Source organism: Kribbella italica (assembly GCF_014205135.1).
GTDB classification, from domain to species: domain Bacteria; phylum Actinomycetota; class Actinomycetes; order Propionibacteriales; family Kribbellaceae; genus Kribbella; species Kribbella italica.
In genome coordinates this window covers 4615460-4669323 of sequence record NZ_JACHMY010000001.1, presented here as the reverse complement: position 1 = coordinate 4669323, position 53864 = coordinate 4615460, and the positions used below count along the sequence as shown (strand labels likewise).

Annotated in this window: 59 protein-coding genes and 1 tRNA gene (2 of these 60 running past the window's edge); 32 read left to right on the top strand and 28 right to left on the bottom strand. The window is 69.5% G+C overall.

The genetic code is table 11. The features are described from left to right. A protein-coding gene (locus tag HDA39_RS21620; RefSeq protein WP_184797772.1) for an RNA 2'-phosphotransferase crosses the window boundary here: on the top strand, positions 1 to 352 show its 3' portion. 173 nt of this gene lie to the left of the window's left edge; 352 of the gene's 525 nt are visible here — the last part of the coding sequence; its start codon lies beyond the left edge, outside the window; its stop codon occupies positions 350 to 352. A 15-nt stretch (positions 353 to 367) separates the two neighbouring features. Here the strand turns inward: HDA39_RS21620 and HDA39_RS21615 are convergent, their stop codons facing one another. Beyond that, positions 368 to 1501, bottom strand: a complete 1134-nt coding sequence (locus HDA39_RS21615; protein WP_184797771.1) for a phosphotransferase enzyme family protein — start codon at positions 1499 to 1501, stop codon at positions 368 to 370. Positions 1502 to 1815: 314 nt separating this feature from the next. Here HDA39_RS21615 and HDA39_RS21610 point away from each other — a divergent pair, with 314 nt between their 5' ends. After that, positions 1816 to 2763 carry an ankyrin repeat domain-containing protein gene (locus tag HDA39_RS21610; RefSeq protein ID WP_202893087.1) on the top strand — a complete coding sequence of 316 codons (948 nt, stop codon included), beginning with the start codon at positions 1816 to 1818 and terminating at the stop codon, positions 2761 to 2763. On the opposite strand, the gene HDA39_RS21605 is transcribed toward HDA39_RS21610, so the two are convergent. Next, a complete protein-coding gene (locus HDA39_RS21605; RefSeq protein ID WP_184797767.1) occupies positions 2760 to 2966 on the bottom strand; it encodes a hypothetical protein in 207 nt (68 codons plus the stop codon). The two genes, HDA39_RS21610 and HDA39_RS21605, sit on opposite strands and share 4 nt — an antisense overlap. 49 nt (positions 2967 to 3015) lie before the next feature. On the opposite strand from HDA39_RS21605, the gene HDA39_RS42435 reads away from it, so the two are divergent. The 5 genes from HDA39_RS42435 (at position 3016) to HDA39_RS21580 (ending at position 8431) form a co-directional block, all read left to right on the top strand. After that, entirely contained in the window at positions 3016 to 4395 is a 1380-nt protein-coding gene (locus HDA39_RS42435; protein WP_184797765.1) for a phosphotransferase, read from the top strand. A 672-nt stretch (positions 4396 to 5067) separates the two neighbouring features. After that, complete coding sequence (gene eno, locus HDA39_RS21595) at positions 5068 to 6348, top strand: phosphopyruvate hydratase (RefSeq protein ID WP_184797763.1); 1281 nt, start codon at positions 5068 to 5070, stop codon at positions 6346 to 6348. A gap of 4 nt (positions 6349 to 6352) precedes the next feature. Continuing rightward, positions 6353 to 6955 (top strand): FtsB family cell division protein, encoded by a 603-nt coding sequence (locus HDA39_RS21590; protein ID WP_184797762.1) that lies wholly within the window; start codon positions 6353 to 6355, stop codon positions 6953 to 6955. Continuing rightward, the gene (locus HDA39_RS21585) at positions 6952 to 7434 is read left to right on the top strand and encodes a DUF501 domain-containing protein (RefSeq protein WP_184797760.1); all 483 of its coding nucleotides are present in this window, start codon (positions 6952 to 6954) and stop codon (positions 7432 to 7434) included. The genes HDA39_RS21590 and HDA39_RS21585 overlap by 4 nt, the downstream gene beginning before the upstream one ends. Next, positions 7427 to 8431 (top strand): Ppx/GppA phosphatase family protein, encoded by a 1005-nt coding sequence (locus tag HDA39_RS21580; protein WP_460658485.1) that lies wholly within the window; start codon positions 7427 to 7429, stop codon positions 8429 to 8431. The genes HDA39_RS21585 and HDA39_RS21580 overlap by 8 nt, the downstream gene beginning before the upstream one ends. Before the next feature lie 35 nt (positions 8432 to 8466). On the opposite strand, the gene HDA39_RS21575 is transcribed toward HDA39_RS21580, so the two are convergent. Both HDA39_RS21575 and HDA39_RS21570 read right to left on the bottom strand, forming a co-directional pair. Further along, entirely contained in the window at positions 8467 to 9222 is a 756-nt protein-coding gene (locus HDA39_RS21575; RefSeq protein ID WP_184797756.1) for a methyltransferase domain-containing protein, read from the bottom strand. Positions 9223 to 9263: 41 nt separating this feature from the next. Further along, on the bottom strand, positions 9264 to 9833 hold the full coding sequence (locus HDA39_RS21570; protein ID WP_202893084.1) for an SbtR family transcriptional regulator: 570 nt from the start codon (positions 9831 to 9833) through the stop codon (positions 9264 to 9266). A 54-nt stretch (positions 9834 to 9887) separates the two neighbouring features. On the opposite strand from HDA39_RS21570, the gene HDA39_RS21565 reads away from it, so the two are divergent. Continuing rightward, the gene (locus HDA39_RS21565; protein WP_184797754.1) at positions 9888 to 11321 is read left to right on the top strand and encodes an MFS transporter; all 1434 of its coding nucleotides are present in this window, start codon (positions 9888 to 9890) and stop codon (positions 11319 to 11321) included. 43 nt (positions 11322 to 11364) lie between these two features. Here the strand turns inward: HDA39_RS21565 and HDA39_RS21560 are convergent, their stop codons facing one another. Then, positions 11365 to 11859 (bottom strand): hypothetical protein, encoded by a 495-nt coding sequence (locus HDA39_RS21560; protein WP_184797752.1) that lies wholly within the window; start codon positions 11857 to 11859, stop codon positions 11365 to 11367. A gap of 274 nt (positions 11860 to 12133) precedes the next feature. On the opposite strand from HDA39_RS21560, the gene HDA39_RS21555 reads away from it, so the two are divergent. Then, complete coding sequence (locus HDA39_RS21555; RefSeq protein WP_184797750.1) at positions 12134 to 12976, top strand: uracil-DNA glycosylase; 843 nt, start codon at positions 12134 to 12136, stop codon at positions 12974 to 12976. A gap of 133 nt (positions 12977 to 13109) precedes the next feature. After that, entirely contained in the window at positions 13110 to 14417 is a 1308-nt protein-coding gene (locus HDA39_RS21550) for an NAD(P)/FAD-dependent oxidoreductase (protein ID WP_184797748.1), read from the top strand. On the opposite strand, the gene HDA39_RS21545 is transcribed toward HDA39_RS21550, so the two are convergent. The 3 genes from HDA39_RS21545 to HDA39_RS21535 all read right to left on the bottom strand — a co-directional run bounded on the left by HDA39_RS21545 (position 14414) and on the right by HDA39_RS21535 (position 18693). Beyond that, positions 14414 to 16840 (bottom strand): GH92 family glycosyl hydrolase, encoded by a 2427-nt coding sequence (locus HDA39_RS21545; RefSeq protein ID WP_184797746.1) that lies wholly within the window; start codon positions 16838 to 16840, stop codon positions 14414 to 14416. The two genes, HDA39_RS21550 and HDA39_RS21545, sit on opposite strands and share 4 nt — an antisense overlap. Positions 16841 to 16903: 63 nt before the next feature. Then, the gene (locus HDA39_RS21540; protein ID WP_184797744.1) at positions 16904 to 17569 is read right to left on the bottom strand and encodes a response regulator; all 666 of its coding nucleotides are present in this window, start codon (positions 17567 to 17569) and stop codon (positions 16904 to 16906) included. Then, the gene (locus HDA39_RS21535; protein WP_337925838.1) at positions 17566 to 18693 is read right to left on the bottom strand and encodes a sensor histidine kinase; all 1128 of its coding nucleotides are present in this window, start codon (positions 18691 to 18693) and stop codon (positions 17566 to 17568) included. Before HDA39_RS21535 ends, HDA39_RS21540 begins: the two co-directional genes overlap by 4 nt. A gap of 192 nt (positions 18694 to 18885) precedes the next feature. Here HDA39_RS21535 and HDA39_RS21530 point away from each other — a divergent pair, with 192 nt between their 5' ends. The 3 genes from HDA39_RS21530 to HDA39_RS21520 are packed head-to-tail and all read left to right on the top strand — an operon-like array spanning position 18886 to position 20734. Next, positions 18886 to 19392, top strand: a complete 507-nt coding sequence (locus HDA39_RS21530) for a glycine cleavage system transcriptional repressor (protein WP_184797740.1) — start codon at positions 18886 to 18888, stop codon at positions 19390 to 19392. Continuing rightward, on the top strand, positions 19389 to 19952 hold the full coding sequence (locus HDA39_RS21525; RefSeq protein ID WP_337925837.1) for a peptide deformylase: 564 nt from the start codon (positions 19389 to 19391) through the stop codon (positions 19950 to 19952). The genes HDA39_RS21530 and HDA39_RS21525 overlap by 4 nt, the downstream gene beginning before the upstream one ends. 26 nt (positions 19953 to 19978) lie before the next feature. Then, entirely contained in the window at positions 19979 to 20734 is a 756-nt protein-coding gene (locus HDA39_RS21520) for a DinB family protein (protein ID WP_184797738.1), read from the top strand. Here the strand turns inward: HDA39_RS21520 and HDA39_RS21515 are convergent. After that, positions 20677 to 21585, bottom strand: coding sequence for an aminoglycoside phosphotransferase family protein (locus tag HDA39_RS21515; RefSeq protein ID WP_184797736.1), 909 nt, complete (start codon positions 21583 to 21585; stop codon positions 20677 to 20679). The genes HDA39_RS21520 and HDA39_RS21515 overlap by 58 nt on opposite strands. A 208-nt stretch (positions 21586 to 21793) precedes the next feature. Here HDA39_RS21515 and HDA39_RS21510 point away from each other — a divergent pair, with 208 nt between their 5' ends. After that, a complete protein-coding gene (locus HDA39_RS21510) occupies positions 21794 to 22240 on the top strand; it encodes an Imm1 family immunity protein (protein WP_184797734.1) in 447 nt (148 codons plus the stop codon). Between the two features lie 597 nt (positions 22241 to 22837). Here the strand turns inward: HDA39_RS21510 and HDA39_RS21505 are convergent. Then, a tRNA-Leu gene (locus HDA39_RS21505) sits at positions 22838 to 22920 on the bottom strand. A 71-nt stretch (positions 22921 to 22991) separates the two neighbouring features. Here HDA39_RS21505 and HDA39_RS21500 point away from each other — a divergent pair. From HDA39_RS21500 to HDA39_RS21470, 7 genes are all read left to right on the top strand, one after another. After that, positions 22992 to 23246 carry a hypothetical protein gene (locus tag HDA39_RS21500; RefSeq protein ID WP_184797732.1) on the top strand — a complete coding sequence of 85 codons (255 nt, stop codon included), beginning with the start codon at positions 22992 to 22994 and terminating at the stop codon, positions 23244 to 23246. A 108-nt stretch (positions 23247 to 23354) separates the two neighbouring features. After that, positions 23355 to 23915, top strand: a complete 561-nt coding sequence (locus tag HDA39_RS21495; protein WP_184797730.1) for a dienelactone hydrolase family protein — start codon at positions 23355 to 23357, stop codon at positions 23913 to 23915. A 75-nt stretch (positions 23916 to 23990) separates the two neighbouring features. Further along, positions 23991 to 24767, top strand: a complete 777-nt coding sequence (locus HDA39_RS21490) for an SDR family oxidoreductase (RefSeq protein ID WP_184797728.1) — start codon at positions 23991 to 23993, stop codon at positions 24765 to 24767. Between the two features lie 70 nt (positions 24768 to 24837). Next, positions 24838 to 25191 (top strand): cupin domain-containing protein, encoded by a 354-nt coding sequence (locus HDA39_RS21485; RefSeq protein WP_184797726.1) that lies wholly within the window; start codon positions 24838 to 24840, stop codon positions 25189 to 25191. A gap of 96 nt (positions 25192 to 25287) precedes the next feature. Then, positions 25288 to 26055 (top strand): DUF4118 domain-containing protein, encoded by a 768-nt coding sequence (locus HDA39_RS21480; protein ID WP_184797724.1) that lies wholly within the window; start codon positions 25288 to 25290, stop codon positions 26053 to 26055. Positions 26056 to 26299: 244 nt separating this feature from the next. After that, positions 26300 to 27142 carry a Bax inhibitor-1/YccA family protein gene (locus HDA39_RS21475; RefSeq protein WP_184797722.1) on the top strand — a complete coding sequence of 281 codons (843 nt, stop codon included), beginning with the start codon at positions 26300 to 26302 and terminating at the stop codon, positions 27140 to 27142. 101 nt (positions 27143 to 27243) lie between these two features. Continuing rightward, on the top strand, positions 27244 to 27627 hold the full coding sequence (locus HDA39_RS21470) for an ester cyclase (RefSeq protein ID WP_184797720.1): 384 nt from the start codon (positions 27244 to 27246) through the stop codon (positions 27625 to 27627). Positions 27628 to 27711: 84 nt separating this feature from the next. On the opposite strand, the gene HDA39_RS21465 is transcribed toward HDA39_RS21470, so the two are convergent. Together HDA39_RS21465 and HDA39_RS21460 are read right to left on the bottom strand one after the other, a co-directional pair. Next, the gene (locus HDA39_RS21465; RefSeq protein WP_184797718.1) at positions 27712 to 27942 is read right to left on the bottom strand and encodes a DUF4287 domain-containing protein; all 231 of its coding nucleotides are present in this window, start codon (positions 27940 to 27942) and stop codon (positions 27712 to 27714) included. A gap of 216 nt (positions 27943 to 28158) precedes the next feature. Continuing rightward, positions 28159 to 29205 (bottom strand): SGNH/GDSL hydrolase family protein, encoded by a 1047-nt coding sequence (locus tag HDA39_RS21460; RefSeq protein WP_184797716.1) that lies wholly within the window; start codon positions 29203 to 29205, stop codon positions 28159 to 28161. 78 nt (positions 29206 to 29283) lie between these two features. On the opposite strand from HDA39_RS21460, the gene HDA39_RS21455 reads away from it, so the two are divergent. Next, positions 29284 to 30657, top strand: a complete 1374-nt coding sequence (locus HDA39_RS21455; protein ID WP_184797715.1) for a cystathionine beta-synthase — start codon at positions 29284 to 29286, stop codon at positions 30655 to 30657. A gap of 264 nt (positions 30658 to 30921) precedes the next feature. On the opposite strand, the gene HDA39_RS21450 is transcribed toward HDA39_RS21455, so the two are convergent. Continuing rightward, positions 30922 to 32376, bottom strand: a complete 1455-nt coding sequence (locus HDA39_RS21450; RefSeq protein WP_184797713.1) for a flavin-containing monooxygenase — start codon at positions 32374 to 32376, stop codon at positions 30922 to 30924. Positions 32377 to 32629: 253 nt separating this feature from the next. On the opposite strand from HDA39_RS21450, the gene HDA39_RS21445 reads away from it, so the two are divergent. Beyond that, positions 32630 to 33541 carry a GTP-binding protein LepA gene (locus HDA39_RS21445; RefSeq protein ID WP_184797710.1) on the top strand — a complete coding sequence of 304 codons (912 nt, stop codon included), beginning with the start codon at positions 32630 to 32632 and terminating at the stop codon, positions 33539 to 33541. 83 nt (positions 33542 to 33624) lie between these two features. On the opposite strand, the gene HDA39_RS21440 is transcribed toward HDA39_RS21445, so the two are convergent. Beyond that, positions 33625 to 34851: a lactate racemase domain-containing protein gene (locus tag HDA39_RS21440; RefSeq protein ID WP_184797708.1), complete on the bottom strand. Its 1227-nt coding sequence runs from the start codon at positions 34849 to 34851 to the stop codon at positions 33625 to 33627. 162 nt (positions 34852 to 35013) lie between these two features. Here HDA39_RS21440 and HDA39_RS21435 point away from each other — a divergent pair, with 162 nt between their 5' ends. After that, on the top strand, positions 35014 to 36381 hold the full coding sequence (locus HDA39_RS21435) for an FAD-binding oxidoreductase (protein WP_184797706.1): 1368 nt from the start codon (positions 35014 to 35016) through the stop codon (positions 36379 to 36381). On the opposite strand, the gene HDA39_RS21430 is transcribed toward HDA39_RS21435, so the two are convergent. Then, on the bottom strand, positions 36378 to 37376 hold the full coding sequence (locus HDA39_RS21430) for a glycoside hydrolase family protein (protein ID WP_184797704.1): 999 nt from the start codon (positions 37374 to 37376) through the stop codon (positions 36378 to 36380). The two genes, HDA39_RS21435 and HDA39_RS21430, sit on opposite strands and share 4 nt — an antisense overlap. Before the next feature lie 156 nt (positions 37377 to 37532). Here HDA39_RS21430 and HDA39_RS21425 point away from each other — a divergent pair, with 156 nt between their 5' ends. Together HDA39_RS21425 and HDA39_RS21420 are read left to right on the top strand one after the other, a co-directional pair. Beyond that, positions 37533 to 39044 carry a phospholipase D family protein gene (locus tag HDA39_RS21425; protein WP_238356117.1) on the top strand — a complete coding sequence of 504 codons (1512 nt, stop codon included), beginning with the start codon at positions 37533 to 37535 and terminating at the stop codon, positions 39042 to 39044. Between the two features lie 37 nt (positions 39045 to 39081). Further along, the gene (locus HDA39_RS21420) at positions 39082 to 39951 is read left to right on the top strand and encodes an aminoglycoside phosphotransferase family protein (protein WP_202893083.1); all 870 of its coding nucleotides are present in this window, start codon (positions 39082 to 39084) and stop codon (positions 39949 to 39951) included. On the opposite strand, the gene HDA39_RS21415 is transcribed toward HDA39_RS21420, so the two are convergent. Further along, positions 39932 to 40507 carry a chloramphenicol phosphotransferase CPT family protein gene (locus HDA39_RS21415; RefSeq protein WP_184797702.1) on the bottom strand — a complete coding sequence of 192 codons (576 nt, stop codon included), beginning with the start codon at positions 40505 to 40507 and terminating at the stop codon, positions 39932 to 39934. The genes HDA39_RS21420 and HDA39_RS21415 overlap by 20 nt on opposite strands. Positions 40508 to 40526: 19 nt before the next feature. Here HDA39_RS21415 and HDA39_RS21410 point away from each other — a divergent pair, with 19 nt between their 5' ends. Further along, complete coding sequence (locus HDA39_RS21410; protein ID WP_238356116.1) at positions 40527 to 41612, top strand: GNAT family N-acetyltransferase; 1086 nt, start codon at positions 40527 to 40529, stop codon at positions 41610 to 41612. On the opposite strand, the gene HDA39_RS21405 is transcribed toward HDA39_RS21410, so the two are convergent. Next, entirely contained in the window at positions 41613 to 42014 is a 402-nt protein-coding gene (locus HDA39_RS21405) for a VOC family protein (protein ID WP_184797700.1), read from the bottom strand. It lies immediately after the preceding gene. A 54-nt stretch (positions 42015 to 42068) separates the two neighbouring features. Then, complete coding sequence (locus HDA39_RS21400) at positions 42069 to 42491, bottom strand: hypothetical protein (RefSeq protein WP_184797698.1); 423 nt, start codon at positions 42489 to 42491, stop codon at positions 42069 to 42071. 160 nt (positions 42492 to 42651) lie between these two features. Here HDA39_RS21400 and HDA39_RS21395 point away from each other — a divergent pair, with 160 nt between their 5' ends. Continuing rightward, the gene (locus tag HDA39_RS21395; RefSeq protein ID WP_184797696.1) at positions 42652 to 43227 is read left to right on the top strand and encodes a winged helix-turn-helix domain-containing protein; all 576 of its coding nucleotides are present in this window, start codon (positions 42652 to 42654) and stop codon (positions 43225 to 43227) included. Next, entirely contained in the window at positions 43217 to 44437 is a 1221-nt protein-coding gene (locus HDA39_RS21390; protein WP_184797694.1) for an MFS transporter, read from the top strand. The genes HDA39_RS21395 and HDA39_RS21390 overlap by 11 nt, the downstream gene beginning before the upstream one ends. Before the next feature lie 28 nt (positions 44438 to 44465). On the opposite strand, the gene HDA39_RS21385 is transcribed toward HDA39_RS21390, so the two are convergent. The 3 genes from HDA39_RS21385 to HDA39_RS21375 form a co-directional block, all read right to left on the bottom strand. Then, positions 44466 to 44780, bottom strand: coding sequence for a nucleoside triphosphate pyrophosphohydrolase (locus tag HDA39_RS21385; RefSeq protein WP_337925836.1), 315 nt, complete (start codon positions 44778 to 44780; stop codon positions 44466 to 44468). Positions 44781 to 44789: 9 nt separating this feature from the next. Beyond that, positions 44790 to 45992, bottom strand: coding sequence for an alpha/beta fold hydrolase (locus tag HDA39_RS21380; protein ID WP_184797692.1), 1203 nt, complete (start codon positions 45990 to 45992; stop codon positions 44790 to 44792). Positions 45993 to 46264: 272 nt separating this feature from the next. Beyond that, positions 46265 to 46858 carry a hypothetical protein gene (locus tag HDA39_RS21375; RefSeq protein WP_184797690.1) on the bottom strand — a complete coding sequence of 198 codons (594 nt, stop codon included), beginning with the start codon at positions 46856 to 46858 and terminating at the stop codon, positions 46265 to 46267. A gap of 73 nt (positions 46859 to 46931) precedes the next feature. Here HDA39_RS21375 and HDA39_RS21370 point away from each other — a divergent pair, with 73 nt between their 5' ends. Continuing rightward, positions 46932 to 47459, top strand: coding sequence for a DinB family protein (locus tag HDA39_RS21370; RefSeq protein ID WP_184797688.1), 528 nt, complete (start codon positions 46932 to 46934; stop codon positions 47457 to 47459). Positions 47460 to 47562: 103 nt separating this feature from the next. Here the strand turns inward: HDA39_RS21370 and HDA39_RS21365 are convergent, their stop codons facing one another. Beyond that, the gene (locus HDA39_RS21365) at positions 47563 to 47883 is read right to left on the bottom strand and encodes a hypothetical protein (protein ID WP_184797686.1); all 321 of its coding nucleotides are present in this window, start codon (positions 47881 to 47883) and stop codon (positions 47563 to 47565) included. Positions 47884 to 48026: 143 nt separating this feature from the next. Between HDA39_RS21365 and HDA39_RS21360 the strand changes: the two genes are divergently transcribed. Continuing rightward, positions 48027 to 48650, top strand: coding sequence for a histidine phosphatase family protein (locus HDA39_RS21360; protein WP_184797684.1), 624 nt, complete (start codon positions 48027 to 48029; stop codon positions 48648 to 48650). A gap of 240 nt (positions 48651 to 48890) precedes the next feature. On the opposite strand, the gene HDA39_RS21355 is transcribed toward HDA39_RS21360, so the two are convergent. From HDA39_RS21355 to yczR, 4 genes are all read right to left on the bottom strand, one after another. Then, entirely contained in the window at positions 48891 to 49247 is a 357-nt protein-coding gene (locus HDA39_RS21355; protein ID WP_184797682.1) for a YciI family protein, read from the bottom strand. Between the two features lies 1 nt (position 49248). After that, positions 49249 to 49590, bottom strand: a complete 342-nt coding sequence (locus HDA39_RS21350) for a YciI family protein (RefSeq protein ID WP_184797680.1) — start codon at positions 49588 to 49590, stop codon at positions 49249 to 49251. Positions 49591 to 49746: 156 nt separating this feature from the next. Beyond that, entirely contained in the window at positions 49747 to 50385 is a 639-nt protein-coding gene (gene msrA, locus HDA39_RS21345) for a peptide-methionine (S)-S-oxide reductase MsrA (protein ID WP_184797678.1), read from the bottom strand. Between the two features lie 87 nt (positions 50386 to 50472). After that, entirely contained in the window at positions 50473 to 51915 is a 1443-nt protein-coding gene (yczR, locus tag HDA39_RS21340; protein WP_184797676.1) for a MocR-like transcription factor YczR, read from the bottom strand. Positions 51916 to 51977: 62 nt separating this feature from the next. On the opposite strand from yczR, the gene yczE reads away from it, so the two are divergent. Next, positions 51978 to 52655: a membrane protein YczE gene (yczE, locus tag HDA39_RS21335; protein WP_184797674.1), complete on the top strand. Its 678-nt coding sequence runs from the start codon at positions 51978 to 51980 to the stop codon at positions 52653 to 52655. A gap of 55 nt (positions 52656 to 52710) precedes the next feature. Here yczE and HDA39_RS21330 read toward each other — a convergent pair whose 3' ends face one another. Both HDA39_RS21330 and HDA39_RS21325 read right to left on the bottom strand, forming a co-directional pair. After that, the gene (locus tag HDA39_RS21330; RefSeq protein ID WP_184797672.1) at positions 52711 to 53736 is read right to left on the bottom strand and encodes an NAD(P)/FAD-dependent oxidoreductase; all 1026 of its coding nucleotides are present in this window, start codon (positions 53734 to 53736) and stop codon (positions 52711 to 52713) included. A gap of 126 nt (positions 53737 to 53862) precedes the next feature. After that, positions 53863 to 53864, bottom strand: a 2-nt sliver of a protein-coding gene (locus tag HDA39_RS21325) for an MMPL family transporter (protein ID WP_184797670.1). The gene runs 2158 nt beyond the window's last position; just 2 of its 2160 coding nucleotides fall inside the window; its start codon lies beyond the right edge, outside the window; only part of the stop codon is in view: it crosses the right edge, with 2 bases visible at positions 53863 to 53864.

Genomic DNA, 53864 nt, shown 5'->3' with positions numbered 1-53864 from the left:
TCGCCTCCAGGTCGACGGCTCGCTGATCCGCGCCTGCCAGGGCCACTCGCTCGCCGGCATGCCAGTCACCCGTCCGGCCCTGGAGGCCAGCTGGCAACGGGTCCGCCCCACCGGGTCTCTCTGGCACGGCACAACTCCTGCCGCTGTCCCCGCCATCCGCCGGGACGGGCTGCGGCCCGGCCGTCGTACGCACGTCCACTTGGCGCCGAGCCCGGACAGCCGCGTCGGCAAACGCTTCACCGCGGCCGTGCTGCTGCGCATCGACCCGACCGAGTTGGACGTGTTCGAGGCCCCTAACGGCGTGCTGCTGACGCAGCACGTGCCGCCGGGGGCGATCGTGTGGGGCGGCTGACTTATCGGGCCGGGCTCACCGGTTCAAGGCTGTGATGACGCGCTCGGCCAGGCGTTCGGCGTACTCGGCGCTTCCTGGGTGCAGCCACCCCTCGTTGAGGGCCGGCGTGTCGCCGTTGTTCACCGCCATCTGGCAGTCGAGGCAGGCCAGCCAGAGTGCTCGCATGTTCAGGATGCGGGGGAGCCTTTGGAGCTCGTCGTCGCTGAGCTGGACATGCTGGCGGTAGCCACGCAGTACGGCGTCGAGGTTGTCCGGATTCCCTTCGGCGGTGGTCCGCAGGAGCCAGGCGAGTGCGGGGAGCCGCGGCCCGCGCCCGGAGCCTGCCCAGCCCACGATCGTGAGCGTGCCGGGAACGCCGACGGCGGCCCAGAGGTGGAAGTTGCTGTGGGTGAGCGCTTCGGGCAGCCCTTCGGCGTCGTCGGCGTACTCGACCTGGTCGCGCAGCCAGTCGAACTTCTCGCGGCCCTCGGCGGTGACCTTGTCCTCGACCCTGGCCAGGAAGCTCATCGCCGCAGCTAGATCCTGTTTCGGCCGGCCCACGTAGAAGCCGCCGTCGGCCTCCTCCGCGCCGCCGTCCCTGGCGACCGCGCCCGGTGCTGCGGGGAGCGCGTGCAACCGCCCGAGTAGGCTGCCCAGTTCCTGCGCGACCTCGGCGGAGTCGCTGCGGCCGTGCTCGTCGGCCGGGCGTCCGCCGTCGACGAACTGGGTCACGATCACACCGCTGTCGCCGAACCGCGACACCGGCTCGTCGTGCGCGATCCGTTCGGCCGGATAGCCGTTCGCCGCCAGGAAGCGGAGGATCTCCGCGTCACCCTCGACACGAGCGACCTGGTCCGCGGGCGACGAGAACACCCGGGCGATCCACGACGGCCCGTCCTCCCGTCGTACCAGCAAGGTCGACGGGTAGTGCCCCGGCCACGAACCACGCGGCCGCGTCACCGGGTCGTCGTCGATCGGCGCCACCGAGCCGATCCGGATCCCGTACCGCGCCTCGAGGTGGTCCTTGAGCCCGCCGTGCTCGAACGGCCGCGTCCGCGCGAACGGCGACCGGTTGATCTGCTCCAGATCCGCCAGCGCCTGGGTGTACCGCTGCCCGGTCTCACGCGCCCGCTCACGGACAACGCGCTTGAAACTGCCCCTTTTGGTCATGACAAGCCTCCTCGACATGTCCCCGCCCCCCAGCGACGCGACACTCGATACAGGCCTGGACACGAACACACGACCTTGAGGGTGGATTCCCCTTCGCCTTCGTCAAGAACCCAGCTGGGGCAAGTCCTCGGAGGCTGGGCGCCGGCCGGCGCCGGAGCCCATCCTGCTAACGGACGCGAACCGATGTCAACACCGGACTACTCCACTGCCCCGCTGAAGGGCTTGGCGGTCGGCGAGCCGCTGCAGCAACGTGCAATCGGCTCCGGCCGGTGAAGCCTGGCGGCTGTCGTCGCTGGTCTGCGATGCTCGTGCGGGTGAGCGCTGACACCGGCTGGGCAGGGGTGAACTGGTACCACTTTCCGGATCTTGCCGAGGTTCGAGCACGGCTTGATGCAGGTGCTGATCCAAGTGGTGGCGCGGGTTGCTGGGAGCCGCCGTTGCACGCGGCGGCCGAGCGTGGCGCGCTCGACGTGGTCGCGGAGCTTGCCAGGCGGGTCGACGACGTCGACGCGCTGATGCGGGGACGTTCTGCGTTGTGGACCGCCGTTGCGGCCGCCCGCTTCGACGCCGCCCGGGTCCTGGTCGAGGCCGGCGCGGACCCGTGGCTGGACATGATGTCCGGCTGGTCGCCGGCCCGGCTTTCGCTGGCCGGCAGCGAACCCGAGCTGTTCGGCGGCGGGAGATCGCTGGCTCCGGAGGAGTCGGCGATGGTCGCCGAGGCTCGACGCCTGGGTGACCTCTTCGGGCCGCCGTACCTGGACGGCTTCAGCGTGGCCTGCGTGGCAGGGATCGACGTCACCGAGGCGGTACGCCGGCTGGATGCCCGGGTGCTGACCGACAATCCCGAGCAACTGATGGCGTCGGTCGACGAGGACCCTGAAGACTCCGAGGCGCGGTGGATGATGTGGGCCACCAACGTCCCCGGTGGAGTCGTGCTGACCCAGCCATGGCTCTACGGCGCACAGATGCCCGGCGTGATCAAAGCATTGTCGGCGGGAACGACGTGCTACGCGATGTACGCCAACGCCAAGAGCGGTAACCAGGGAAGCCTCGCCCGCGATGGCGAGCTGGTCGGCTGGGATCTCCACCCCGGCGGTGAACCGGACGAGGACGACCCCGACGTCTTGCTGAAGTATCTCTACAGCTATCAGGCCTTGCCGTACTGCTACGCCGTCACCGGCCTCGAGCCCCAAGACAGACGCTCCTTCGACGGACCACCCGATGCCTGGATCCGTATCCCCGCCCGCGACTGGTGGCGCTAGGCGATGCTGCCGATCCAGTCGGCGGGCAGTGGGTCGGGCTGGAACGCCACGAAGATGAGGTCGTCTGCCTCGGGGTGCAGCGGGTCGTACAGGACGAGGACCGTGTCGGAGGTCGGGATGGCGGATCGGTTCTCGGCACGGCGGGTGACCCAGCGGTCCGTGCCGTGCAGGTCGGTGAACTTCACGACGACGTCGGCGCCCACGACGGAGCGCTGGCCCTGGTCGTTCTGCGAGGTACGAATGGAGACGTCGGTGACGACGCCGGCGACCGTGCTTGGCCGGCGCCGACTTTCTCGGCTACGCAGCCATACAGACCGCGAACAAGTAGGCCAGAAGATGGGCTGCAGCTCCGCGACTCAAACACCCGTTGCCAGCGCGAGGACCAGCTCGAACCGGGCCGGAGGCTACGATTCGGGGCTGCCAAAAAGACATCCCGAGAGGTCCGGTATGCGCCACCCGTTGACGGTCGAGCGACAAAAGGCCGTACTGGACGGACTCACCTCCATTTGTGGGCGGCGACCCGTCATCGTCGACGCTCAGCAGGTCGGTCACGACTGGGCACCGGTCACTCGGCTGGTGTTCGACCGTGACCTGTCCGGCCTGGGCACCGATCCGGCTGAAGGCCCAGCACGAACGGTCATCGTCAAAACCAGACGAGTGGACGGCGAAGGGCACGGCGGGCCGGCCTATCTGCGGCGAGAGGCCGCCGGGCTGCGCACCGCAGTCCTCAGCGACGTGGCTGCGCGTCTGATCCTGACCAACGACCAAGCCGGCGTCGTCGTCCAGTCAGACCTCGGGACGTGGCCAACCCTGGAGACGGTGCTGCTCGGCAACGACCCCGAGCGGGCAGCCACCGCGATGGTGAACTTCGCGCAAACCATAGGGCGACTCCATGCCACCACGCTGGACCGTCGCATCGAGCACGACCTGGCGCTGGCAGAGTTCGGCTCCGCCGACGTCACCACCGGCGAGGGCGCTGGAACAGGAGGCACCCGCCGATGGCACGTCGTCGAACAGGCCTGCGCAGAGCTGGGATTCCCAGACGCCCGCACCGCGCGGGACGACATCGCCTTCGTCCGCTCACAACTGGACGCACCAGGCCAGTACGCCGCGCTGGTGCACAACGACCTCAACCCGACCAACGCCCTGGTCACTGACCGAGGTATCCGGTTGGTCGACTTCGAAGGCTCTGGTTTCGGGCACATCGGTTTCGACGCCTCGTTCCTGCACTATCCCTTCCCACACCACAGCGCGAACTGGTCCGTGCTACCAGAACCGATCACCCAAGCCGCAGACCGCGCCTACCGCAACACGCTCGCAACCTCCCTCGCTGCGGACGACCTGCACGGGTACGACAAGATGCTCGCAGTTGGTGCGGCAGCAGCACTCGCCAGCAGAGTGACCCGCCTTCCGGTGATCGCCCGAACCGACCAGACTCCCCACGACAGTTGGCGCCGTCGCGCACAGCTTGTCCAGCAGATCGGGGTGTTGAATCGGCTGACCGATCGTGCTGGCACCCTGCCGGACTTGGCGCGTTGGTTCTGCGAACTAGCCGATGCCATGACAGAGCGCTGGACCGACGCCACCAAGCCCCCGCCGAGACTGTTTCCCGCCTTCGCGGACCACGACTAGCAGCTGGGCCTCCGCTCAAGCTCGACCGCCGAGCCAGGCGACCAACTCGTAGGGTGCGTCCGTCGGCAGCATCTCGCTGGCGGGGCAGCAGCGGCGAGCGGAGTGAAGCACATGGACGTGAAGGCGGTCTTCGAACTGCCCGTACACATCTGGGCAACGAGCGACGCGCTGGACACGTCGTTCCCCGCCGGGTTCGGCGATCTCAGGTTCACCGTGGTGATGCCAAAGGATGAGGGCCCTGTCGACGCGGCGTTGGCCGGCAGCCGGCGAAACCTCAGACCTGCAGCGCGTCCAAAACTACCTGAGCTCCGACGCCGGCCTCAGCCACAGCGTGGTCACCGCGCGTCAGCGCGCACCTGCGGGCGGTAGCCCGCCAACGCCGGCGCCAGCCGGCCAACGCCTGCGCCAAGCAGGCAACTCACCGCCGGCGATAAGCCGGAGGGTGGGCGGGAGCGGGCGGAGTGGCCGTCTGGAGGAGCGGAGCGACGGAAGGCGGCTGCGGAGCGCGCGTGGGAAGACGACGGAGTACGCCGGGAAGAAACCCCAAGGTGTGTTGCTGACGGGGCAGCGGATCCCGGGATGGGATCGTTGGGGGTGACGCGGTCCACCCTGTCGGCTGGTCTGACCGTTAGGCTCGCCTGTGATCCGTCATCCAAGAACTTGGGAGTAGATGTGGCCACCATCGAGGCCGTCGGCGCCCGCGAGATCCTCGACTCGCGCGGGAACCCCACTGTCGAGGTCGAGGTACTGCTCGACGACGACACCGTCGCCCGGGCCGCGGTTCCGTCCGGCGCGTCCACCGGCCAGTTCGAGGCCGTCGAGCTGCGCGACGGCGACAAGTCCCGGTACGGCGGTAAGGGCGTCCTCAAGGCCGTCACCGTCATCCTGGAGGACATCGACAAGGAGATCGTCGGGTACGACGTCCACGAGCAGCGCCTGATCGACCAGGCCCTGCTCGACCTCGACGGCACCCCGAACAAGGCCAAGCTCGGCGCGAACGCCATCCTCGGCGTCAGCCTGGCCGTCGCCAAGGCCGCCGCCGACTCGGCCGGCCTGCCGCTGTTCCGGTACGTCGGCGGCCCGAACGCGCACGTCCTGCCGGTCCCGATGATGAACATCCTGAACGGCGGTGCGCACGCCGACAGCAACGTCGACGTGCAGGAGTTCATGATCGCCCCGATCGGCGCGGCGACGTACGCCGAGGCGCTGATGCAGGGCGCCGGCGTCTACCACGCGCTGAAGGCGGTCCTGAAGGAGCGCGGCCTGTCCACCGGCCTGGGAGACGAGGGCGGTTTTGCGCCGAACCTGGCCAGCAACCGTGAGGCGCTCGACCTGATCGCCGTCGCGGTGGAGAAGGCCGGACTGAAGCTCGGCACCGACATCGCGCTGGCGATGGACGTCGCCGCGAGCGAGTTCCACACCGACGGCGTGTACGCCTTCGAGGGCGGCAAGAAGTCGGCCGACGAGATGATCGCGTACTACGCCGAGCTGGTGGCGGCGTACCCGATCGTGTCGATCGAGGACCCGCTGAACGAGGACGACTGGGAGGGCTGGAAGAACCTCAGCGCCCAGCTCGGCGACAAGACCCAGATCGTCGGCGACGACCTGTTCGTCACCAACGTCGAGCGGCTGCAGCGCGGCATCACCGAGAAGTCGGCGAACTCGCTGCTGGTCAAGGTCAACCAGATCGGCTCGCTCAGTGAGACCCTGGACGCCGTCGACCTGGCGCACCGCAACGGCTTCACCTGCATGATGTCGCACCGCTCCGGCGAGACCGAGGACACCACGATCGCCGACCTCGCCGTCGCGACCAACTGCGGCCAGATCAAGTCCGGCGCCCCGGCGCGTTCGGACCGGACCGCGAAGTACAACCAGCTGCTCCGGATCGAGGAGGAGCTGGACGACGCGGCCCGGTACGCCGGCCGCTCGGCCTTCCCGCGGTTCCAGGGCTGATCTGATGTCGTCCCGCCGGGATTCCGGTGCCCGGCCCGGCTCGCGTCCGTCGAGCCGGACCCAGTCGCGGCCACCGGTCCGGCGGGACGGCACCCAGCCCAAACGCCGTACGGCGGGAGCGCCGCCCCCGCCGCCCAGGACGCGCGGTTCGCGCAACCTGACCGGCCGGGCCGCGGTGGTCCTGCTCGTGCTCGGCGCGCTGATCGTGTCGTACGCGCAGAGCCTGCGGGTGTGGTTCGACCAGCACCAGCAGATCACCGCGCTGCAGCAGGAGATCCGCGACCGCGAGAAGCGGGTCGACCAGCTGAACGACGAGATCGCCCGCTGGGACGACGACGCGTACGTCCGGGCGCAGGCCCGGCAGCGGCTCGGCTGGGTGATGCCGGGTGAGGTCGGGTACCGGGTGATCGGCGCGGACGGGAAACCGATCGGCGCCCCGCCCGAGCCCGCCGGCCCGGCGGACGCCGAGGCCGACGCGCAGCAGCCGACCTGGTACACCAAGCTCTGGGGGAGCGTCGAAGGCGCCGGCAAACCTGTCGCGCCGCCCAAGCCGCCGGCGACGAAGCCGACCCCGAAGCCCATCCTCACCCCGAAGGCCAATCGTTGAGCGTCACCCCCGAAGACACCGCCGCCGTCAGCGCCCAGCTGGGGCGTCCGGCGCGTGGCATCCGTTCCATCGCGCACCGCTGCTCGTGCGGTCTGCCCGACGTGGTCGAGACCGAGCCGCGGCTTCCGGACGGTACGCCGTTCCCGACCACGGACTACGTGACGTGCCCGCGGCTCGCGTCCGCGATCGGCACGCTCGAGGCCGAGGGCATGATGAAGGAGATGACCGAGCGCCTCGGCACGGACGAGGAGCTGGCGGCGTCGTACCGGGCCGCTCACGAGTCGTACCTGGCGCACCGCGAGTCGATCGAGCACGTCGAGGAGATCGCCGGGATCAGCGCGGGCGGGATGCCGACGCGGGTGAAGTGCTTGCACGTGTTGATCGGCCACTCGCTGGCCGCCGGCCCTGGGGTGAATCCGCTGGGTGACGAGGCGTTGAAGGCCTTGGAGGACTGGGGTCGCCGGGGTCCTTGTGTCTGACGGTTCGGTCGGTTCCGCGGAGGCGATGGGCCGGAGCCCTGAGGTCGACTTCCCCGCGCCCGAGGCCGGCGCGGTCCGCGTCGCGGCCGTTGACTGCGGCACCAATTCGCTGCGGCTGCTGATCGCGGACGTTGCCGACGGCAAGCTGACCGAGCTCGACCGCCGGATGATCGTCGTCCGGCTCGGCCAAGGCGTCGACTCCACCGGCGCCTTCGCGCCCGAGGCGCTCGAGCGGGCCTTCGCGGCGTCCGACGAGTACGCCGCCCTGGTACGACGGGCCGGCGCCGAGCGGATCCGCTTCGTCGCGACCTCGGCCGCGCGCGATGTCAGCAACCGCGACGAGTTCTTCACCGGGATCCGGGAGCGCTTCGGCGTCGACCCCGACATCATCTCCGGCGACGAGGAGGCGGCGCTCAGCTTCCAGGGCGCCACCGCCGGGCTCGCCGACCTCGAGGTACCGGGTCCGTACCTGGTCGCGGACATCGGCGGCGGCTCGACCGAGCTGGTCCTCGGTGACGAGACCGGCGTGATCGCCGCACAGTCGCTCGACATGGGCTCGGTCCGGATGACCGAGCGTCACCTGGGCTCCGACCCGGCCACGATCCCCGAGATGTCCGCGGCCACCAAGGACGTCGACGACCTGCTCGACTCCACAGACGTCCCGCTGGACCAGGCCCGGACGCTGATCGGCGTCGCCGGGACGGTCACGACGGTCGCCGCGGTGGCGCTGAAGCTCACCGAGTACGACCCGGCCGTCATCCACCACGCCCGGATCCATGGCGCCCTGCTGCTCGACACCACGTCGTGGCTGATGGGCTCGACCCGTGTCCAGCGCACGGTCGAGCCGGCCATCCACCCCGGCCGGGTCGACGTGATCGGCGCCGGCGCGCTGATCCTGCAACGCCTGTACGACCGGCTCACGCTGACCCGCGACGAGGTCGTCGTCTCCGAGCACGACATCCTCGACGGCGTCGCCCTGGCCCTCGGCCGCGCCTGACATTTGGTTGCTTCAGGCAACGAGGTCCTAGTTCGTCAGCTCCGTACCTTCTCGGCCAGCAAGGCGAACGAGTTCGGCAGCCGGCCTTCCCAGGCGGCGGCCTCTTGCCCGACCGGCTTCCAGAACGGCTCCGGATACTCCTCGAGCACCCGGATCTCCAGCCCCGCCGCGACGAGCGCCGTCACGATCTGCCCGAGCGTCCACTGCCACTCCTGCGCACCGTTCGCCGGGAACGTCTCGTTGATGTGCGAGTCGGCGAAGTAGCTCCGATCCGGCCGAACCCCCACCTCCTGCTCGTCCCACACCCACAGCGGCACCGCCGGATGCGCCTCGTACACGAACAGCTGCCCACCAGGCTTCAGCAGCGTCGCGACGTCCCGCGCCCAAGCGTCGATGTCCCGCATCCAGATCAGCGCGCCCTTGCCGGTGTACACGAGATCGGCCACGCCCGGCTTCAACGGCACCCCAGGCACTTCGGCCGCCACGTAGTACGCCGGTACGCCGAGCTCCCGCGCCCGCCGCTGCGCCGCCGACGCCGCGGTCACGCTGTAGTCGACCGCCACCACCCGGCCGGCGCCCGCGGAGACCAGGTCGACGTCATCCATCCCGTGCCCGCTCTGCAGGTGCACGACCACGGGCCGTTCGCGCAGGACCGGCTCGAGCAGTCTGCGCTCGTTTCCCGTCAACGACTCCCGCCGCGCGGCCTGCGCCAGCAGTTCGTCGTACTCCCGGACATGCTTCTGAGAGGCCTGCTCCCAAGCAACCCTGTTCCGCGCAACGTCGGTGTCCACCCGTCCGATCATTCCCTGCGGGCGGCGGATCGACCACCGCTTTACGTGTGGACGCCGTCCAGCGCGATCTTCAGCACCCGCTCGCGCTGTGCGTCGTCGACGAACCCGGCCGCGGTGAGCCCGCTGACCATCCGCAGCAGGTCGTCGAAGGCGATGTCCGTCCGGGCGTCCCCGGCCGCCTGCGCGCGCTCGAACAGCGGCGTACCGGCGGCGTACATCGCCTCGCGTGCCGTGGTGAACATCGCGGAGTCGCGGTTGAGCGCCTCGATCACCGCGCGCTTGGTCGCGGCGTACTGGACGAAGCGCTCGAGCCAGGTCGTCAGCGCCTCCCACGGCGGCAGGTCGGCGACGTCGTCGGCGGCGGCGCAGAGCTCCTCGACCTCGCCGAAGTACACGGCCTCGAACAGGTCCTGGCGGGTGGGGAAGTTGCGGTACAGCGTGCCGATGCCGACGCCGGCGCGGCGGGCGATCTCCTCGAGGGAGGCGCCGGTGCCCTGCTCGGCGAAGGTGTCGCGGGCGGCGGTCAGCAGGGCGTCGAAGTTGCGGCGCGCGTCGGCCCGTTGCGGGCGCTTCACCGCGGCGGCCAGGCCGCTGCGTGGAGTCTGAGTCACCTCGATCACCTTAATCGACTAGAACCGGAGGGGTCCCTCCGTTACAGTGGAGGCATGCCTCAACTTTACCATCGGAAGACGACGTCCCCACGGCTGACGCTGGCGGTGCTGGCGACGGTCGTGGCCGCGTTCTCGATGTTGCAGTCGCTGGTGACCCCGGCGCTGCCCGTCATGCAACACGACCTGCACACCTCGGCGAGCACGGTCACCTGGGTGTTCACGGCCCTCCTGCTCTCGGTCTCGGTGGCGACCCCGCTGCTCGGCCGGATCGGCGACATGGTCGGCAAGGAACGCACGCTGCTGATCGGCCTGGTCGCGCTCGCGGCCGGTTGTCTGCTCGCCGCGCTCGCGCCCAACATCGGCGTACTGATCGCCGCTCGCGTGATCCAGGGCCTCGGCGGCGCGGTGTTCCCGCTGTCGTTCGGCATCATCCGCGACGAGTTCCCGGCCGAGCGCGTGCCGTCCGTCGTCGGCATCGTGTCGGCCGTCATCGCCGCCGGCGGTGGTCTCGGCATCGTCCTGGCCGGCCCGATCGTCGAGGCGCTCGGCTGGCGCTGGTTGTTCTGGATCCCGCTGATCGTCGTCACGATCGCGGCCGTGCTGGTACGCCGGTACGTGCCGGAGTCCCCGAATCGCGTACCCGGCCGCATCGACTGGCTGGCGGCCGCGCTGCTGTCCAGCTGGCTGATCGCGCTCCTGCTGCCGCTGAGCCTCGGCCGCTCGTGGGGCTGGGCGTCGGCCCGGACCATCGGGCTGTTCGCCGCGGCCGTCGTCCTGGCCGCGGCCTGGATCACCGTCGAACTGCGCTCGAAGAACCCGCTGATCGACATGCGCATGATGCGCATCCCCGCGGTCTGGACGACGAACCTGGTCGCCCTGCTCTTCGGTGCCGCGATGTTCGCCGTCTACGCCTTCGTCCCGCAGTTCCTGCAGATCCCCGAGGCCGCGGGCTTCGGCTTCGGCTCGTCGGTCACCCAAGCGGGCCTGCTGATGCTCCCGATGCTCGTCACCATGGCGATCGCCGGCTCGCTGAGCGGGCCGATGGCCCCTCGCTTCAGCGTCAAGGCCCAGGTCATCTGGGGCTCCTTCCTCAGCCTGATCGCCTCGGTCCTCTTCGCGTCCTTCCACGACGCGACCTGGCAAGTCGCCCTCTCCACCGCCATCTTCGGCCTCGGCCTGGGCCTCGCCTACGCGTCGATGACCAGCCTCATCGTCCAGAACGTCCCCCGCGAACAAACCGGCGCCGCCACCGGCATGAACGCCAACATCCGCACCATCGGCGGCTCCCTGGGCACGGCGATCGCCAGCTCGATCATCACCGCCCACATCCAACCGTCGGGCCTGCCTGCCGAAGCAGGTTTCACCGACACCTTCATCCTCCTGTCAGCCTTCTCCGCAGTCGCCGTACTGCTGGCTTTGGCCATCCCAGCCGCGCGCCGCGCCCAGCCCGCGGCTCCGGACCCGCTGCTCGAGGAGCTGGTCCGCTAGATCTCCCAGGTTGACTGCCGCTGGCCTCGGAGCCTGGCGGCAGTCAACCGAGCTCGATGTCCCACGGCCCGCCGTACACCAGCATCGACTCGCCAGGTACGCCGTCGCGGTCGACAAACATGAACTGCTGCAGCGCATGCAACTGGTAGTCGCCGGGCTTCAGTCGCTCCTCGGGATTGCATCCGATCAGCCCAACCGTCGCCCTGTGGTCGCGCGCCTCGCCCGCCGCGATCGTGTACGCCGACCCAACAGCCCGCGACCCACCAGGCCTCGCGACAACCACACCGTCTTTGCAGATGGCCATCCGGGCGCCACTTCGCGAGGTCAGAACGGAAACCGGCGCCTGCGAGCGGTTCCGCACCGACAGGTCGGCGTACGCATAGTCAGGATGGTCAGCCTCCCTCAGCCGCAGAGGCGTGGCCGAGACAAGCTCCAGTGGCAGCCCGGGATCCGGTCTCAAGGTGATGCGCGACCCACAAGGCGCGAACCTGACGTACACCGCGTGCGCAGCCCGACGTTCGCCGTCAGCCGGCTCCATGACCCCTCCTCCCGTCGCCGACCTCAATCATCGCTCGCCCGCCGTGCCCCAGGCCCCTGGTGAAGTACCTCGAATGACCCTCCGACTCATGGGCGCGAATCCCTGCGTCACCCTGTACGCCGGACCGGATCCGCACCATCGTCCCGGACCCCGCTCTCGGCGCCTGGCTGGGTGACGAGTTCAATCGGCACCTCACCTCGGTGAGCGATGTCCACCGCCTTCATCGCCGAAGCCGAGGTCTGGTGCACAGCAGACCCTTCACTAGTCTGAGGAGATGAAGCTTCCGCATCCCCTGACTGGTCAGTTGTTCGAGAGTCCGGTGCCGGCGGGGACGGGGTGGCCGGAGGATCCGGCGGTGGGGGATACGCCGGTGGCGCACAGCTCGGCGGAGGTTGTGGAGCTCTCGCGGGTCGACGGGCTGGCTGAGATCGATGCTCGGGTGTCTGTGTGTAGCGCTTGTCCTCGGTTGGTGGAGTGGCGGGAGGACGTGGCTCGGGTCAAGCGGAAGTCGTTTGCCGATCAGCCCTACTGGGGGCGACCGATTGCAGGGTGGGGAGATCTAGAGCCGAGGATTGTGATTGCCGGGTTGGCGCCGGCTGCCAACGGGGGTAACCGGACCGGGAGGGTGTTTACGGGGGATCGGTCGGGGGACTGGTTGTTTGCTTCGCTTGACCGGGTGGGGCTGGCGAATCAGCCGACCAGCGAGCATGCGGGGGACGGGCTGGAACTGCGGCATGCGCGGATGATCGCGGCCGTGCGGTGTGCGCCGCCGGCCAACAAACCGACGCCGGAGGAGCGGGACACCTGTAATCCGTGGTTCCGGCGGGAGCTGGAACTGGTCTTGCCGAGTACCAGGGTGATCGTTTGTCTGGGGAAGTTCGGGTTCGACGTGCTGCTCGGCGCGTTGGAAGGGCTGGGCGGGGTCGTGCCCAAGCCGCGGGCGAAGTTCGGGCACGGGGTCGAGTACGTCGTACCGGTCGGCGACACCGAGGTGACGGTGATGGGCAGTTTCCACCCCAGTCAGCAGAACACCTTCACCGGGAAGCTGACCGAGCGGATGCAGGACGAGATCCTGGCGCGTGCGATGACGCTGGCCGGGGTACAGGCCGCACACTAAGGCTCATGAGTCCCTCTCAGGAGTGAGATTCCGGTGGGCGAGATCACCCGTCAGAGGGTTTGTGAAAGTTTTCACGAGCCCGTAACCTGAAGGGGACATGAAGTCGAGTTCGCACTCAGGGAGAGTGAGCGACATGACAGCCCAGGTACCGCACATCCTTGTCGTCGGAGGCGGTTACGTCGGGATGTACACCGCGTACGGCCTGCGCAAGGCCGCTCGGCGGGGCAAGATCCGGGTCACCGTGGTCGATCCCCGGTCGGTGATGACGTACCAGCCGTTCCTGCCCGAGGCGGCGGCCGGCTCGGTGGAGCCGCGGCACGTGGTGGTGCCGCTGCGGAAGACGCTCAAGGGCTGCCGGGTGGTGACCGGGCGGGTGACGAGTATCGATCACGCGCACAAGGTCGCCAAGGTGATGCCCGAGGAGGGCCCGGACTACGAACTGGCGTACGACCAGATCGTGGTCGCGCTCGGCTCGATCGCACGGACGCTGCCGATCCCGGGGCTGGCCGAGGAGGCCACCGGGTTCAAGAACGTCGAAGAGGCGATCGCGCTGCGCAACAAGGTGCTGGACCGGCTCGACGTGGCCGCGTCCCAGCCCGACCCGGTGCTGCGCAAGGCCGCGCTGACCTTCGTCTTCGTCGGCGGCGGGTACGCCGGGGTCGAGGCGTTCGCGGAGCTGGAGGACATGGCCCGCTACGCCACCCGGTACTACGACAACATCCAGGCCGATGACATGCGCTGGGTGCTGGTCGAGGCGACCAACCGGATCCTGCCCGAGGTCGGGCCCGACCTCGGCCAGTACACGGTCGACGTGCTGCGCAAGCGCAACATGGACATCAAGCTCGAGACCCGGCTGGAGTCCTGCGAGAAGGGTCACGTGATCCTGAGCGACGGCGAGGAGTTCGACGCCGACACGATCGTCTGGACCGCCGGTGTGAAGGCCAACCCGCAGCTGGCGAGGACCGACTTCCCGCTGGACGAGAAGGGCCGCGTCAAGTGCCGCGCCGACCTGCGGATCGAGGGTCTGGACGACGCCTGGTCGGCCGGAGACAACGCCGCCGTACCGGACCTGACGTCGGAGACCGGTGCGTACTGCGCGCCGAACGCGCAGCACGCCGTACGGCAGGCCAACCGGCTCGCCGCGAACATCCTCCGGGTGGTCGACGGGCAGCAGCCGCAGGACTACAAGCACAAGTACGTCGGATCGGTCGCGAGCCTCGGCCTGCACAAGGGCGTCGCTCAGCTGTACGGCGTGAAGGTGAAGGGCTGGCCGGCCTGGTTCCTGCACCGGACCTACCACGTGTCCCGCGTCCCCACCTTCAACCGCAAGGCCCGCGTCATCCTCGACTGGACCCTCGCGCTGTTCTTCCGGCGCGAGGTCACCAGCCTCGGCAGTCTGCAGATGCCCAACGAGGAGTTCCGCCGGGCGACCAACAGCTAGTGATCGACGGGAGCGGTTCCCCATCCGGTGGGAGCCGCTCCCATCCGTACGTCGATGCGGCCGCCGCGGGTGATGAACGACTCGGGGAGCCAGGACTCCGCCCGCTGACGACCGTTCAGGGCCAGCGACTCGACGTACTGGTTGGTGTCCGAGGTCCGCGGCGCGTTCACCGTCAGCCGTACGCCGTTGCTGCGCTTGATCTCGACCTTCGGGAACAGCGGGCTCCCGACCAGCAGCTCGGCCCGGCCCGGCGTCTGCGGGAACAGGCCGATCGCGGCGAAGACGTACCAGGCCGACAGCGTGCCGAGGTCGTCGTTGCCGGGCAGCCCGGACGGGCCCACGCCGTACACGGTGTCGACGATCTCACGCGTCGTCGCCTGCGTCTTCCACGCCTCGCCGAGCCCGTTGTAGAGCCACGGCGCGTGCAGGCCGGGCTCGTTCGTCGGGTCGTAGCGCAGCGCGCTGCCACCCTTGACCGCCCAGTTGCCGGCCTCGTCGTGGAAGAAGGCGTCGAGCCGCGGAATCGCCTGACCGTTCATCGCGGTCGCCAGGCCGGAGACGTCCTGCGGGACCATCCACGTGTACGTCGCGCTGGAGCCCTGCGCGAAGCCGACATCGGTCGACGGGGTGAAGCCGGGCTGCCAGGTGCCGTCGCTCAGCCGGGCGCGCTGGTAGCCGACGGCCGGGTCGAAGGTGTTCTTCCACCAGGTCCCGCGGTCGTTCAGCGCGGTCGAGTCGAGGCCGAGCCGCTGAGCCCACTGGCCGAGCGAGTAGTCGGCGAGCGAGTTCTCGAGTGTCTCGGCGGCGCCGCCCCAGCAGTGGCAGGCGTCCTGCGGCGCGTAGTGCTTGGCCACGTACGTGTCCAGCGCCGGTCGTTGCCCGGTGCATTGCCCCGGGCACCCGCCGTCGTTCTCGGCCTCGGCGTTCTGCACGGTTGCCTGGTGCAACAGAGAGGCATAGGCGCCGCGGGCATCGAAGTTGCGGACCCCCATCGCCGCGAAGGTGGCCAGCGTCGGCGCGGCCGGGTCGCCGGTCATCACGTGCGTGGCGCCGTTGTTGTGCAGCCAGCGGTCCCAGATCCCGTTGTTCTGCTGCGCGAAGCCGTACAGGGACTGCGCGAAGTCGCCCGCGATGTCCGGCTTCAGCAGCGCGAGGAGCTGGATGTGCGCGCGGTACTGGTCCCAGCCGGAGAACGTTCCGTACTGCGCCTTCTGGCCGCGCGCGATCCGGTGGATCTGCTGGTCGCTGCCGAGATACCTACCGTCGACGTCGTTGAAGATGTTCGGCTGCAGGTACGCGTGGTAGAGCGCGGTGTAGAAGGTGGTCCGCTGGGCGTCGGTGCCGCCGGTGATCTTGACGTCCTGGAGTTCCTTGTTCCACGCCCGGTAGCCGTCGGCGGCGACCTTGTCGACGGAAGCGCGCGGCTCGAGCTCGGTCGAGAGGTTGCGCTCGGCACCGGCCAGGCTCACGTACGAGATGCCGATCCGGGTGCGGACCTTGGCGCCGGGCTTGAAGGTCACGTACCCGCCGGAGCCCTTGCCGGCTCGGTCGGCGCCGGTCGCGTAGCCCTCGCCGCCGGTGGTGTGCGTGCTGCCCGGCGTCAGCGTCGCGTCCTTCCAGGTGCCGTTGGCAACGATCGGCTGGTCGAAGGACGCGGTGAAGTAGAGCCGGTAGTAGGTCTTGCGGTTGTTGATGCCGCCGTTCGCGCGACGGCCGCAGAACGCGCCGGTGAGCACCGAGCCGGTGACCTTGCGGCGCTTGGCGTCGATGGTGATCTCGGCGTCCTCGCTGCCGTTCAGCGAGTTCGACGTCCGGAAGAGCAGGTTCGCGGCCTGGCCGGCCGGGAAGGTGAAGTCGCCGAGGCCCGCGCGGGTGGTCACGGCGAGATCGGTCTGGACGCCGTTGTCGAGCTTGACCGTGTAGCGGCCGGGGACTGCCTTCTCGTTCGCGTGGCTGAAGTTGCTCGCGTACTTGGCGTCCTTCGTGTCCGCCGTCGGCGAGGAGTCGACCGCACCGGCGTACGGAAGGATCGGTACGTCGCCGGCCGCGCCCGGGTTGCAGCCGGCGCCGTTGACGTGGGTGAGGCTGAAGCCGCGGACCCGCGTGGTGTCGTACTGGTAGCCGTTCGCGGCGCCGGTGCTGGTCTGGTCGCCGCGGGTGCTGGTCGGGCTCCACGAGATCATCCCGAACGGGCGGACCGCGCCCGGCCAGGTGTTGCCGTCACGGGCCGAGCCGATCAGCGGGTCGACGGAGGCGGCGGGATCGAACCGCCCGCCGGAAGCCCCGGTCGGCTGCGGGAGTTGGGCGGCCGACCCCGGGGCGGTCCGCTCCGAGGCGCCGGGCTCCCAGGTGGGCCGGGCCTGGGCCGGGAGTGCGGGCAGGAGCAGGGCCAGACCGGTGACGGCGGCAACGACGCGACGCATGGGGAACCTTCCGTGGGCGGACGGACTTCCTCAGGCTAAACCGGAACAGTGACGTGCGGGTGATCAGCGGCTGTCGTCCAGGAAACCGGCGTCGTGCACGAGCAGGGCGATCTGCACCCGGTTGTTCAGGTCGAGCTTGGTCAGGATCCGGGACACGTGCGTCTTGACCGTCGGGACGCTCAGGTAGAGCGTCGCGCTGATCTCGGCGTTCGACTTGCCCTCGCCGACCGCGACGGCGATCTCCCGCTCGCGGTCGTTCAGTCCTTCCAGCCGGGTCGCCGCGCGGTTCTTGCGCAGGTCCTGGCCGGACGACGCGACCCGGCTGATCAACCGTTTGGTCACCGCCGGTGACAGCACCGGCTGGCCGTTCGCGACCCGGCGTACGGACTCGACGATCTCGCCCGGGGGAGTGTCCTTGAGGATGAACCCGGCCGCGCCCGCGCGGAGCGCGCGCAGTACGTGCTCGTCGGCGTCGAACGTGGTCAGGATGACGATCTCCGGCGCCCCCGGCCGGGACCGGACCGACTCGGTCGCGGTCAGGCCGTCGATGCCGGGCATCCGGATGTCCATCAGCACGACGTCCGGCGACTCGCGGTCGATCAGCGCCTGCACCCCGGCCCCGTCGTCCGCCTCGGCGACCACCCGGATGTCCGGCGCGCCGCCCAGCATCAGCTTGAGCCCGGCGCGCAGCAACGGGTCGTCGTCGACGATCACTACCCGGATAGTCATGAGGGCCACGGTAACCAGGCAGACAGCCGGAAGTCGCCCTCTGGGGTCCTGCCGTGCTCGAGTCGTCCCTCGACGAGCGCCGCGCGTTCGCGCAGACCCTTGAGCCCCTGACCCTGGTCACCGGGCCGGACCTTCGGAGCGGGGTTGCTCACGTCAACGGTCAGGCCGTTGCCCGGAGCCCCGACCACGCGGATGCGGACCGGCTCCTCGGGCGCGTGCTTCATCGCGTTGGTCAGCCCCTCCTGAACGATCCGGTACGCCGTACGCCCGACGTGCTCCGGCAACGGACCCGGTGCGTCGAGCTCCAGCTCCACCGGTACGCCGGCCCGCTGTGCGCCTTCGATCAGCACCGGCAGGTCGCCGAAGGTCGGCTGCGGCAGCTCGCCGACCGGCGCCCGCAGTACGCCGATCACCTCGCGCAGGTCCTGCAGCGCCTGGTGCGCGCTCGACCGGATGATCTCCGCCGCACCCGCGATCTCCTCGGTCGACGCGTCGGGCCGGTACGCGAGCGCGCCGGCGTGCACGCTGAGCAGCGACAACCGGTGCCCGAGGACGTCGTGCATCTCGCGCGCGATCTCCTCACGCGCCCGGAGCTGGCCCTGCTCGGCCTCGAGCATGGCGACTGCCTCGGCTCGCTCGGCCCGCTCGCGCAGAGTCTGAACGAGCTGGCGACGGGAGCGGATGTAGGCGCCCCACCCGACCACTCCGAAGTACAGCGGGACGGCGGTCGCGTACACGAGCACGCCGGGATCCTCGGTCTCGCGGACGACGGAGTAGAGCACGACGCTGACGATGTTCAGCGCGGCGATCAGCAGCGACACCCGGAACCGGAAGTACACGGCCACGGTCATCGTGAGGACCAGCGCCGCGATCCCGCCGGTCTCGGAGTAGATCGTCATGACGACCGCCAGCACCGCGAGCTGGATCGGCCAGCGCCGCCGGAACCACAGCAGCAGGCAGAGCACGATCCCGCTGACGAAGTCGGCCGCGAACAGCCACTGCGGGATCTGGTCGGTGTCGTTCTCGCCGTACAGGATCACGCCGATCAGCAGCGCGAGCAGGAACGCGACCGAGTCGACGACCCAGTCGCGGGCACTGCGCTTGCGACCGAGCGACTTGTCCACAGCCCCGACGATAGCGAGCCGGCGGCCGCCGTACGGCGTGATCGGGCGGTCCGGATACCGAAGTCGGGTCAGGTCGAGACTTTCGGTTGGGTACGGTTCCGGCATGCTCTGCCAACGCGTGCCTCCGGCACGGGGCCTGCCGGCTTTCCCTCGCCGCTCCGGTCCACTCCTCAGTCCAGGCCGGGAGGCCCCATGACCCAGCTCGCTGTCACCGTGATCGGGCCCGACCGCCCGGGCATCATCGCCGACGTCACCGAGGCGCTCGCCCAGGTCGGGGTGAACCTCGAGGACTCCACGATGACGCTGCTGCGCGGCCACTTCGCGATGATGATCGTCTGCAGCGGGCCGTTCGCGCCGGTCAAGGAGGCGCTGGAGCCGCTGCGCGGCGAGCTGGTCATCACGGTGCGCGAGATGGGCCCGGAGACCGCGCATGCACCGCTCGGTGCGCCGTACCTGCTGAGCGTGCACGGCGCGGATCGGCCGGGGATCGTGTCTGCGGTGACGCGGATGATCGCCTCGGTCGGTGGGACGGTGACGGATCTGACGACGCGGCTGAGCGGGGAGCTGTACGTGCTGACCGCCGAGGTCGAGATCCCGCCGACCGCCGAGCTGCCGATGCTGCTGCGCGCGCTGGAGATCACGGCGGAGGAGCTGGGCGTCGGCGTCACGCTCCATCCCGCCGAGAGCGACGATTTGTGATCGGTCACCTGAACCAGACCCTCGCGGCCTGGTCCCCGGCGCAGCTCGGCCTGGCGGGCGACGTACTGGAGGTCGTCCGGGCACCGCACCCGGTGCTCGCGCTGGAGGGTGCTCTCGTCGATCCGCTCGATCCCGTGATGGTTGCCCTCGCCGCCGATCTCGTGGCAACGATGCGAGTCTCACCCGGCTGCGTCGGCCTCGCGGCCCCGCAGGTCGGAGTGGCTGCGCAGATGTTCGCACTGGATGTCACCGGCCATGCGAAGACGCGGACGTGCCATGGCGTCTTCGTCCTGTGCAATCCGGTGGTCGTCGAAGCGAGCCGCCGAGAGAAGGCGCGCGAGGGGTGCATGTCTGTTCCCGATCTGACCGGCGACGTGAAGCGGGCCACGCGCCTGACTGTCTCGGGGGTGCTGCCCGGGACCTCTGATGTCGTGACGTTGTCGACCGATGCCTTCGAGGCACGGGCTCTGCAGCACGAGATCGACCACTGCAACGGCCTGCTGTTTCTGGACCGGGTGGCCGGGGCGCATGCGATCTACCCGCGGAAGGTCTATCTCTGAACCGGCCCGCCGGGTGAGGATTCACCATGGCGAGTTTCAACCGATCCGACGACCTGCGCGGCGCCTGCTTCGCCGGCGCTGACCTGCAGGGCGCGCGCTTCGTCGAATCCGATCTGTCCGGGGTCGTGATGCGCGGTGTGGAGATCCGGGACGGCGACATCGACGCTCCGTGGCTGAGCACGCTGCGCGTCAACGGGGTCGACGTCGCGCCGTACGTCGAAGCCGAGCTCGACAAGCGTTTCCCCGGCCGTGAGCTCCGCCGCGCGTCAACCCCCGAAGGCCTCCGCGAAGCCTGGTCCGCGCTCGAACGCACCTGGTCGGCGACCGTCGCCCGCGCCGCGTTGCTTCCCGCCGGCTCGGTCGACCTTTCCGTCGACGGCGAGTGGTCGTTCGCCCAGACCCTGCGCCACCTGATCCTGGCGACCAACACCTGGCTGGGCCGAGCGGTCTTGGACGTCGCGCAGCCGTTCCACCCCCTCGGCCTCGCGGACACCGGCGCCGCCGAGGAAGGTCGCGATGCGGGCCTGGTCGTCACCGGCACCCCGCCGTACGAGGAAGTGCTGAAAGCCCGCGCCGACCACGTTGCGATGGTCCGCGAGTACATCGGCACGGTGACGGTGGAGTCCTTGCAGGTTGCTCGCAAGAACCCGCACGCACCGCAGTACCTCGAGACCACGCTCTCCTGCCTCCACGTGATCCTGGAAGAGGAGTGGGAACACCACCGCTACGCGGTCCGCGACCTCGACTCCCTGGTGAGACGATCCGCTTCGGCCAGTAGCTGAGCGGCGAAGGGCTGGAAACCGATGCTGCTGGCGTAGACGCCGCTGAAGACCCGGTGGATGGTTCCCCATTCCCAGATGGCGGTGGCATCCACACCCGTCCGAGACGCCAGCTGCGCGGTCCGCGCCCGGAGGTCGTCACCGAGGGCCGGGTTGCACCGCACGATGGTGCCGAGATCGCACGCGGGCTCGGCGCGCAGTCCCGCTGGATCGACGAGCTTGTAGCTGCCGTCACTCGCCTGCAGGGCGTTCATCTCGTGGAGATCACCGTGGACGAGCACCGCGGACCGATCGTCGTGAGCAAGACGACGACGGTCCATGCACTCCAGCGCGTCCGCCACCGTGGCCGGCGAACACGGACGGCCCGCCTGCTCCCAAAGTTCGGGCAGCCGATCGGCGTACTGCTCAGCCAACTGCGCGCCGGTCGGAAGATCGACGTCAGGACCAACGGGACGCCACAGGCGAACCGCCGCTTCACACAGCAGGACGTGGCGGCGTGCAGGGTCGGCCACGAGGTCGTGCATCGGAGCCCCAAGCCGCTCCAGCAGGAGAACTTGCCGACCCAGATCTTCGTCCAGCAGCTTGGCACATCCCTCACCGTTCGCGAGGCGCAGCACTGTGGCCTCTTGCCCGACGTCGCGACCGGGCACACCGATCTTGAGGACCGCCGGAGTTCCGTCCGCCATCGTCACTTCGAGGACCAGGGCAGCGTGCCCGCCGGCGAGGCTGGAGCCGATCACGAGCGCCCACTCGTGGGCGAGGGAGTCGACCAAGTCTGGCAGCTCGTCCAGCCAGGATTCGTTGCCGTCGGTCATGACGGTCTTGCGGACCTGGTCAGGGATTTCGAGGGGCATCCGGCCAACTTAGAGGAACACACCAGTCGTTCCGGCCCCGAAGCCACCTGGTGGCCGGGATGGGCTTAGCTCGCGGTAGCGCGCTTTCGGGCATTTGACAGCAGTGCCACTCGCGCGCCGATTCTCGCGGCGAGCGGTAATTTGACCGTCTACGGCCCAGCTGGGTTCGGGCGGACCTATCGCAGTACAGAACGGGATGGATGACGATATGACCTCGACTGTGCGGGCCTTCTACAAGAACGGCGCAGGTCCCACACTTCTGACGTCCGCCGCAGATGTCGACGCCCTTGTCGACGCGATTCTGGCTGAGCCGTTCGAGAACTCCGTTGTCGCGCTTTACTGCGAGGCGCGACCGCTGTTGGAGTCCGGCGTACGCGACCACGAGCTGCGGATCGGCATTGATGCCGAAGCCCAGGTGGGTGGCATCCGGTACGCCGGCGACGACGGGGCCGAACGAGGCGTCTGGTATGTCCCTGGAGAACCGAGCCAGCGCGAGGAGGCGTTCTTCTACTACCAAGGGCATGACGAGGGCTGGCCACAGGACTCTGAAGTGTCGCTGGAGGACGTACGCCGGGCGATCGGCGAATTCGTCGAGGCCGGCGGGAGTCGACCGACGTCCTTTGGATGGACGGCTTGGCCAGTGGACATCGCCTGATCTGGTGCAAGCCGGCCAGCGATTCGACCTGCTCGTCCCGCACTGTTCGCAGTCGTCCACCGGAGCACGAGACCATCGCGCACAAGCGGGCGGTGCTTGCGCCCGGGATGGGATTCGAACCCGTAGGACTGCTGGACGCGAAGTGTGGACTCGACTGGGGAGCTGTCCGGGGTCGGTCAGGTCGGGTGGTAGATCGCGCGATAGCGCGCACTCGCGGGCGCCAGCCCGCAAGCGCCGGCGTTAGCCGGCCAAAGGAACGCGCGGCGCTAAGCCGGGGGTGGGTGGGAGCGGGCGTAGTGCGTGCGCTGAGGAGCGGAGCGACGAAGTTAGCGCGTGCGGAGCGCGCGTGGGTTGGATCCGGTGCCGGGGATGGGAGTCGAAGCCGCAGGACTCGATTGGGGCGCAGAGCGGGACAAGCCGGGTGGTAGGTCGCGCGATAGCGCGCACTCGCGGGCGTCAGCCCGCAACCGCCGGCGGTAGCCGGCCAAAGAAGCGCACGGCGCTAAGCCGGGGGTGGGTGGGAGCGGGCCTAGTGCGCGCGCTGAGGAGCGAAGCGACGAAGGAAGCGCGCACGGAGCACGCGTGGGGTGGACCCGGTGCCCGGGACGGGATTCGAACCCGTACAACCTTTCGGTTCGCGAGGTTTAAGCTCGCTGCGTCTGCCGTTCCGCCACCCGGGCTGGGGTGCGCAGGGGATGACGATACAAGCTTGCACTGCGGGTGGGGGCGGCTCGGGTGTTGAATCGGCGGTATGACTGATGCTGATCGCGAGACGTTGCGGGCGCTGGCTGACGAGGGGAACGAGAAGGCGCTGGATCGGCTGGCTGAGTTGGCTGATCGGCGTGGGGATCTCGAGGAGTTGAGTGAGTTGCTCGACGAGGGGTCTGACAAAGCGGAGGAGTTGCTGACTCGGAGGGCCGCTGAGCGGAAGGATCTGATCGAGTTGCAGCGGATCGCGGATGCGGGGTACGCCGAGGCGGGCGACGTACTCGACCGATTGCTGTAGTTGGTTCGGATCCCGGGGACGGGCCGGCGAGGCTTGCCGGGTATTGATCCAGATCCATGGATCGTTCTAGAGTTGCGGATCATCGGACGCGACGGAAGAGGACGAGTCATGGCTGAGGTTTTGCTGTTTCATCATGTGCAGGGGCTGACGGACGGGATCAAGGCGTTCGCGAGCGAGCTGAGCGCGGCGGGGCACACGGTGCACACGCCGGATCTGTTCGAGGGGCGGACGTTCGGGGCGATCGCGGAAGGGATGGCCTACGTCAAGAGTGTCGGGTTCGGGGAGATCGCCGCGCGCGGGGTGAAAGCCGCCGCGGACCTGCCGGCTGAGCTCGTGTACGCCGGGTTCTCGCTGGGCGTCGTACCGGCGCAGCAGCTCGCGCAGACGCGACCGCAAGCCAAGGGCGCTCTGTTCTTCGACTCGGCTCTGCCGATCGAGGAGTTCGGGACCTGGCCGCAGGGACTTCCGGTCCAGATCCACGCCATGGCGCAGGACGAGTTCTACCTCGAGGACGCCGACGCGGCGAAGGCGCTGGTCGCCGAGGGCGGCGAGCTCTTCCTGTACGACGGCGACCAGCACCTCTTCGCCGACAGCTCGTTGCCGTCGTACGACGAGCAGGCCGCCAAGCTGGTCCTCGAGCGGGTCCTGAACTTCCTCGGCAGAAGCTAGTCACACTTTCCGCGCGCGATCCGTCGCACGAGTAGACCCGAAGAGATCGGGCCAACCGAGCGATGGAGTACCGAGATGATTCTGGTGACTGGCGGAACCGGCACGCTGGGGCGCAAGGTCGTGCGTGGGCTGCTGGACGCGGGCCGCGACGTGCGGGTGCTGAGCCGCAGCGACAAGGCGCCGTACGACGGTGTGCAGGTCGTGGTCGGCGACCTGGAGACCGGCGAGGGCGTCGACAAGGTCGTGCACGGCGTCGAGACGATCGTGCACTGCGCGGGGTCCGCGAAGGGCGACGACGAGAAGGCGAAGAGCCTGATCGCGGCGGCGGTTCCGGCCGGCGTACGGCATCTCGTGAACATCTCCGTCGTCGGCGCGGACACGCTCCCGGTCGTGAGCGGGCTGGACCGGAAGATGTTCGGGTACTTCGCCGCCAAGCGCGGCGCGGAGCTGATCATCGAGCGGTCCGGGATCCCGTGGACCAACCTGCGGGCGACGCAGTTCCACGAGCTGACGTTCACGGTGGCCGAGCAGCTGGCCAAGCTGCCGGTCGTGCCCGCGCCGAGCGGGTTCAAGATCCAGCCGGTCGACGCGGCCGCGGTCGCCGAGCGGCTGGTCGAGCTCGCGCAGAAAGCGCCGCAGGGCCAGGTCGACGACATCGCCGGGCCACGGACGTACACGTTCAAGGAGATGGTCAAGGTCTACCTGCGGGCCGCCGGCAAGCGCCGGATGATGCTGCCGATGCACACACCGGGCAAGGCGGCCGCGGCGTACCGGGCCGGCGCGAACCTGTCGCCAGGGCGCGGGACCGGCCGGACCTGGGAGGACTTCGTCAACGCCAGCCTTGCACGGTGAAGAAAAGGCTCTGTGGATGGTCCGGCCGCGCAGTACCGTGCCCAGAACGCCACCAGGAGGGGGTCAACCGATGACCGACTTGAGCGAGTTCGTCGTCAACCGCGCGGACGGGCGCGACGACGGCGAGGACTGGACCGAGAACTACGAGGAGCTGCCCGGCGGCGCCGGGATCTCGATCATCCTCGAGGCGACCACGCAGGAAGGCGTCGGGCCGCGGCTGCACAAGCACCCGTACCCCGAGACCTTCATCATCCGGCGCGGCTCGGCGACGTTCACCGTCGACGGCGCCGAGGTGGTCGGGCGGGCCGGGCAGATCCTGGTGGTGCCGGCGGACACGCCGCACAAGTTCAGGACCGGGCCGGAGGGCTACGAGGCCGTGCACATCCACGCGAACGCGACGTTCGAGACGGACTGGCTGGAGTAGTTCGCCGTACGGCGGGCAGACGGCCGCCAGGCGAATTCTTGTCAGAGTCCGGTGAGAAGCGTTGATCCGCGGCGTTCCGCGCGCATCAATGGAGGTGTGGGTACTTACCGGACTCGGGTGATGATCGCGGCGGTGGCCGGTCCGCTGGTCGTCTGCGCGGTGCTGATCCCCTTCCGGGACGGGTTCGCCAACGCGAACGCCGCGCTGCTGCTGGTCCTGGTCGTCGTTGCCGTCGCCGCGGCCGGGCTCCGGTCGGCCGGGATCGTCGCCGCGCTGTCGAGTGCGGTCTGGTTCGACCTGTTCCTGGCGCCGCCGTACTACCGGCTGACGATCGACCGCCGCGACGACCTGGAAATGACCGTCCTGCTGGTGGTGATCGGTGCCGTCGTCACCCAGATCGCGATCTGGGGCCGTCGGCAACAAGCACGGGCGAGCCGGCAGAAGGGCTACCTGGACGGCGTCCTGACGACCTCGGGCGCGGTCGCTGCCGGGTCGTCGACGGCCGAGCTGATCGACCAGGTCGGCGCGCAACTGATCGCCGTACTGCGGATCGACGGCTGCCGCTTCGTCCCCGGCTCGACGCCGGCGCGCGGCCCGCTGCTGAACCACGACGGCTCCGTCACCCGCGGGGCGCACGCGCTGAAGATCGAGCGCGACGGCCTCCCGACGAACGCGGAGATCGAACTGCCGATCCAGTACGCCGGACGCACGCGCGGCCGCTTCCTGCTGACCGCGTCGACCCGGATCAGCCGCCCCGACCTCGAGCAGCGGCTGGTCGCCGTTGCGCTCGCCGGCCAGGTGGGCGCCGCGCTCGCCTCCCCGGCCGAACTCTCCGCCGCCGACCACGAGCAGCCCACCGGCTGACCCTTGTTCTGGCCTGCGGGAAGCATCTCTCCTGGGTGGCCACGGAAGCCGGCGTCGTACTCGCCCATACGAGTACGACGCCGCGCCGCGTCCGGCGATGTATCGGTGGCTGATCGGTTGTGGTTCGCAACCGGTCGGGCGTGGTGGTTTCGGTTGGGGAACACTGGGTTGTTCCTCAGCAGTTGTTAAGGGTGGGACCGTACTATTCCGGTACGACCCACAGTGGGTTCATCAGGAGGATGACATGCAGAGCAGTAACCCGGTTCTGAACCGGTCGAGTGCGTTTGCGCCTGGCCAGGGCCAGGCCTACCCCGGGGCCGCTCCGTACGGTCAGCCGGGTCCCTACGGCCAGCAGCCTGGCCAGGGCTACGGCGGGCCGGGTATGCCGCCGCAGCAGCAGTACCAGAGCGCCGACAGCCGGCCGATGACGCTGGACGACGTGATCGTGAAGACCGCGCTCACGCTGGGTGTTGTCGTCGCCGCCGCCGCGGTGGCGTGGGCAGCGATCCCGACGAGCCTGGTCACCCCGGCCTTCCTGGCCGGTGCGCTGGTCGGGTTCGCGCTGGCGATGGTGCTGTCGTTCAGCCGCCGGGTCAACCCGGTGCTGCTGATGGCGTACGCCGTCGCCGAGGGCGTGTTCCTCGGGATCGGCAGCAAGTTCATCGCCAACTGGGTCGGTGACCCGGGCATCGTCGTGCAGGCCATCCTGGCCACGATGGTGACCGCGGGCCTGACGCTGGCGACGTACAAGTACTTCAACATCAAGGTCACCGCACGCTTCACCCGGATGGTCATGGTCGCGACCATGGGCTTCGCGGGCGTGCTGCTGATCAACTTCGTGCTGAGCCTGTTCGGGGTCGGCACCGGCATCACCGGCATGGGCCCCCTGGGCCTGCTGTTCGCCGCGCTCGGCGCCGGTCTGGCGGTGTTCAACCTGATCCTCGACTTCGACATGATCGAGCAGGGCATCAAGCACGGTGCCCCGCAGAACGAGGCCTGGCGGGCCGCGTTCGGCCTGACCGTCACCCTGGTCTGGCTGTACTGGAACCTGCTGCGCATCCTCGCGATCCTGCGCGGTGGCGACTGATCCCAGCTCGGCCGACTGGCTGAGTGATCGAACGGCAGATTGGCCGGCCCTCAGGTGGGGGTCGGCTTTTCTGTTGCCCCAGGACCGTTCACAATCGAGAGATGACGAGTCGGGACGAGGTCGTACGCCGGTATCAGGAGTACCTCGACGCGTGCAACCGGCGGGACTGGGACGCGGTGGGGGCGTTCGTCGCGGACCGGCTGCTGGTCAACGGGGTCGAGCGGACGCGGGACGAGTACGTCGCCGACGTACGGCGGACGACGATGATCTTCCCCGACTACCGGTGGGAGCTGCGCCGGGCGGTCTACGAGGGGGAGTGGCTGGCCGTCCACCTGTACGACACCGGGACGCGGCACTGGGAGTTCCTCGGCGCCGACGGGGACGGGTCGCAGGTGGAGACCGACGAGTTCGACCTGTACCGGATCGTCGACGGACTCATCGTGGAGGTCGAGGGCACCGCCGACAACGCGCGGCTCCGGGCGTGAGAGTCAACACCCCGGACGCACAACGGGCCTGCCCCTCCACCTGAAAGGGCAGGCCCGCGGCGAAATCGACTCCTGTTCGGCTCGTCAGCCCATTCGCCGGTGCGCTTTGACCAGGTCGTATTCGTGAACGATGGCTGTGGCGTGCCCGTGCGCGAGGGCGTACTCGCTGGAAAGCCATCTCACCCTGTCGTCGAAGCGTGAGAACGACGGTCCGTCGTTCATCAGGCCGAACCACTCGGTCATCTCGCGTCCGGTGCACTGGGGCACCTTCTCCACCAGACGCTTGTGGGTCTCCTCGGAGTGGTTCAGGCCCATCGTCGCCTCCCGTTCGTCGGGGTCGTGCGTAGTTATCGACTGTGCATCACGAAGCCCGCGCAGGCAAGAGCCTCTTGATGAAAGTCGCCGCTCAGCGGACACACGATCGCGCGACAGCCCTTCCAGGCGGGCCGATCCGGGCCGTCGGCCCCCATCGAGCGGCCCTCCGCGGACCGGCCAGGACGGCCGGCCAAGACGGCCGGCCCGAACGGCAGATCAGGACGGCGAGCCCGCCATCGACTTGCCGGCTTCCGGGCCGAGCTCCCCGGTGCCGTCCTCGTCGACGCGTTCGATGTCGGCCTTCGGGTGCCGGCGCCGGTGCCGCAGTTGCGCCCAGCGCCCCCGCGGCCCGCGCTCGCGCCCGGCGACCTCGGTCGGGGCGACCTCGGTGCCGGCCCTCCGTGCAGCCTGTACGGCGGCCTCGGCGATCGGCAGCACAGCCTCACCGCGGAACGCCTCGGGCTGCACGAACGACTCCGTCCCCACACCCATCGCGGCCGCGACCGACGGCAGCAGCGCCGCGGCGGCCGCGGCGTACCCGGTGACGGACGGGTGGAAGCGGTCCGGCCCGAACATCCGCGGGTCGGTCCGGAAGACCTCGCTCAGCAGCGAGCCGATCGACACCGACCGCCCGCCGGCCTCGACGACGGCGATCGTCTGCGCGGCCGCGAGCCGGTGGCTCCAGGACCGGGCGACCTGCCGCAGCGGCGGCATGATCGGCCGGACCACGCCGAGATCCGGGCAGGTGCCGACGACCACCTCGCAGTTGGCCGCGCGCAGCCGCCGGACGGCGTGGTCGAGCAGCCGGACCGAGACCGACGGCGGCATCTGCGCCTTCACGTCGTTCGCGCCGATCAGGATCGCGGCGACATGCGGGCCGGACAGCAGCGCGGTGTCGATCTGCGGCGCGAGGTCGGTGGACTTCGCCCCGACCTTCGACACGTCGACGAGCCGGACCGGACGCTTGGCCAGCTCGGCGAGACCGCAGGCCAGCAGGACGCCGGGGGTCTCGTCGGGTGACGACGTTCCGTATCCGGCCGCACTGGAGTCCCCGATCATCGCGAGGGTGATCGGGTGACCTGGATACCGGCCGTACAGGCCGTCGCCCTTGGCCGGGTGAGCCTTCATCGGGCCGATCACGCGCGCGGCGTACCGCGCTTCCGCGGTCAGTACGCCGTACAGCGTCGCCCCGATCAGTCCGAGTCCCCCACCACCGAAGGCTGCGGCCTGGGCCAGTCGCTTCGCGGCCCGGGCTGTGCTCATACCCCCAAGGATTACACGCTGTGACGCGCAGGCAAGTGAAATAGGGGGAAACACGCGGCGTCCCATACAGTGAGATCCGTGCGCTACGCGAACTCACTCCTGGACCTGGTCGGCAACACCCCGCTGGTACGCCTGACGAAGACGACCGACGGCGCCAAGCCGCTCGTTCTCGCCAAGGTCGAGTACTTCAACCCCGGTGGCTCGGTGAAGGACCGGATCGCGGTCCGGATGATCGAGGCCGCGGAGGCCTCCGGCGAGCTCAAGCCCGGCGGGACGATCGTTGAGCCGACGTCCGGCAACACCGGCGTCGGGCTGGCGATGGTGGCCCAGCAGAAGGGCTACAAGTGCGTCTTCGTCTGCCCGGACAAGGTCAGTGAGGACAAGCGCAACGTGCTCAAGGCGTACGGCGCGGAGGTCGTGGTCTGCCCGACCGCGGTCGCGCCGGAGCACCCGGACTCCTACTACAACGTCTCCGACCGGCTGGTCCGCGAGATCGAGGGCGCCTGGAAGCCGAACCAGTACGCCAACGAGAACAACCCGATCTCGCACTACGAGTCCACCGGCCCCGAGCTGTGGGAGCAGACCGAGGGCAAGATCACGCACTTCGTCGCGGGCGTCGGGACCGGCGGCACGATCAGCGGCACCGGCAAGTACCTCAAGGAGGTCTCCGGCGGCAAGGTGCAGATCATCGGCGCGGACCCGGAGGGCTCGGTCTACTCCGGCGGCTCCGGCCGTCCGTACCTGGTCGAGGGCGTCGGTGAGGACTTCTGGCCGGAGACCTACGACAAGACGATCTGCGACCGGATCATCGAGGTCTCGGACGCGGACTCGTTCGCGGTCACCCGGCGGCTGGCCCGCGAGGAGGCCATGCTGGTCGGCGGTTCGGCCGGGATGGCGGCGGCCGCGGCGATCCGGCTGGCCCAGGAGCTCGACGACCCCGACGCGGTGATCGTCGTCCTGCTGCCGGACGGTGGCCGGGGCTACCTGACCAAGGTGTTCAACGACGACTGGCTGGCGCAGTACGGCTTCCTCGCACACACCCGGCAGGGCACGACGCTCGGTGAGGTGCTGGCCGGCAAGGACGGCAGCATGCCGCCGCTGGTGCACACCCACCCGCACGAGACGATCGCCGAGGCGATCGAGATCCTGCGCGAGTACGGCGTCTCGCAGATGCCGGTCGTCCGGGCGGAGCCGCCGGTGATGGCGGCCGAGGTGGCCGGCGCGGTCTCGGAGCGGACCCTGATGGACGCGCTCTACACCGGGAAGGCCCGGCTGGCCGACATCGTCGAGCTGCACATGGACCCCGCGCTGCCCTCGCTGGGCGCCGGCGAGGCGGTCTCGAAGGCGGTCGCCCTGCTGGAGGGCCGCGACGCCCTGATGGTGCTGGACGACGGCAAGCCGGTCGGCGTCCTGACCCGGCAGGACCTGCTGAGCCACCTCGCCGTGGTCTGATCCGCGGACTGTTGCCTGCGGCTACTTCTTTTGGTTGCCTAGGGCACGTGGGGTTCTCAGCGGTCCATGACCGACGGGACGATGGCGATCAGGGCGGTGATCACGACACCGCCGACGATGACGACTGCGCTCAGGATCTGGATGAGGTTCATGTCATCCATGGTGTCCGTCCCGGCCCGTCCGGACATCGGTCCAAGGACTTGTCTTCGGCTCATCCCTTGGTCGTACGGCGGACCCTGAGCGCTACGACCTCCGGAGTCCGGGTCATCCCCGGGTGAGCACGAAGTCCGCCGGGTTCAGCCGCCGGGTTCGGCGCCAGTAGCCGACGGTGAACTCCGGCCAGATCGTCGAGTTGCGGCCCTGGGCGTCCAGGTACCAGCTGTTGCAGCCCGACTCCCAGACGGTGTCGCCGAGCCGCTGCTGGACGTCGTCGACGAACCGCTCCTGGACGTCCTCGCGGACCTCGACCGTCGAGGCCCGGCCGAGCAGCCGCAGCGCCTGGACGACGTACCGGACCTGGGCCTCGATCATGAAGACCATCGAGGAGTGGCCGAGCCCGGTGTTCGGGCCGACCAGGAGGAAGAGGTTCGGGTAGCCGGCCACGGTGATGCCGAGGTGGGCGCCGATGCCGTGCTGCTTCCAGTGGTCGGCCAGGTCGGTGCCGTCGCGGCCGAGGATCCGCATCCGGGTCAGGTTGCCGGAGACCTCGAAGCCGGTGCCGAGCACCAGTACGTCGGCCGGGCGCTCGGTGCCGTCGGCATCGATCACGCCGGTCTCGGTGACCCGGCTGATCGGGGTGGTGACCACGTCGACGTTGGGGCGGGTGAGTGCCGGGTAGTAGTCGTTGGAGAGCAGGATCCGCTTGCAGCCGATCTGGTAGTCCGGCGTCAGTTTGGCCCGGAGTACGGGGTCCTTCACCTGCTTGTGGAGCTGGCGGCGGGCCTGCAGCTCCAGGCCCTTCATCAGCTTGGGGTTGCCCGCGAAGCCGAGGCCGCGCGCCTCCAGTCCCCAGAAGATGACGTCGCGGATCGCGCGCTGCCCGGCCGGGAAGCGTTCGTGCAGGGCCCGTTCGCGCGGGCCGATCGCGCGGTCGGGCTTCGACGTGATCCACGGCGCGGTGCGCTGGTAGAGATCCAGGTGCGCGGCCTGCTCGGCGACCCGCGGGACGAACTGGATCGCGCTGGCGCCGGTTCCGACGACGGCGACCCGGCGGCCGGTCAGGTCCTGGCTGTGGTCCCACTGGGCGGAGTGGAAGGCCGGGCCGGCGAAGGAGTCCAGGCCGGGCAGGTCGGGGAGTTTCGGCTGGTGCAGGTTGCCGACCCCGGCGACCAGGGCGCGGGTCTCGAGCGTCTCCTCGCCGTTGATCGTCACCGTCCAACGGCTGGTGGTTTCGTCGAAGACCGCCGCGGTCACCTCCGCGCCGTACCGGATCTTGCCGGCGACGCCGTACTTGGTCGCGCAGTGCTCGAGGTAGGCGAGGATCTCGTCCCAGGGCGCGAACATCCGCTGCCAGCGCGGGTTCTGCTCGAACGAGAACGAGTAGAGGTACGACGGGACGTCGCACGCGCAGCCGGGGTAGGTGTTGTCCCGCCAGGTGCCGCCGAGGCGCTCGGCCTGCTCGAGGACGACGAAGTCCTCGATCCCGGCGGCGCGCAGTTTGATCGCCATGCACAACCCGGCGAACCCCGACCCGACGACGACGACCTCGGTCTGACCCATGACCGGAAGGTTACCGGCGGGTTAGGCTAGGAGGTAAGGGTCGGCTTGGTCCGATCCGGTCCTGGTTCCGCTCCGAACAGCTTCCCGGTTGCGGCGGCAGCGTGCTCACTCCCCGGAGTGTGAACGGATTCACTGTCGCCGAGACCTGTTACTCGTTAGGTTAAAGAACAACCGTTCTTTATTCTGGTGATCCTGCCCAACTGTCTCGTGAGGAGGCGGACGTGAACGCGACGACCCACGACGGGCCGGTCGGATGAGCGGACGCGACAAGCTGGACGATCGGCTCACCGAGCACGTCGATCGCCTGGGCGACGAGCACCCGCCGATCGACCTGGACAGCGTCGACTACTCGATGGACCAGCCCGGTGTGATCGCGCGCCGGTTCGGCCCGGTGCTGAGCTACATGGCGCGCGTCGAGCTCGAGGTCGAGCGCAACGTGCTCGAACTGGCCGCGCTGCTGCCGAACCCGCCCGAGGTCGACCGGCACTTCTACGCCGACGTCTGGATGCCGCAGGAGACCCGCCACGGCGAGATCCTCGACAAGCTGCAGGCGATCATCGGCCTCGACCCGCTGAAGGCCGACCTGACCCAGGTGTCGATCCGGCTGCGCCTGCTCGGCGCGCTCGGCCGGTTCGGGCCGGTGCAGGACGTCAGCCGGATGCTCTACTACCTGACCGGTATGGCCACCGAGCGGTCCGCCGTCCTGGCCTACGGGCAGCTGCACACCGGGCTGCGGGAGATGGACGAGCGGGCGATCTCGGAGACGGTGATCGCGCCGATCCGCCGGCAGGAGCCGGGGCACTTCGCCTTCTACCAGATGTCCTCGCGCGGGCTGTGGGTTCAGCTGAGCGGTTGGCAGAAGTGGCTGGTCCGGTCGTTGCGGCGGTTGACGTTCACGCCGGTCGGGGTCGACCACAAGCGGCAGCGGGCCGACTTCGGGCGGGTGATGGAGGCGCTCGGGATGTCCACGCAGGACTCGGACGTCGTGCATCACGCGCAGCAGATCGCCCGGGTCGAGCACGAGCTGCTGTGGGCCAGCCGCAAGGGGCTGCGGGCGCCGACGTACGTCGTCGACGCGCTGCGCCTGGCGGTCGAGGCGGCCAAGGCCGAGGCGGACGCGGTGGCGAGGAAGCTCCCGAGGCCGAGGCTGAGCCCCGAAGCCTGACAGCGTCCGAAGAATCGTGATGCGTCCGAAGAAGCGAGCGCTATAGCCTCGGGTTCTTCGGACGCATTCGAATTCTTCGGACGTTAACGGAGGCGGTGGAGGATCTCGCCGGCGTTGGGGATGACCAGGGTTTCGGGGTCGTTCTCGTACGCGGCGAGGTCGAAGTCGGCCGGGGCCAGGTGGTTGAGATTGGCCCGGCGTACGACGTCCTCTCCGATGCCGGTCGACAGCGTGACCTCGACGCGGAGGTGCTCGCCGGTGGCCGGGTCCCAGGTGCCGGCGCCGCGCAGGTGGGTCGAGTGGGCGAGCACGCCCCAGTGCAGGTCGCGGAACTTCTCCCACTGACCGACGAAGTAGTCGCGGCAGTGGTACCCGATCTGCTCGATCTCGGGGTGCATCGCGGCCAGTTGCCGGACGTGCGGCGCGTACAGGATCACCTCGCCGCCGTCGGCGACGACCGGCTCGACCTTGTAGAAGCCCTTGGCCGCCGTCCAGATGTCCTGGTAGCGCTCGGGCATCAGCGACACGATGCGGCGTACGGGGTGGTCGAGGTAGCGGACGTGGGTCTGCGCGGAGATCTCGGCCGCGGCCCGCCACGAGGACTGGGTGTCGCCGAACGCGACGGCGTGCAGGTTGTGGGTGCCCGACTCGACGACCAGCGACAGCGCGAGCTTCTCGGCCGGGATCAGCGCCGCGGCCTCGTCGATCAGGGCGCGGACCGGCGTCGTGCCCGTCGTACCGATGATGCTCGCGCTGGTGATCAGGGCGCCGAGCCAGTGCGACAGGTCGATGACTTCCTGGCCCGCGACACCGGGGAAGAAGTACTTGTTGCCGCCGGAGAAGCCGACCACCTCGTGCGGGAAGACCGGGCCGACGATCAGCGCGACGTCGTGCTCGACGACCGCCCGGTTGAGCTTGACGCTGACCTCCTGGTGCAGCCGCCCGCCGGAGATCTCGCCGATCCGGTCGGCGCCGATCGTGCCGAGGTCGGCGAAGGTCTCGGGCTTCCACCACGCGTGGTTCAGGACGTCGTACTCGCCGCCGAGGTGCTCGCGCAGTGCCTCCGGTGACATCTCCGCGTGGGTGCCGAGGGCAACGAGTACGGTCAGCTTGCTGACCCGGCCCGTCAGCGCTTGATGGATGGCCTTCATCAGCAGCGGCAGCGGGCAGCTGCGGGTGGCGTCCGGCACGATGACGCAGACGCTGCGCCCGTCCAGCCCGGCCGAGGCGAGCGAGTCCTGGACGAAGGCGGTGACCTCGTCCTCGGTGAGCGTCCGGGCGGCATCGCCGATCACAGCAGAGTCGGGCATGCCCCCCAGCCTAGTTGGTAAGCGATTGCCTGTTGACGACTGCCTGCTGTGACCGACCGGGAACCCAAGGTAGTAAGGGGTTTCGAGGCGTTGACCCGGGCCGTGCGGGGGGAGCAGCATCAGCCAGGTCAGCTGGGGATTGGCGATCTAGGGGGAGTTCCCATGTCCGACACGATGATCACGCGTCCACTCGGGTTCGGGGGCCGGCTGCTGCGGTCGGGGGACCCGGACTACGAGCAGGCGCGCACGGTGTTCAACGCGATGGTCGACAAGCGGCCGGCGGTGATCGCGCAGTGCGAGTCGGCGGCCGATGTCGCGGCCGCGGTCCGGTACGGCGTCGGGCAAGGGCTCGAGATCGCGGTCCGCGGAGGCGGGCACGGCGTGGCGGGAACGGGGGTCAGCGACGGTGGACTCGTCGTCGACCTGCGCCGGCTGAACACGGTCCAGGTCGACGCCGACGCGCGGATCGCCCGGGTCGGCGGCGGGGCGACCTGGGGTGACTTCGACCGGATGTGCCAGCCGTACTGGCTCGGGACGACGGGCGGCCGGGTGTCGACCACCGGCGTCGCCGGGCTGACGCTCGGCGGCGGGTCCGGCTGGCTGGAACGCAAGTGGGGTTTCGCCTGCGACAACCTGGTCTCGGTCGAGCTGATCACGGCCGACGGGGAACTGGTGATCGCCGACGAGACGCGCAACACCGAGCTGTTCTGGGCGCTGCACGGTGGCGGCGGGAACTTCGGGGCGGCGACCGCGCTGACGTTCCGGTTGCAGGTGCTGCCGGTGGTGACGCTCGCGTTGCTGTTCTGGCCCGCCGAGGCCGGGCCGGACGTCGTACGGGCTTATCGGGACCTGATCGACGGCGGTGCGCCGGACGAGCTCGGGGGAGGAGTGTTCTACCTGACCGGGCCGCCGGAGGAGTTCGTGCCGTTGCATCTCCAGGGCGAACCGCTGGTCGCCGCGGGGGCGGTCTACATGGGTGACGAGGCGGAGACCCGGGACGTGTTCAAGCCGATGTTCGACTTGGCGCCCGAGGGCGTGATGGCCGCCGAGATGCCGTACGCCGCACTGCAGTCGGCGCTGGACGACCCAGCGGGCTTCCGGCACTACTGGTCGGCCGAGCACCTCGGGGAGCTGCCGGACGCGGCGATCGCGGCCTTCTGCGCCCGTGCGGCCGACATGCCGGCGCCGTCACCTTCGCAGCAGATGATCGCGCCGTGGGGTGGCGCGGTCGCGCGGGAGGCGGACAAGTGGCCGTTGCCGCACCGGTCGGCGGCCTGGGTGGTGCATCCGTTCGGGGTGTGGGCCGACGCGGCGGACGACGCGCGCGGCGTGCAGTGGGCGCGGGACGTCTGCGCCGACGTCCGGGAGTGGTCGACCGGCGCGGTGTACCTGAACTTCATCGGGGACGAGGGGCGGGACCGCGTGCTCGCCGGGTACGGCGAGGAGAACTACCGGCGGCTGGCCCAGGTGAAACGGGAGTACGACCCGGACAACGTGTTCCACCTGAACCAGAACATCCGGCCGAGCTAGACGGCTTTGGCGATGGCGATCGAGCCTTCGAGGCGCTCGCCGGCTTCGTAGATCATGTACTTGACGCCGTTCTCCTGGCCGAACGACGGAGCCGCGCACCGGCCGTTGTCGGGGTACCCGGCCGACGGCGCGTGGAAGACCCCGAGGTGCTTGCGGAGGCTGAAGTCGTTGCCCACCTCGGTGATCCGCATCGAGCCACCGGATCCCTTGTCGGTGTGGTAGATGACGAACATCGACCCGTTGTGGCCGGCCAGCGTCGGGGCGCCGAGGTCGCGGACACCGAGCTGCTGCGGGGTGATCAGCGGCGTCTGGGAGAAGGTGAAGGTCCGGCCGTCCCGCGACCAGCCCCAGCCGATCGAGCGCCGGTTCGCGGTGGTGTTGATCATGAAGACCATCACGTACCGGGCGTTCCTCGACGGCAGGTCGTGCCGAAACACCCGCGCGTACGACGCTTCCGTCGTACCGGCCGGCAGCATCGCCGTCGACAGCACGCCCTTGTCGTAGGTGAAGTGGATCCCGTCCTTGGAGCGGGCCAGCCGGGTGGTGGTGTTCTCGCCGTGGAAGTACATCCACATCTCGTTGGTGTCCTCGTTCCACATCGCGTGCGGTGAGGAGACGTGCGAGACGGTGTAGTGCGGGGACCAGCTCCGGGCGATGATCGGGTTGTTCGGGTACTCCGTGTACGGCCCGCCGAGCGAGTCCGAGTAGGCCAGGCACAGGCCGCCCGGAGCTTCGTGCGGGGCGAAGTACAGGTAGAACCGGCCGAGCGGGTTGGCGATCCGGCCGACCGTGCCGCGGACGCACGGGAAGATCACCTCCTTCCGGGCCGGCGCGTACTGCAGCTTGGTCTTGTCGAAGGCGACGCGGGTGAAGGCGTAGTTCGGGAACCCACCGGGGGCGGCGAGGGCTTGGGTCTGCTGGCCGGCGGTAGCGGCGGTGCCGAGGCCCAGGGCGGCGGTGCCGCGGAGCAGGGTGCGGCGGCTGAGGTTCGGCATCTCGAGGTCCTCTCACGGGGGCGGCGTGCTGGTTCGTGCCGAGTGTGGGAGCTGCTCTCACGCGAGGTCAAGAAGCTAATCCGTATTAGCTAAGGTATTTGCTTGATTACCGGTCAGTGTTTCATGGTCTCGGGGCCAGGTGGGCACTGGAGCTGTATGAAGCATGACTGGTTCCTGACCACCGCCGAGCGCGGCAACCCGGCGACCGAGATCGACCGGGACGGTGCCTGGACCGAGGGCAACCTGGTCCGCCCGCTCGTGCACGGTTCGGCGTACTTCGCCCGCCTGTACGACGAGCTGTGCGCGCTGTCGAAAGGCGACCAGGTCTACTTCACCGACTGGCGCGGGGACCACGACGAGGCGCTGACCGACGACGGCACGACCGTCGGTGAGGTGCTCTGCGACCTCGCACGCTCCGGCGTCGAGGTCCGCGGGCTGCTCTGGCGGTCGCACTCGGATCACGTCAGCTTCAACGCGCAGCAGAACCAGCGGCTCGGCACCGAGCTCAACGAGGCGGGCGCGGAGGTGCTGCTCGACCAGCGCGTACGGCGGTTGGCATCGCATCACCAGAAGCTCTTCGTGATCCGGCACCGGGGTGACCCGGCGGCCGATGTCGCCTTCGTCGGCGGGATCGATCTGTCGCACCAGCGGCGGGACGACGCTTCCCATCGCGGGGATCCGCAGCAGGCGCCGATGGATCCGCGGTACGGGGCGCGGACGCCGTGGCACGACGTGGCGCTGGAGATCCGGGGGCCGGTGGTCGGGGATCTCTTGCGGTGCTTCGTGGAACGGTGGGACGACCCGCATCCGCTGGACCGGCGCACGCCGTACCGGCTGCTGGTGCAGCGGCTCGCGCGGATGCCGCGGCATCCTTCGACGTTGCCGGAGGCGTTTCCTGATCCGCCGGTGGCCGGGCGGAGCGCCGTCCAGGTGTTGCGGACGTACGCGCACAAGCATCCCGGGTTCCCGTTCGCGCCGCGGGGTGAGTACAGCGTTGCGCGCGGGTATCTGAAGGCCTTGCGGCGGGCGCGGTCGTTGATCTACATCGAGGACCAGTACTTCTGGTCGCGCGATGTGGCGGCCGCGTTGCAGGAGGCGCTGGACCGGTCGCCTTCGTTGCGGGTGATCGTGGTCGTGCCGAGATTTCCTGATGCGGACGGGCGGTTCAGCGGGCCTCCGGCGCTGGACGGGCAGCGGCGGGCGTTGGAGCTGCTGCGGTCGGATCGGGTTGCCGTGTACGACTTGGAGAACGCTGACAGCGTGCCGATCTACGTGCACGCGAAGGTGTGCATCGTCGACGACGAGTGGTTCGCGTGTGGGTCGGACAACTTCAACCGGCGGTCGTGGACGAACGACAGCGAGCTCACGTGCGCGGTGGTTGCGCCGGACGTCGCCCGCTCGTTGCGGGCCGAGCTGTGGTCGGAGCATCTGGGATCCGGAGCCGAACTCGATCCGGTGGCCGGCTTCGATGCTTGGCGGCGTACGGCGTCGGCTTTGGACGCCTGGCACGCGGACGGTCGCTCGGGGGACCGGCCCGGCGGGCAGATTCGTTGTCATCGGCCCGCAGATGTGAGCCGTTGGCAACGGGTTTGGGCTCGGCCGATCTTCGACCACGTCTACGACCCGGACGGGCGGCCCTTGGCGATGCGGCGTCGTGGGGCTTACTGAGTCGACAGGGCCGGAGCGGGTGGGGTGAGATGGCGCGATGAGGATGCACGCGGGTGAGGCGGAGATCGACGAGCTGCTGGTGGGGCGGCTGGTCGCTGGGCAGTTCCCGGCGTGGGCGGGGCTGGCGGTGCGTGAGATTCCGTCGAGTGGGACGGTCAACGCGATGTACCGGCTGGGGGAGGAGCTGACGGTTCGGCTGCCGCTGGTCGAGGGTGGGGTGAGCGACATCGCGAAGGAGCACGCGTGGGTGCCGCGGTTGGCGCCGTACTTGCCGGTGGAGGTGCCGCTGCCGGTGGGGCTGGGGGAGCCGTCGGCGGAGTATCCGTGGCCTTGGTCGGTGAATCGGTGGATCACGGGTGAGGTGCCCTCGACGGGGGATGCTGCGCTGGGCCGGGAGTTGGGTGGTTTGGTTCAGGCTTTCCGTGCGGTGGATCTGCCCGACGCGCCTGCTGCCTATCGGGGTGGTCCTCTGCAGTTGCAGGACGCCGAGACCCGCAACGCGCTCGAGCAGCTCGAAGGGGCCATCGACACGTCTGCTGCGCTGGCCGCTTGGGAAGCGGGCCTTGCCGTTCTGCAGACCGAGCCCGATCTCTGGCTGCACGCCGATCTGATGCCCGCCAACCTGCTGGTGCGCGAGGGCCGGTTGGCCGCCGTACTGGACTTCGGCTGTGTCGGCACCGGCGATCCGGCCTGCGACCTCATCCCTGCCTGGAACCTGCTGCCAGCCTCCGAGCGCGACGTCTTCCGCTCCGTCGTCGAAGCTGACGACGCGCAGTGGATCCGCGGCCGGGCGAGGGCGCTTTCGATGGCGCTCATCCAGCTCCCGTACTACCGCGAGACCAATCCCGGCATCGCCGCCAACGCGCAGCACGTCATCGACGAGGTCCTCATCGACTTCGCGAGCTGAACGCGGTGGGTGGGGTGTGCAGTTGGTGGATGATCTGGGTCGCGCACTCGGTGGGTGTCTGCTCGTCGGTGTGGACCTCGACGTCGTACTGCATCGCCTGGTGTACCTGCGGGAACTGCAGCGCGGCGCGGCCGATGGTTCGGTTGCCTCGGGCTCGTTCACGGCGTTCCAGCTCGGGGAGGGCGCAGTGGACGCCGACGAAGTAGACCGGGAAACCGGCGAAGACCTCCAGGCAGTCGGCCAGGCGCCAGCGTTCGCCGAGGATGTGGTCGACGACGACGTCGTTGCCCGCTGACGCCATCCCTGCGACCACCCGGTGGAAGCCGAGGACGGTGCGCTGGAAGATCGGCAGGAACTCCTCGTCCGTCCAGTCGTGCCGCGAGCGCGCACGGTGGAAGTGGTCGACCGCGAGGTGGTACCACGGTCCGTCGAGCGTGCGCAGGAGCTCCTCCGCGACCGTCGATTTACCGGAGCTGGAGGTCCCGTTCAGGAACACCACCCGGCCGAGTGGCGGATCGGTTGCCCCGGGCAGCAGCTCGTGCGTCGCGATGGTCATGGGGTCATCATTTCGTGAAATGGGTCCGCAGCTTTTCGACGTACGGCTCCTTGACCTGGGGAGTGGGGGCGGGTTGGGTGGGCGGGTGAGTGAGCTGCGGATGGTTGTGGTGGAGGCGGGGGACGACCGGCTGGTCGAGGACTGGCGGGAGGTGCACAACGCGATCATCCCGACGGCGCCGTTGTCCACCGACGACGTCCGGGAACGGGCCGGGCGCAACCATCTCGAGGTCCTGTACGCCGACGACGTCGCGGTCGGGTGCTCGACGGTGCGGCCGCCGGAGGACTCGCCGGCCGTGACGGTGATCGCGCGCGTACTTCCGGCGTACCGGCAGCGTGGGTACGGCGAGCAGCTGTACCGCCGCGGGCTCGCGACGGCCGAGTCGCTGGGCGCGACGGACGTCGAGACGATCGTGCTCGCGAGCAACGCCGAGGGGCTGCACTTCGCGCAGCGGCACGGGTTCGTGGAGATCGACCGGTACGTGCTGCCGGGGGACACGATTCCGTTCGTCGATCTGCGGCTGAGCTCGCACAGCTGGCTCTCCGTGGCCGATGCCGCGCACATCGACGCGGTCCGCGCGGATCCGGGCCAGTACGGCGACCTGCTGCACCTGGCGCTGGAGGCGATCGCGTATCCGGTCGACGAGGGCGTCGGCGGTACGGCGACGCGGGCGCGCGTCGTACTCCACGACGACGGCTCGATCGAGGTCTCGGACGACGGCCGTGGCACTCACGTCCGCTTCGACGACGACGGCGTACCGATGGTGAAGCCGATCATGGCGACGCGCGACCTGCGCTTCTTCGGCGATCCGTCGGCGCAGCTCCTGCCCGACGGCCGCCCACGCAACGGCATGTCGGTGGTCGTCGCGCTCAGCGCGTGGGCGATCCACACCAACCACCGGACCGAGGGCAGCTGGACGCGCCGCTACGAGTACGGCGTACCGCGCGGGCCGTTGGTGTCGCTGCCGGCCGCTTCGACGACCGGTACGACGGTGCACTTTCGGCCGGATCCCGAGCTGTTCGCCGAGAAGCTGACCGTCGACGGGCTCGCCAAGGCCTGCGAGGGCTTCGCGCCGTCGATCCCGATCGAGATCACCACCGCATGATCAGCTGTCCCGGGAGCTGAGGACGCAGAACTCGTTGCCCTCGGGGTCGGCCAGGACGGTCCAGCTCGGGCCGTCCGGCTGGCCGACGTCGACGCGGCGGGCGCCCAGCCCCAACAGCCGGGCGATCTCGGCGTCGCGGTCCTGGCTTGTGTGCGGCGCGAAGTCCAGGTGCAGCCGGTTCTTCACCGCCTTGCCCTCCGGAACCGGCACGAACACGATGCCCGGCCCGACCCGCTCCCACGGCGTCTCCCGCATCGCCTGCTCGTCCACCCACGACGGGATGATCACGCACTCGTCGTCGGTCTCGATGATCAGGCGCCAGTCCAGCGCCTCGGCCCACCACGCCGCCTGCGCCTTCACGTCGGCACAGTCCACCACCACGGAGTACCACCGCAATGCCATCTCGCCCTCCTCGACTTCGATTGCGGCGATCCTGCCAGGCGGCACCCCCGGTTTTCAGACCAGGTCGAGGAGCTTGCGCGTCGGGCGGGCGGTGATCCGCCAGTCGCCGTACAGGCCGAGGGCGTCGTCGGTGGTGCAACGCAGCGCGAGGTAGACCCAACCGAGCTCGCCGTCCACGCGCTCGGTGAACCCTGCCGCGACCTCGAACAGCTCGCCGCCGCACGGGCAGACCGCCCGCTGGACCTCGGCCCAGTCGGTCCCAGCGAGCATCACCCAGGGCCGGTCGCAGCCGGCGCAACGTCGTACGGCGTACCCGTTGTCGTCGTCGATCCCGACCACGAACACCGAGTCCCCGCACCCGTCGCACCGGGCCGGCACGATCTCGCTCACCTGCCCGTGCGAGAAGGCCACCAGGAACTCCGCGAGATCCGAACTCACCGACCCCCGCCACCACGGACTACGCCGCTCGATCACCATCCGCAGAGGATGCCAGCCGACCGTTCCCACGCCTCGGCGACGGGCCGTAACCGAACGGTTTCAGTCCGTACGAGATGCGACCGTACCAGCGCGACCGCTAGAGATTATCAAAACCAGAAGATCTCTTCGCGAAGAATTCTTCTGGGTTAGGCTGGGGCCCATGAATGATCAGACGCCGGCGGGCGACATCGTCCTGGATGTGGCCGCACTGCGGGTCCTCGCTCACCCGATGCGACTGACTTTGCTGGAGCACCTGCGGCAGCGTGGTCCTGCGACGGCGCGACAGCTCGCGGAGCACTACGAGATCGACTCTGGCGCAGCGAGTTACCACCTGCGGCAGCTGGCAGACGGGGGTCTGATCGAAGAGGACACCCAGCGTGGGACCAGGCGCGACCGCTGGTGGCAGGCTCGGCATCGGTCATCGATTCACGATCCTGCAAGCGGTGGTCCTGGCGAGCGAGAGGACAGCCGCGGATACCTGCATGCGGTTCTGCTCGCGTACAGCGAGCAGTTGCGACGGTTGGCATACACCGCGCCGCTGCTGCCCGACGAGTGGTACGAGGCGTCGACGTTCAGCAACTACACGCTGCGATTGACCCCGGCCGAACTCAACGAACTGAAGTCAGAGCTGGCTGCGGTCGTCGAGAAGCACCGCCGCCACGACGACGAAGCTGGAACGCCAGTAGCCCTTCAGCTGCACGGGTTTCCACTACTCGAGCCGGACGATGACGCGTAGCGGCACGACGCACCCGGCTGCCTACCGGGACAGCAACGTCCTGCGCTGGGCGACGGCCTACACCGCATCAGTCAGCGGTGACGTCGTCTTCTTTCTGACCCTGTCCTGGGCGGTGACCCGCCTTGCCGGGCCGGCTCAGGTCGGCGCCGTACTGGCCGTCGGAGCCATTCCTCGGGCGCTGCTGATGCTGGTCGGCGGAGTGATCGCCGACCGGTACGGACCGCGCCGAGTGGTGATCGGCAGCGACTTCGCCCGCTGCGTGCTCATCGTCGGCGCTGCCGCGCTGATGCAGTTCACCGGGGGCGGGCTGCCGATGCTGTACGCCGTAGCGCTGGTCTTCGGCGTGATCGACGCGCTGTTCATGCCTGCCGTGGGGGCCTTGGCGGGCCGGCTCACCGATCCAGGACAACTCGGCCGGGTGCAGGGACTGCGGGTCCTGGCGGTCCGGGTCAGCAATGCGGTCGGTCCGATGATCGCCGCGATCGTGTTGACTGCCGCCGGAGTCGCCGCGGGCTTCGGTCTGGCCGGGCTGCTGTTCAGCTTGTCCTTCGGTCTCCTCCTTGCCGTCCGCCTGAACCGGGGACAGACCGCCGAGCCATCGACCGGCTCACCGTTGGACGACCTCCGGGACGGGCTGCGGTACCTACGACGAAACCGGCCACTGGCTCGTCTCGTCGTGGTCGTCGCGCTGAGCGAGCTGTGCTTCAGCGGTCCGGTCGGAATCGGTCTGGTCCTACTGACCGCGGAACGGCATTGGGGTCCGGCCATCCTCGGCTGGGCCCTGAGCGTGTTCAGCATCGGAGGTGCAGTCAGCGGAATTCTGCTCACCGTTCTGGCTCGCGTCCCGCGAGCGGGGGTCGCGCTCGCGGGCACCCTGACCGCGACCGCCGTACTGGTCGGCGCCCTGGGCCAGGTGACCACGGCCGGCGCCCTGATCGCCGGTTCCGCCGCGCTCGGTGCGATCAGCGGCGCGGCGATGGCTATCGGCAACGCCCTGCTCCAACGCACGACCGAACCTCGGTACCTCGGCAGGGTCGGCGCGGTGACGTCCCTGTGCACCCTCGGCCTGAGCCCCCTGCTCTACCCGGTCACCGGCCTGGTCGCGGCTGCTTGGGGAACAGGCGTCTTCTTCGCCGGATGCGCCGTCGTGTGCCTGCTGGCCGCGGTCACTGCCGCGACGGCCAAAGCGATCCGCGACTCCGAACTCTGATGCCGTTGGCGGAGGCGCACACCTCAGCTCACTTGTCCGACCAGATGACCCGCTCGGCGAAGGCACCGCGTTCCGCTGCCTTCGTCGAGCGGATCCGCTCGATCTCCTCCGCGCTCGAGCCGAGGTCGACAGCCAGCGCACGGACGACCTCCAGTACGTCGGCCAGTTCCTCCAGCGCCGCCTCGCGCTCGGCCTCGCCCTCGCTGAGGAACTCGTCGACCTCCTCGACCAGCTTGTCGCGCAGCCGCCGCCGGTACTCGTCGGGCTCGGCGCGGTAGACGATCGCCTCCTCGCCCTTCGCGCGAATGATCTCCGGCATCCGGTCCCTCACGAGTTTGCGCACCGGGCTATTTCAGCAGGTCGAGTACCTCGGCGGCAGCGTCCCCTCCAGCAGGTACGCCGTGATCTTCGCCCGCGCGCACGGCGAGTTGAAGAACGCGGTGTGCCCGAAGGCGTTCGCGACCACGAGCCGGCTGCCGCGGATCTGCCGGGCGAGGCCGCGGGCGCCGGTGACCGGCGTCGATGGGTCGTCGCTGGTCGACGTGATCAGGATGGGCGGCGCGTCCTTGACCGGCGTCGGCTGCCACGGGTTGCTCGGCGGGATCGGCCAGCCGGAGCACGCGGCCGCGATCGCCCAGCCCTCGACGGCCGCGCCGACGCGTGGGGCGATCCGCTTCGCCGCGGCCAGTCGCGCCCTCGCATCGGCGTACCCGCTGAGCTCGCCGGGGAAGTCCATGCACGACACCGCCGCGTACGCCGTGTCGTTGCCGCCGACGTAGCTCACCTCGGCGAACAGCGACGCATCGCCGCCGACCGCCTGCGCGATCCCGTCGGCGAGCTCGGCCCAGGCGTCGCCGGCGAGGTCGGTCTTCGGCAGCAGATCCGGCAACGCCATCCGGATCGTGTCGCCGTCGACCGGTTCGTGCCCTTCGACCGGGATCGGCCGCCGGTCGGCCCGCGCGACCAGCCGGTCCCACACCGCGCCGACGTCCTGCCCGTGCAGGGCGCACGTGGCATCCGCCGAGCACCAGCGGGCGAATCGGTTGAACCCGTCCTCCATCACCTTCGCCTCGTCGAGCATCAGCCGCGTCGACCCCTGCGCGTGATCGAGGATCCCGTCGATCACCATCCGGCCGACCCGGCGCGGAAACAGTTGCGCGTACGTCGTACCGAGGAACGATCCGTACGACAGGCCGAGGAAGTTCAACTTCGCTTCACCAAGACCGTTGCGTAGGGCATCCATGTCGCGGGCGACTGTTCGGGTGTCGAGGTTGCGCATCAGCTCGCCGTGTTGCTCGAGGCACGCATTTCCCGTGGCCCGGCTCGAGGCAACCATCGCGTCGTACTCGCGCTTGGTCTTCGGGAACACCGGTACGCCGGCGCGCAGTACCGGCCCGCAGTCCAGATCACTCGACTTCCCCGTGCCCCGAGGATCGAAGCTCACCAGGTCGTACCGCTCCCGCAACTCCGGCAGCAACCGATCCGCGACCCCGTTCTCGAACAACGACCCACCCGGCGACCCCGGCCCACCCGGGTTGAACACCAGTGTTCCCACCTTCCGCCCCTTCGCCGGCACCCGCGAGACAAACACCTCCGTCGTCGCCCCACTCGGCCTCCCCCAGTCCAGGGGCACCTTCAACACGCCACACTCCACGGCTCCCGCCGCCCCGCACGCCTCCCACTCGATCCCACCCGAAGCCGCCGCGGTCCCCCCACTCAACCCCGCCGCAACCATGCCCACAGCAACAACCACCCCAACAATTCGCATGCCCAGAACGTAGGCGCCGACGGCGTACCGCTACATCCGCCGCAAGTAGCCCCCAGCCCCTATCCCAAAGTCGGGTACGGCGTCCACGCGATGTCGGCGGCGTACTGGGTCTTCAGCTCCGCGAGGCGAGGGGCGACGTCGGGCCATGGACCCAGGTTGAACTCCTCGGTGAGCGCTTCGAGGAGGAAGACCCGTTCGGGCTCCTCGGAGAGTTGCTGGGCCTGCAGTTCCTCGATCATCGTCTCGCGGAAGTCGTAGGCGAGGGGGTCGAGGTGGTAGCCCGTCCGGCAGCCGAGGGCGAGGAACTCGGCCAGGCTGGTGCCGACGACGTGGTTGGGCTCGTCGGCCAGCGGGACGCAGAGGACGATCGTGGTGGTCGGGGCGTCGGCCGGGCCGAAGAGCGCGCAGAAGTGGACACCGTCGACGCCGGTCGAACCGAACGTGATCGCGTTGCGGGGGCTGTTGACGTACTCGCTCCAGCCGTCACCCGGGTCGTCGGGCGGCTCCAGGAACAGGCCGGCGAAGCCGAGCACCGTCGACGGGTCTTCGGGGTCGCTGAACACGTCGGAGTGCGGGTGCGCCGTGGTCAGTCGCTCGGCGAGGTTCCAGAGGCGGGTCCAGTCCTGGCGGAAGCTCGTGGGTACGTCGGGCATGCCCGGATGATCTCAATCAATGAGGTCGGAGAAGAGGTCAAGAACTGGCCGCTACTCCTTCTAGAGTTGTCGTATGACGACAAACGAGCAGACCGTGACCGGTGAGCGCGCCGACATCCTCGACTTCCTCGCGAAGCACCGCTACTTCTTGCGGCACACCGCCGAGGGGCTCACCGACGAGCAGGCGAACACCCGCAGCACGGTCAGCGCGCTGACGGTTGGCGGGCTGATCAAGCATGTGACCACGGTCGAGCAGCACTGGGCCGACTTCGCTCGCGACGGCAAGGGCGAGGACGTGACCGACGTCGAGTACACGCCGGAGTTCGTGGCCGAGTGGGAGAACAAGTTCCGGCTGGCTGAAGGGGAGACGCTGGCCGGCGTACTGGCGGAGTACGAGAAGGTCGCGGCCGAGACCGACGAGCTGGTGAAGATCCTCGATCTCGACGCGAGCCACGAGCTCCCGACCGCGCCGTGGCAGCCGGCGGGTGTCTTCTGGTCGGTACGCCGGGTGTTCCTGCACATCGTCGCCGAGACCGCCCAGCACGCCGGCCACGCGGACATCATCCGCGAGACGATCGACGGTCAGAAGTCGATGGGCTGAGCAACCCTCGACGCACCGGCCTGGCGGTGGAGCGGGTTTGCTGGTGCGGTTCTGAGGTGGGCCGCCCTCGCTCGCCGGGGGTGGCGGCGAGGGCGGCCTGGGGTCAGCCGACGCCGATGACGGTGATTTCGGAGGCGCCGCCCTGGGCTGACGTGCAGGTGGCCCAGGTGGTCTGGCGGAGGGGGACGATGGGCGACCGGACGTAGGCGCCGGTCTTGTCGCAACGGACTCTGATCTGGAAACGCGGGTGACCGTTGGCTTCCACGCACCGGCCGAAACCGGTCAGGCCCGCGCCGGTCGAGCGCCAGACCTCGCAGTCGACCGCGGCAACGGTGGCCGGGGCGGCCTGGGCGGTCGTGACGGGCAGGGCGACGGCGGCGGCCGTGACCAGCAGGGACAGGGCACCAAGGGCGATCGGGCGCATGAATCCTCCAGCTCGATGGGCGAAAATCCCGGCCAATCTACCTGCCGACGCCCCTGGGCACTCGCGCGCGAGTGTTCGGACCCCTTCGGCGGCCAGAGGCCGATGGGCCGAACTCATCCAGCACCACCGGCGTCAACCAGGGCATGCCAGGCGATCAGCGAACGCGATACCTGTACGTCGTACGACACGCCGAAGCTCTGCCGGACGGCAGCGGCCTGACCGACCGAGGCCGCGAGCAGGCCGCGCTCCTCGGCCGGCGGCTGCAGGACATCCCCTTCGCGACCGTCCACCACGGCCCGCTCCCACGTGCAGTCCAGACCGCGCAGCTGGTCAAGCAGCAACTCGCGGTGGACGTCCCGCTGGAGGTCTCGGAACTCGCCGGGGACTACGTCCCGTACGTACCGAAGAAGGACGAGCTCCCAACGGACTCAGCCGACCACCTGCTCCGCTTCGTGCAACAGTCCTCGCCCGAGGAACTGGAGCACGGCCCCGAGTTGGCACGCCTCGCGCTGGCCAGGTTCACCGGCCCGGCCGACAGCGAGCAGCCCGAACTCCTCGTCACCCACAACTTCCTGATCGCCTGGCTCGTCACCCAAGCACTGGACGCGCCGCCCTGGCGCTGGCTCACCCTCGCCCACTGCAACGCCGCGCTGACGGTCCTCCGCTACACCCCAGGCCGGCCGTCATCCGTCCTTGTCTACAACGACATGCAGCACCTCCCCGCCGCCCTCCGCTGGACCGGCTTCCCACCAGGTCCGCGCGTCTGAGCCGCCCCGATCGCCCGCCGGTACGGCGTACGACACCGGTACGGCGTACGAGGGCACGCGCCGACGCCGGCGCCACGAACCGCGCCGCCGCCCCGAACCGCGCCGCCGCCCCGAACCGCGCCGGCGCCCCGAACCGCGCCAACGCCGACGCCCCGAACCGCGCCGACATCGGGTCTGCCAAGCCTGCAGATCCCCATACCGCAAGGGCGTCGCCCGCAGCGGACAACGCCCCCCTCGCAGTCAGGCGCCGCTAGGGCCGGTCATGAACTTGCGAACATCCTGGGCGCACCGGCAAGCGCCGGCGATCTTCGCGGCCCACCCCAGAGCGGCCTCGCGATCGGCGACATCCACGATCAGTACGCCGCCGATGAGTTCCCTGCCCTCGGCGTAGGGGCCGTCGGTGACCACGCCGTCGACGGCAACCACGGCATGCTGGACGTCGCCGTCGTCGTAACTCAGTCCGTCGGAGAAGACGAGCACCCCGGCGTCCTCGACCTCCGCGCACACCGCCCGGGCGGCCTTACCCACGTCGGGCCAGTCCTCCGCCGCGATGTGGTCCATCGCGCCCTTCTCGAACGAGATCAGGTACGCCGTCATCTCAGAACCGCCGGAACGGGAAGAACTCGCGCACGTCCTGCGCGCACCGGCACGCGGCCGCGGTCTTGGCGGCCCACTTCAGCGCGTCGTCGAAGGTGGGGACATCGACGATCAGTACGCCGCCGAGCAGCTCCTTGCTCTCCGGGTACGGCCCGTCGGTGACCACGCCGTCCCGCCCCACGGTCGCGTGCTGCTGCCGGTAGTCCAGCCCACCACTGAACACGAACACCCCCGCGTCCTTCGCCTCCTGGATCACCGCGTGCCCGGCATCCGCCACCGCGGGCAGCTCCTCCTCGGTCGCGTCCATCGTGCCGTCGTCGAACGAGATCAGGTAGTGCGTCATCTCACCGCTCCTCCTCCCGGCGACCGCCCCGGCCGCCTCTCACCCGTACTACGAACACCCACCCCACAATCCGACACGCTACCCAGTTTCCTCGGACCCCAGCGCGATGAAACAAGAGAAGGGCGCCGCAGCTGCGGCGCCCTTCCAGGTCGAGCGTCAGGCCGGGAACGGCACGCCCGTGTTGCTGTGGCAGCGGTAGCCGTTGGGGTTCTTGGCCAGGTACTGCTGGTGGTAGCCCTCGGCGTAGTAGTACGAGTCCAGCGGGGCGATCTCCGTGGTGATGTCGCCGTAGCCGCGGGGCTTGATGACCGGGGCGTAGAGGTCGCGGGTGCGCTCGGCCTCGAGACGCTGGTCCTCGGTCGTGTAGTAGATCGCGGAGCGGTACTGGGAGCCCAGGTCGTTGCCCTGACGCATGCCCTGGGTCGGGTCGTGGGTCTCCCAGAAGACCTTCAGCAGGTCGGTGAAGGTGGTCTTGGTCGGGTCGTAGACGACGCGGACGGCCTCGGTGTGGCCGGTTCCGCCGGTGCAGACCTCCTCGTACGTCGGGTTGGGGCTGTACCCACCCGCGTAGCCGACGGCGGTGGTGTAGACGCCGGGCTGCTGCCAGAAGATCTCCTCGGTCCCCCAGAAGCAGCCGGTGCCGAACCAGACCTCGGCGAGGCCCTCGGGCACCGGCGCCGTCTGCGGCGTACCGAGCACGATGTTGTCCGCCGGGACGGCGTAGCCGGGCTCCGGGCGGCCGGGCAGTGCGGCCGACGGCTCGACCAGAGCGGTGTTGCGCTTGAAGAACGACATCTCACGCCTCTCGCTGAATGACTTTCATAGTGTCTCAACGCGGCCCCAGGAGCGAACCTTCCCGGCCGGGATTACGTCGTGATGACGTCAGGCGATCAGGGCGGCCGCCGTACGGCGGGCCGGACCGCGCTCGGTCAGTTGCCCGTACGACGCCGCCAGCAGCTCCACGGAGTGACGCAGCGTGTCCGGATCCTGCGTGTACGGCAGCCGCATGAACGTCTCCAGACCGCCCTCGGGCGAGAACCGCGACCCGGCCACCAGCAGTACGCCGTTACGCTGCGCGACCCCGACCAGCGAAGACCCGACCGCCGCCGGCAGCTCGCACCACATCGACAGCCCGCCGCCGGGCAGGGTGAACTTCCAGTCCGGCAGCACCGCCCGCAGCGCCGAGGCCAGCGCGTCCCGCCGCTCCCGCAGCCCGGCCCGCCGTTCCGGCAGAATCGCTGAACGCTCCCGCAGCAGCCGCGCGACAACGAGCTGCTCGAGCACCGGCGCCCCCAGATCCATCGACGCTCGCGCGTCCAGGATCCGCGCGACCAGCGTCTCCGGCACCCGCAGCCAGCCGATCCGCAGCCCGCCCCAGAACGACTTGCTCACCGACCCGACGGTGATCACGCCGCCCGGATCGAAGGAAGCGAACGGCGGCGGCATCTCCTGCCCGTCCAGCGGCAGCTCGTACAGGGTCTCGTCGATGATCGCCGTCGTCCGGCTGCGCGCGAACGCGATCGCCAGCCGCTGCCGGTCCGCGGCGGGCATCAGCCGGCCGGTCGGGTTCTGAAAATCGACCACCAGCCAGGCGGCGCGCGGCGCGGTCTGCCTGATCGTTGCCTCTAGCAACGGGAGGTCCCAGCCGCCGGGGCTCATCGGCGCGGCCACGACGCGCGCGCCGCTGCGCCGGATCGAGTCGACCGAGTTCGGGTGGGTCGGGCTCTCGGTCAGCACCCGGTCGCCGATCTGCGTCATCGCCCGGACCGCGATCGCCGTTGCCGCCAGCGCGCCCGCCGTGACGACGATCTGGTCCGCGGACGTCGGCAGTCCGCGAGCCTCGTACGACGCCGCGATCTCCTCGCGCAGCTCCGGCAGTCCCTGCGGGTGATAGCCGGGCGTCGCCAGATGGTGCGGCAGGTCCTCCATCGCCGCGGCAACCGCCGTACTGATGCCCGGTACGGCGGGCGAGGCCGCGCAGGTGAAGTCGTACAGCCCGTCCGTGTCGATCCCCGGCGCGTGGTGCCGCCCGAGCTCGGGCTCGATCCGCGACGGCAGCGCGGTCACGCTGCCGGATCCGCGCCGGCTGATCAGGTACCCGCGGTCGCGCAGTTCGCGGTACGCCGAGGCGACCGTCGTACGGCTGACACCGAGCGCGTCGGTCAGCTCGCGCTCGCTCGGCAGCCGGGAGCCGGGCATGATCCGCCCGTCCGCGATCAGCAGGCGGAGGCGCTCGGCCAGAGCCCGGTACGCCGGTCCGCCGGCGTCGGACCATGCTCCGAGCAGGCCGCTCAGGGTGCTCGCGGGGAGTTGTTGGCCAGTCATGCAGTCCACTATTCCTCAATTGGCTATCGATCACCAGGCCACTGGCACCGAAACTGGATCCTGTGACCGCCACCGCAGAACCCGCCACGCCTCCTCGCGCCCTCGCCGCGCTGAACCCGATCGAGCAGCTTCGGGCCGGTCGTCTGCCGCGCCGCTTGATCCAGCTGTACGTCGGACTGGTCCTGTACGGCGCCTCGATGGGCCTGATGATCGAGAGCCACCTCGGCCTGGACCCGTGGGACGTGCTGCACTCGGGCATCACCGAGCACCTGCCGCTGACCTTCGGCACGGTGGTGATCGCGATGAGCTTCGTCGTACTGCTGTTCTGGATCCCGCTGCGCCAGTGGCCGGGGCTCGGCACGATCAGCAATGCGATCGTGATCGGCCTGGTCACGGATCTGACGCTCTCGCTCGTGCCGACGCCGGACGCACTCTGGGTGCGGATCCTGTACCTGACCATCGGTGGGATCGTGCTGAACGCGCTCGCGGGTGCGCTCTACATCGGCGCCCAGTTCGGGCCGGGGCCGCGCGACGGGATGATGACGGGCTTGGTACGGCGTACTGGGCTGAGCGTGCGGCTGGTCCGGACGAGCATCGAGGTGACGGTGCTTGCTGTGGGCTGGCTGCTCGGAGGGGTGGTCGGGCTGGGGACTGTTGCCTACGCGCTGGCGATCGGTCCGCTGGTGCATGTGCTGCTGCCGATCTTCACCGTGCGACTGCCGGAGCGTGTGAGGTCCTAGGCTCGGCCGGGCCTGAGTCAGTGAGCTGTGTGCAACACCTCGCGGACCGGGCCCGTCAGTCGAAACGGGTCGGGCGGCAGCCTTCGAGTTCGGGTACCGGCCGATTCGTGAGGATCTCGGACGCGGCGAGGCGGCCGACGGCGGCGGCCAGGGTGATTCCGGAGTGCATCACGGCGACGTACAGGCCCTGGGTGCCGGCCGGTGTGCCGATGATCGGTTCGTCGTCGACGGGCATCGGTCGCCAGCCGATCTCGACGGAGAGGATCCCGGCGTCGCCGGCGCCCTTGAAGGAGGCGGCGAACCGGTCGCGGACACGCTTCGCGGTCTCGAGCAGTGCGGCCTGATCGGTCTCGCCTGTGTAGGCCGTGGGAGCCAGGACCGTGCCGTCGTCCAGTTGCCGGGCCTCCAGCGACGGCGTCGCGATGATCGCCCGGACCAGGCCGGGCGTCGCGCGTAAGCGGACGAGGATCGCGGGCGACGGCTCGACCGGCAGCGTGACACCGACCCCGGCGCAGAGGGCGACGCTGCCCGTACCGGCGGCCAGTACGACGGTCGACGCGGCGACAGTTCCGGCGGACGTCCGTACGCCGGTGATCGTGCCTGCCTCGTGCTCGACGGCGATCGCCTGCGTGCCTGCCATCAATCGCGCGCCTCGGTCGCGCGCGGTGGCGGTCAGGAGTTCGCTCGCCGCGACCGGGTCGAACGCCGCGTCCTCGGGGTGGTGGATGGCTTCGGCCGGGGGATCGACGAGCTGCGGCTCCAGCGCGTGGACGTTGTCGGTGGTCGTCCCGGGGGAGTCGTCGAAGCCGTCCCAGACCAGTGAACCCGTCCAGCGGATCGACAGCCCGGGAAGCTCCGCCTCCAGGCGCCGGTACTCGTCCAGTGCGAGGTAGCGCAGGGGCGCGGAGGGCCGGTCGCTGCTGACGGGTCGGCCGATCCAGGCGAAGGAAGCCCGGGTCACGCCTGAACCGGGCAGGCCCGCGTCGATCAGTGTGACCGGCCGGCCCTGTCCGCTCAGGTGGTACGCCAGCGAGGACCCGACGATGCCGGCCCCGACCACGACAATGCTGCGCTCCGCCATGCTGTTCGTTGTAGCAGGGGAAGCAATGTGGCGACACCGAGTTTCGGCACCCAGACACAGCGAAGCCCGGACCGTCGCCGGTCCGGGCTTCGCTGCGCAGGACCCCTCAGCCTGCGGCTCTTCGGGTC

Excerpts from the sequence above, each read along its gene's own strand:
- HDA39_RS21515 (WP_184797736.1), bottom strand. The coding sequence starts at position 21,585 with ATGCCCCTCGAAATCCCTGACCAGGTCCGCAAGACCGTCATGACCGAC.
- HDA39_RS21445 (WP_184797710.1), top strand. The coding sequence starts at position 32,630 with ATGAGCGGACGCGACAAGCTGGACGATCGGCTCACCGAGCACGTCGAT.
- HDA39_RS21435 (WP_184797706.1), top strand. The coding sequence starts at position 35,014 with ATGTCCGACACGATGATCACGCGTCCACTCGGGTTCGGGGGCCGGCTG.
- HDA39_RS21560 (WP_184797752.1), bottom strand. The coding sequence starts at position 11,859 with ATGGAGCCGGCTGACGGCGAACGTCGGGCTGCGCACGCGGTGTACGTC.
- HDA39_RS21415 (WP_184797702.1), bottom strand. The coding sequence starts at position 40,507 with ATGACCATCGCGACGCACGAGCTGCTGCCCGGGGCAACCGATCCGCCA.
- HDA39_RS21470 (WP_184797720.1), top strand. The coding sequence starts at position 27,244 with ATGACGAGTCGGGACGAGGTCGTACGCCGGTATCAGGAGTACCTCGAC.
- HDA39_RS21540 (WP_184797744.1), bottom strand. The coding sequence starts at position 17,569 with ATGACTATCCGGGTAGTGATCGTCGACGACGACCCGTTGCTGCGCGCC.
- HDA39_RS21545 (WP_184797746.1), bottom strand. The coding sequence starts at position 16,840 with ATGCGTCGCGTCGTTGCCGCCGTCACCGGTCTGGCCCTGCTCCTGCCC.
- HDA39_RS21365 (WP_184797686.1), bottom strand. The coding sequence starts at position 47,883 with ATGCGCCCGATCGCCCTTGGTGCCCTGTCCCTGCTGGTCACGGCCGCC.
- HDA39_RS21450 (WP_184797713.1), bottom strand. The coding sequence starts at position 32,376 with ATGGGTCAGACCGAGGTCGTCGTCGTCGGGTCGGGGTTCGCCGGGTTG.
- HDA39_RS21405 (WP_184797700.1), bottom strand. The coding sequence starts at position 42,014 with ATGGCATTGCGGTGGTACTCCGTGGTGGTGGACTGTGCCGACGTGAAG.
- HDA39_RS21555 (WP_184797750.1), top strand. The coding sequence starts at position 12,134 with ATGAAGCTTCCGCATCCCCTGACTGGTCAGTTGTTCGAGAGTCCGGTG.
- HDA39_RS21370 (WP_184797688.1), top strand. The coding sequence starts at position 46,932 with ATGACGACAAACGAGCAGACCGTGACCGGTGAGCGCGCCGACATCCTC.
- HDA39_RS21350 (WP_184797680.1), bottom strand. The coding sequence starts at position 49,590 with ATGACGCACTACCTGATCTCGTTCGACGACGGCACGATGGACGCGACC.
- HDA39_RS21425 (WP_238356117.1), top strand. The coding sequence starts at position 37,533 with ATGAAGCATGACTGGTTCCTGACCACCGCCGAGCGCGGCAACCCGGCG.
- HDA39_RS21360 (WP_184797684.1), top strand. The coding sequence starts at position 48,027 with ATGCCAGGCGATCAGCGAACGCGATACCTGTACGTCGTACGACACGCC.
- HDA39_RS21395 (WP_184797696.1), top strand. The coding sequence starts at position 42,652 with ATGAATGATCAGACGCCGGCGGGCGACATCGTCCTGGATGTGGCCGCA.
- HDA39_RS21590 (WP_184797762.1), top strand. The coding sequence starts at position 6,353 with ATGTCGTCCCGCCGGGATTCCGGTGCCCGGCCCGGCTCGCGTCCGTCG.
- HDA39_RS21510 (WP_184797734.1), top strand. The coding sequence starts at position 21,794 with ATGACCTCGACTGTGCGGGCCTTCTACAAGAACGGCGCAGGTCCCACA.
- HDA39_RS21550 (WP_184797748.1), top strand. The coding sequence starts at position 13,110 with ATGACAGCCCAGGTACCGCACATCCTTGTCGTCGGAGGCGGTTACGTC.
- HDA39_RS21485 (WP_184797726.1), top strand. The coding sequence starts at position 24,838 with ATGACCGACTTGAGCGAGTTCGTCGTCAACCGCGCGGACGGGCGCGAC.
- HDA39_RS21390 (WP_184797694.1), top strand. The coding sequence starts at position 43,217 with ATGACGCGTAGCGGCACGACGCACCCGGCTGCCTACCGGGACAGCAAC.
- HDA39_RS21420 (WP_202893083.1), top strand. The coding sequence starts at position 39,082 with ATGAGGATGCACGCGGGTGAGGCGGAGATCGACGAGCTGCTGGTGGGG.
- HDA39_RS21465 (WP_184797718.1), bottom strand. The coding sequence starts at position 27,942 with ATGGGCCTGAACCACTCCGAGGAGACCCACAAGCGTCTGGTGGAGAAG.
- HDA39_RS21355 (WP_184797682.1), bottom strand. The coding sequence starts at position 49,247 with ATGACGGCGTACCTGATCTCGTTCGAGAAGGGCGCGATGGACCACATC.
- HDA39_RS21410 (WP_238356116.1), top strand. The coding sequence starts at position 40,527 with ATGGGTCCGCAGCTTTTCGACGTACGGCTCCTTGACCTGGGGAGTGGG.
- HDA39_RS21565 (WP_184797754.1), top strand. The coding sequence starts at position 9,888 with ATGCCTCAACTTTACCATCGGAAGACGACGTCCCCACGGCTGACGCTG.
- yczR (WP_184797676.1), bottom strand. The coding sequence starts at position 51,915 with ATGACTGGCCAACAACTCCCCGCGAGCACCCTGAGCGGCCTGCTCGGA.
- HDA39_RS21440 (WP_184797708.1), bottom strand. The coding sequence starts at position 34,851 with ATGCCCGACTCTGCTGTGATCGGCGATGCCGCCCGGACGCTCACCGAG.
- HDA39_RS21490 (WP_184797728.1), top strand. The coding sequence starts at position 23,991 with ATGATTCTGGTGACTGGCGGAACCGGCACGCTGGGGCGCAAGGTCGTG.
- HDA39_RS21500 (WP_184797732.1), top strand. The coding sequence starts at position 22,992 with ATGACTGATGCTGATCGCGAGACGTTGCGGGCGCTGGCTGACGAGGGG.
- HDA39_RS21495 (WP_184797730.1), top strand. The coding sequence starts at position 23,355 with ATGGCTGAGGTTTTGCTGTTTCATCATGTGCAGGGGCTGACGGACGGG.
- HDA39_RS21520 (WP_184797738.1), top strand. The coding sequence starts at position 19,979 with ATGGCGAGTTTCAACCGATCCGACGACCTGCGCGGCGCCTGCTTCGCC.
- HDA39_RS21330 (WP_184797672.1), bottom strand. The coding sequence starts at position 53,736 with ATGGCGGAGCGCAGCATTGTCGTGGTCGGGGCCGGCATCGTCGGGTCC.
- HDA39_RS21475 (WP_184797722.1), top strand. The coding sequence starts at position 26,300 with ATGCAGAGCAGTAACCCGGTTCTGAACCGGTCGAGTGCGTTTGCGCCT.
- HDA39_RS21430 (WP_184797704.1), bottom strand. The coding sequence starts at position 37,376 with ATGCCGAACCTCAGCCGCCGCACCCTGCTCCGCGGCACCGCCGCCCTG.
- msrA (WP_184797678.1), bottom strand. The coding sequence starts at position 50,385 with ATGTCGTTCTTCAAGCGCAACACCGCTCTGGTCGAGCCGTCGGCCGCA.
- HDA39_RS21460 (WP_184797716.1), bottom strand. The coding sequence starts at position 29,205 with ATGAGCACAGCCCGGGCCGCGAAGCGACTGGCCCAGGCCGCAGCCTTC.
- HDA39_RS21615 (WP_184797771.1), bottom strand. The coding sequence starts at position 1,501 with ATGACCAAAAGGGGCAGTTTCAAGCGCGTTGTCCGTGAGCGGGCGCGT.
- HDA39_RS21375 (WP_184797690.1), bottom strand. The coding sequence starts at position 46,858 with ATGCCCGACGTACCCACGAGCTTCCGCCAGGACTGGACCCGCCTCTGG.
- HDA39_RS21530 (WP_184797740.1), top strand. The coding sequence starts at position 18,886 with ATGACCCAGCTCGCTGTCACCGTGATCGGGCCCGACCGCCCGGGCATC.
- HDA39_RS21400 (WP_184797698.1), bottom strand. The coding sequence starts at position 42,491 with ATGGTGATCGAGCGGCGTAGTCCGTGGTGGCGGGGGTCGGTGAGTTCG.